Source organism: Bacteroides sp. MSB163 (genome assembly GCF_036416795.1).
GTDB classification, from domain to species: Bacteria; Bacteroidota; Bacteroidia; order Bacteroidales; family Bacteroidaceae; genus Bacteroides; species Bacteroides maternus.
Genome location: NZ_CP143867.1, coordinates 2,929,041 through 2,986,711, shown reverse-complemented (window position 1 = coordinate 2,986,711; position 57,671 = coordinate 2,929,041). Strand labels below are relative to the sequence as shown.

Genomic DNA, 57,671 nt, shown 5'->3' with positions numbered 1-57,671 from the left:
GACAAACAGCCCTTTTACGATGCACTGGAGAATAACCATGCCATCTACTTCACTTCCAAACAAGGATGTGTATACGAATACAATCCGGATAACGGCCAGTTTGTAAGACAAGAGTTCCCTACCGATTCGTCTATCAAAACAATCCGCCAACTCAAAAAGGACAAGCTATTCATCGGCACAGCCAGCGACGGGTTCTTTGTATATGAACAAAGTTCCGGAAACCATCGTCACTATAATACCCGGAATTATCCTTCATTAAAGGACAATCAGATCAAAGCAGCCTATATCGATACCAACGGTGAAGCATGGATACGCCTCAACATCAAAGGAGTGACGCACTTCAATCCTGAAAACGAGCAGTTCGATCACTTCATTCTGCAAGACAAGTACGGCAAAGATATCGTCGATTCCCGGCCGGAAATGTATATATACGAGGATGTCAACGGTTCTTTATGGGTACATCCTTCGGGAGGAGGACTTGCCTGGTATGACCGTAAGAACAACCGGATACGTCCGTTTTACAATCCGGCCCTGCAATCGGGCTGGAGCGCTGACAATAAGGTGACCAATGTATTTACTGATAAACAGGGCAATTTATGGCTCGGTTCGTATGGAAACGGACTGGAGAAGATCTCTTTCAATACCAATCATTTCCATTTGCTTACCGCCGCCCCGGATGATACGGAATTCCCGGGAAGTAACGTCCGTGCCGTTTACCAGGACCGCAACGGATATATATGGACGGGCAATAAAGACAAAATAATACGTGTCTACGACAGCCAATGGCGCTATGTGGGCAACCTTACGTCTGCAGGGACTATTTCCCCCTACAGCACGGACCGGTTAGGAATAGGCTACTCCATCATACAAGATCATGAAGGCACCATCTGGATAGGCACCAAAGGCAACGGACTATTCGCCGCCAGGCCTCAGGAGAAGCCCCTGACTTATCATCTCGTTCAGTACAGTGCCGACGCAAACGATGTATACAGTCTGAGCGGCAATGAGATCTACAGTCTGCATGAAGACCGGCAGCAACGGATATGGATTGCCACATTCGAAGGTGGCATCAACTATCTGGAACGGGGAACAGACAAAGAAGCAGTCCGTTTCATCAACTACCGAAACCGGCTAAAGAATTATCCTATCAGTCAATGCTACCGTACGCGTTTCATCACCTCCGACACCAAAGGGAATATATGGATAGGCAGCGCCACAGGATTACTGATGTGCAAGGACTATTTCAAAGAACCGGAAGAGATAGAATTCCAACGTTACTGCCGTATTTCGGGGAATGCCAACAGCCTCAGCAACAACGACGTGCACAACATCTATTTCACCCGGAAAGGCGAAATGTACGTGGCCACCTTCGGAGGCGGACTCAATAAGTTGCTCTCACTGGAGGGCACTGAAGCCCGCTTTCAGGCCTACACCATGAGAGACGGACTTCCTTCGGATGTATTGCTGTCCATCGAAGAAGACCCGCACGGCAACTTGTGGTGCGCTACAGAGAAAGAGCTGTGCAAGTTTATTCCTTCCACGGATAAAATAATAAACTACCCTTCCAGAGCTTTCCCCCTACGAATCAGTTTCAATGAGGGGGCGGCCCTGCGAACAGAGTCCGATTATCTGATGTTCAACACCGTGAAAGGTGTCCTCTACTTCTTTCCGGATTCCATCCATACAAGTACATACGTTCCTCCTATCATCTTCACCCGCCTGCAACAGGCCGAGAAGACGGTGACTCCCGAAGAAGGCGGCATACTGACCACCCACATCGATGATACGCACCTCCTGACCCTGCCTCACGATAAGAATGGATTCAGCATCCAGTTTGCCGCCCTGGACATGAAGTATCCCGGCAACATCTCCTATTCCTACAAACTGGAAGGCTTTGAAAATAACTGGAACAATATCGGCAACCAGCGAACCGCCACTTACACCAACCTTCCGAAAGGGCATTACACCCTGAAAGTCCGCTCTACAAACAGCGACGGCATCTGGGTGGAGAACACGCGTACACTGGACATCAACATACTTCCCTCCTTCTGGGAGACACCGTGGGCATATTCCCTGTACGTGCTATTCATCTTATTGGTCATTTTTACAGCCACCTATATCCTCTTCACCATCTTCAGGCTGAAGCATAAGGTATCCGTCGAACAGGAGATTTCAGATATAAAGCTACGTTTCTTCACAAACATATCGCACGAACTGCGTACACCGCTGACGCTGATTGCCGGTCCCGTAGAGCAAGTCCTGCAACACGGCAAGCTGAATGATGAGGAACGGGAACAGTTGGTGCTGGTAGAGCGAAACACGAACAGGATGCTAAGGCTCGTCAATCAGATTCTGGACTTCCGCAAGATACAGAACAAGAAGATGAAGATGAGGGTGCAACAGATTGACCTGATCCCTTTCATCCGCCACATTATGGAAAGCTTCAACAGCCTTGCCGATGAACACCAGATTGATTTCAGTATGGATACGGAAGTCGCTAGCCTCAAGATATGGGCGGACTCTGACAAGTTGGAAAAGATATTGTTCAACCTGTTATCGAACGCTTTCAAATATACTCCCCAAGGGAAACAGATCAAAGTGATGGTGCAGGAAGAAGAAAAGGATGTGATTCTTGCCGTGGAAGACCAGGGAATAGGAATTGCGGAGAATAAGCAAAAGTCCCTCTTCGTCCGCTTCGAGAATTTAGTGGATAAGAACCTCTTCAACCAGGCCAGCACCGGTATCGGCCTTTCATTAGTGAAAGAATTGATCGATATGCATCACGGCAGCATCAGCATCCGGAGCAAACTTGGAGAAGGGAGTTGCTTCAGCATCAGATTGCAGAAAGGAAAGGAACACTTCGACGAAACCGTTGAATTCATCCTGTCCGACTACGTGGTAAGTGATACCTCACCGGCATACACCGGAAATCAGTTCTCTTCTCTCACCGGAAACGAAGAGGAGAACCTGAACAATGAAAAAGAAACTATCCTGATAGTGGAAGATAACCAGGAATTACGCTTCTTCATAAGGACCATCTTTGCCCAGTACTTCAATGTTATAGAAGCGGAAAATGGTAATACCGGACTGGAAAAGAGTAAGTTGTATATGCCAGATATCATCATCAGCGACGTTATGATGCCCGAAAAGGATGGTATAGAAATGGTGCGCGAACTGCGGGAAGAGATGACCACAAGCCATATTCCCATCGTTATGCTGACGGCCAAGTCGACCATCGAAAGCAAGATAGAAGGCATGAAGCTGGGAGCGGACGATTACATCACAAAGCCCTTCAGCGCCGCCTACCTGAAAGCACGCATTTTCAATCTGCTTGAACAGCGCAAGAAGTTACAGGCATTGTATTGCGCCAGTCTGTTGCCTGCATCCACCGAACACCCCCTGGCAGGGAAAGAGGAAACCACCACTCCGGCCCTTTCGCCCAACGACCAGAAGTTTATGGATAAAGTGATGGAAACCATAGAGAAGCATCTGGATAACGGTGACCTTACAGTGGAAGACATTGCCGGCGAAGTAAACATGAGCCGCTCCGTATTCTTCAAGAAACTGAAGACACTGACCGGTTTATCTCCCGTTGAGTTCCTGAGAGAAATACGCATGAAGCGGGCAGCTCAACTCATAGAGACAGAAGAGTATAATATGGCTCAGATAGCCTATATGGTGGGACTGAATGACTCGCATTACTTCAGCAAGTGCTTCAAGCAGCAATATGGAATGACACCGACTGAATACAAGGAAAGCCGAAAGCAAAACAATTAAGGTTTTCTTCCGGCTTTCCTCCATTAAGTCGAGGTTATTCCATCTTCTGAAGATTTCATTACCGGCAGGCTGATTGTTAATAATTCCGCCTGCCTCTTTTTCTCAACTTCTCTTCTTTAATCTCTATCTTCTGATCTTGATAACCGAATAGGATAAATTCAGCCGACCCATGCTACAGTGCATTGTAGAGGGGGTAGCACCTCCCATCTGAGGGGGGTGTTAACTCCCCAGCTGGGGAGTGCGATGTTCCCCAGTTAGAGAGTACGATGCTCCCCAGTTGGGGAATGCGTTACTCCCCAGTTGGGGAGTTAACGCCTATTTAACCGGGGAATTTTTATCTGCAAAGAGGTAATATTGAAATGCGGATATAGGTAAATGATTTTTATCACCATAAGTATATGGATGAGGTCATCATTGAGCTAAGTTCTTTTTCAGAAAAGACAGAATGGCATCTTGTACCTTTATTCCGCAATCATGAGGCATATCCCACAGTTCCGTAACCAATTTGTCGCCTGCGGAACGGCTTTCCCATACTTTTCGCATTTCTGCAAAGGCGGCATTCACTCCTACCGGAGGAAAGAGTTTGTCATGCTCCCCGTTCAGGAAAAACATCGGTTTGGGACAGGCGATGGACGCGATATGCGGATAATCCAGATAACGACGGATGCCCGGTAACATATTGGCAAAACCTCCCCTTTCTTTTCCATACTCCCATGAGAACTGGCAGTCCGTAGTCACCATCCAGCAGACGGCAACTCCGGCTTTCACCTTATCAGAAAGTGCCGAAAGCATCCAGGCACGGTAAGCTCCCATCGAAAAGCCCATGCAACCGATACGTTTGGAGTCGACTTCGGGCAATGTAGACAGAAAGTCGGTAGTATACATGTCTTCGTAGTTCATGAAAGCACTCCAACTGCGTCCCAGCATCATGAAGTTGCCTGCCACAGCCATGTGTTTGTCGCCGTCGATGCCTTCTTTCCGTCCGCGTTCTCCCCAGAATATAGCATCAATAGAGATGACCACATATCCGTGTGCAGCCAGATAATCGCCTACGTATTGTCCACCGTAGCATTGTTTGGCCCAGGCATCGGCATCAGCCAGGACTTCGGGAGACACTCCGAAGGGACGGATCATTTTCTCCTTACCAATCGTATAATGCCCTCCATGATCATGCAAAAGTACTACCGCCGGGAAGGGGCCTTCACCATCGGGCACCAGCATATAGGCGTTCACCCTAGAATAACCGGTCAGATTGAAACGTAACTTCCGGGCTTTATACCCATTCCGCTGCTCTTCGGCTACGACCTCGGTCCGGTAGTCGGTGGTGCGAGGCGGAGGGGCAAGCATGGCATCCAGCACGGCATTGCGTGCCTGTTTGCGCCACTTCTTAAAATTCTTAACCGGACTATTTCCCCAAGCCATGGGGTAAGTCAACTCTGCTTTCAATTGATCCAGAAAAACAGGCATCTCTCTTTCCAGTTCGTAACCGGATAAATGCTGAGATAGGGCGGCTACCGAAGTAGCCAACCCTAACATCATGCAAAGAATACATCTTCTTACCATATTACTGCTGCTCAAAACCATAACCGTTCGTAATCCCCGAATTCAGCAATACCTGATAGGTATTCGGCAATAAATGGATGGGCGGATTCTTTGCCGCATAATCGGCATCCGTATAACCGGCAAAGAGTTTCTTCGCATAAGAATCCTCATATTTCAACATATCAATAGCCCAGGGAGTCTGTACATATCCATCAGCTTCCAAAGCCAACGCTTCGGCAGAACCCGGTTCGATATACTTAAACAAACCTTTGATTGCAACGTTCGTCATCGTCACGCCTGCATAAGCTGGAACCAGACTTCCCCAATCATCATGCTGTCCGCGCCATCCTGGGAACAATACCGGATCATCTTGCTTATCAGCCGGAGTTTGTGATGTCAGTCTATATCCATACTTGGATTTAGCATCGACCATCTTCGTCCAGATATAGGCAGGTATCTGATTGCCATTCTTAAACGTGTAGTAACCATCCTGACGTATGCCCTCAATGATAGCCGACATTACCTTTCTGTTTTCAACGGCAACCTCCGGAAGAATACCGGTACGGATGATGTCAAAACGGCGTACACCTTCGCCACTGAATTCCAGGGCACGTTCTTTAAGCACTGCATTGTACACAGAGCCACAATCTGAGATATATTTCTCAAAGTTCGGGTCGTTATTACCGGGGAATGCCCGGTTGTGAACAATGGCAAGGTACGTCTTGGCACTGCCTTCATCGCCCAATGCCGCACACACTTCAGCCAACATCAGATAAGCATCGGAGATACGCATATAGGAGAAGTTGATGCCGGAATTACCGTATGTTTTTGTATCAGGAGCAGTCATCCGGTTCCAGTCCCACTTATTGGTACCCGGGCCACATCCTTTACCCCACGCACTGCGGTCGAATGACTGCATCAGCTCCTGACCACCACCTGTGCTGCCCGTTACGGCCACAGAAGCGTCACGACGCAGGTCGTTATTATCGAACCAACCGTAGTAGAAATGTGCCTGGATACGATCCTGTCCACATGCCACGCAAGGCGCCTGTCCGTCACCACCCGATGAGGGGCGACCGATATAAGCCGGACGGGAAGACCCGCCATTGTATTCGTGAGGGAGTTCGTAGATAGATTCATCAGCCAATGTTATATTATCGGCAGCATGCATTTGCTGGAACATATACTGGTAAGGATTATTATACTCCTGTCCGTTCTTACCTGTAGAACGGGGGTCCGTTGTGTGTAATACCACCGAACCGGGATTCATATAGATCGCCTGAAGATATTCTTTGGCTATGGCATACAAATCCTTCCAATCGCTGCGGCGTCCGTAAATGGCACCGTTCTTTTCCACACTCCAATCGTCGAAGGTAAGTACCTTTCCGTTACCATCCACATAGAAGTCTGCACCCAGGTCGGTACGGCGGGTTGCATAACCACCATTATACATACAAAGACGTCCTATAAGTCCCTGAACATACGTACGATTCATGACATCCGCCCGCGTACTACCTTCACCCGGACGATACATATGAGGCTCTACCTCCCTGAGTTTCCGGATATGATAGTCATAAATGGCATAACGGGAAGTCAGTCCTTTTGCCTGTTCACCGGCATTCAGTGCATGGGGCACATCGCCATACCAGCGACACAACTCCCAGTAGCACGTAGCACGCAGAGCCACAGCCTGCCCATAGATATCCGAAAGGTTATTAGGTTCTCCGGTCATGATCGACTGGAAATTATCAAGCGCCTCAAAGCTGGATATGAGGGAGTTGGCCACGGATATCGTTTCGTAAAGCTTGGTAAACACTTCCGTTCCTTCACCGGAGTTAATGTTATAGTTGCCCGTACCACCCGGATAATACCATTTTTCACAGATTCCGGCGCTACCTTCATCGTAGATGTCTTGAGAGTCTTCAATGTCCGATCCCCAAACCGGATGCCAGAAGAATCCGACATTATGTACACTCCGGTTTGCACGGAGGGTTTCATAACCATAATACAATGCACCACGTGCAGACTCTTCATTTGAGAAGACAAAATCACGGTCTACTACACTCGGAGAGGAAGTGTCGAGAAAGTCCTGGCAGCTGGTCATCGCACATGCGAAAGCTGCCGCGAGAGTTATATTCAATATCTTTTTCATATCTGTTTCTCTGTTATTTTACAATTACTATTTAGAAAGTTATGTTAGCGCCGAAAGTGAATGTACGCGCACGCGGATAAGTTCCGAAGTCCATGTTGAGCGTCGGGAAAATTCTCAGGTTACTGTAGAATCCGCTTTGTCCTGTAGGGTTAGCATTCACTTCAGGATCTATGCCCGAATAACCGGTAATGGTGAAGAGATTGGTTGCGGTGAGGTACAGGCGTATCTTATCTACATGCACTTTAGCCAACCAGTTCTTGGGCAAGGTATATCCGAGCGTCAGCGTCTGCAAACGGAGGTATGAACCATTCTCCAACCATTCTGATGAAGTAATGCCGCTCTGATGGTAGGGTAAATGATATTTGGCATTCGCATTCAATGCTCTCAACTCATCGGGATTGGTAACGGCATACAAGTCACCCGCAGCATTCACATTATAAACCTTGAAAGCATCGGCCACCCAGGATGCACGTTGCGCACCGATTCCGTCAAATTCCTGACCGGACGCATTGATCATAGCAGCCACGTTATATACCTTACCGCCTGCCGTCCAGTTGAAGTTAGTAGAAAGATCGAAGTTCTTATAGTTGAAATTCAGTTGGAAACTTCCCGTATGGCGAGGCATCACTTCGCCCAGGCAAGTAGCATCATCCAAGTCTACCGTACCGCTTTCATCCACATCACGGAATTTGGCGGCTCCGGGGAATGCAGTCTGTCCGGCAGGCAGATCGTAAGGGTGCATGTATGTAGCGGTCAAGGCTTTCGTAATATCGGGCACACCTTCTTTCAGAACATACTGGCCGTTGGTGTAATTGAAATCATCCACGGTATAATATCCTTCGCTGATAAAGCCACGTACCAGACCGATAGCTTTTCCTTCTACAAACATATAATCGTTGGTAGGAACCAGGGAAGAAGAACCCCAGTATGAAGAGTAGAGATACTGGTCGGCGTTAGGCAGTTCGTCCAGTTTATTGCGGTTGTAGTTATAGATGGCGCCTACGTTGAAACGGAAATCACCTTTGTTTATCACATCTACATTCACCGAAAGCTCAATACCACGATTGGATGTTTTACCGAAGTTCTGGAACTGGTAAGAGTATCCGGTAGTGTTATCCACAGGTACGGCCATCAACAAATCTTTCGTAGTATTCCAGTATACTTCCAGACTACCGTTCACACGGTTGTTCAGGAATCCGAAGTCAATACCGAAGTTGCGTGAAATGGTAGTTTCCCATTTCAGTTTAGAGTTGGCCAGCAAACCGTCCGGACGATAGAATGAACCAAGCTCACCGTTGATAGGAGTATGATTGCTGCCCGAACCAAGGCTCGACCAGGTTTCACGCCACAGATTGGAACTAATATTGTCGCTGCCCGAAGTGCCATAGGACAAACGAAGCTTCAGATTGGAAAGCCAATCCTTCGTACCGTTCATGAAAGGTTCTTCTGAAAGGCGCCATGCGAAAGCACCTGCGGGAAAGTATCCCCAACGATTATCCGGTGCAAATTTAGAAGAGCCGTCGGCACGGAACGTACCGGTGAACAGATAACGGTCCATGAAAGTATAGCTCAAACGTCCGAAAAAGGACACCGTACGGGCGGGCACGCTATAAGAATTGGTGGCAGAGAAAGAGGTGGTTGCCGTATGGATCAATCCCATCGTGGTGTCATAATCAAATGTAGAGGGATAACCACGGCCCGTGATTTGTGACGATTCGGAATCCGACTTCAGGACTTCATTACCCAGCAATGCCGAGAATACATTGTTCTTGCCGATATTGAAATTATAATTCAAGGTGCTCACCGAACGCAAACCATCTCCCATGCCCCGGTTAAGGGTGGCACGCTTATCTCCGTTTGTATATCCGTTCTCATAATAAGTACTCTTCGAAGAACTGCGTGTAAGTGACAGTTCACTGCGGGCCACAAGCCCTTTGGCGATCTCCCATGACAAAGCTGCCGATCCTCTCAATGAACGGGAATAGGATTTATTCGTGATATCATCGATCAGTTCTACCGGATTGTGCCTGTCATCGATATTAGCCACACCGAAACTGAAGCCTGACGCAACTTCCGAATAAGAGACACCCCCCAACGGATTGTCAATGGGACGATAGCGATAAGCTCCCGACACATTAGAGCCTTTACCGTTCGTTACATTCTCACGTCCATTCAGATTTGACTCCGTATAACGGAAATCAACATCCAGGTCCAGCGTCTTGGCAAGCTTCTGCCGAATCTTGAAAGAAGCGTTCAGACGGTTGTAATCCGAATTGATCTTGATTCCTTCATCGTTAACATAGCCGAGTGTGAATATCACTTTCGTTTTATCCGTACCACCCGAAACATTCACACTGTGGTTATGCGAGAGTGCAGTGCGCAGTACGTCATCCGTGTAATCATGAGCTTTCACATTGGCATAGTCGGCATAGTGGTTACCATACTTACTTCCCAGACCGAAGTATTTCTCAACAGCATCCTGGTTAGCCGTTCCTCTGGATGCGGCATAGCTCCAGTTATGAAGAATATATTCCTGAGCCGAAAGCGTTTCAAGTGTCTTCGATACATTCTTGACCTGTACGTAGCCATCGTAACTCACCTTGATCTGACCTTCCTTGGCACTCTTAGTAGTAACCAGGATTACACCGTTTGCACCGCGTGCACCATAAATAGCCGTAGATGACGCATCTTTCAACACATCGATAGATTCTATTTCCGAAGCCGGTATATCACCAATATTGCTTACCGGAAATCCATCGACTACATAGAGCGGATCGTTGGACTGGGTTATGGACCCTCCTCCGCGGACACGAACCGAGATCGTAGCTCCCGGACGACCATCCTGTGACACTACATTCACTCCCGGCAGACGTCCCTGCAAGGCCTGCGCAACGTTGGATACAGGATTAGCAGCAACCTCATCTCCTTTTACCGAGGCTATGGCTCCCGTCAGATCGCGACGTTTCACCGTACCGTAACCGATAACAACCACTTCATCCAACATTTCCGTATCTTCAAGCAACTGAATATTGAAAAGACTCTTACCCGCAACCGCTATATCCTGGTCTACATAACCTATATAAGAGATGTGTAATATCCCATTAGCAGCCACAGTCATAGAAAAGTTACCATCCATATCGGAAACGACACCGTTTGAAGTTCCCTTCTCCAGGATGGTAGCACCAATAATAGATTCACCGGCAGCGTCTCTGACCGAACCGGAAATTTTAATTGTCTTCTTGTCATTGGAAGCTTGCTGCACACCGGCTACTGAAGTATGATCCACTGTTAAGGAAGCAGCCTGAGAAAAAGTTCCCAAATTGAGGTAGGATAAAACCCCGAGCATTAACACGACCTTTTTCCTGTAATTCATAAGTAAATGATTTTATTGATTAAACAAATTCTGAGTTCACTACAAAGCATTCATGTCTGCCTTGCACTTGCAAAGTAGCGGATAATCTATCTCACTCAGGTGAAAAATATGCTTGAATCGGTGGAAAAATCGCTCGATACCACTCAAAACACAGCAGACAAAGGGATAGGGGGATTTTCTCACAGTAAAGTCACAAAAAATCCCCCCGGATTTACTCTTTTCATTGAAAAGAGATCCGGGGGGATAAGAAATAAGGTGGATTTTGTTTATTTCAGATGCTTCAATATCCACTGCAACTGCCCGTATTCCGTATCATTGGAAGTCCAGTGTTCATTAATCGGGGTGATCAATGCTTCCTTCGGACAATCCAGCGTATTATAAACGGCATAGCTGGTGGTCGGCGGACAAACATCGTCATTGTATCCCCAGGTAATATAAGTAGGAACCTTTATCAGACGGGCGAAGTTCACTACATCATAATATGCCATCGTTTTCAACTTCTCCGGCGTATCCATCCCTTCGGTACGGAAAAAGTGGGGATATCCTCCGGCACGCCCTGCTTTATACCCTGCCATATCACTCAAAGCGGGGTGATTGGCTACACAAGCTGTTACACGAGGATCCAAACCGGTCGTAATCAAAGCTAAAGCTCCTCCCTGGCTACCGCCCTGGACAATTACATTCTTACCATCCCATTCGGGCAAGGAAGTCAGAAGGTCGATGCTACGCACACAACCCAGATACACACGTTTCATATAATAGTTGTCACGGTTCTCAAGTCCATTATTCAGATAGCCGTTCTCTCTGCCGTTGAAAGCGTTGCTGATTTCCTTGAATTCTTCCGCTGTCATCGTCGGGTTCAGCCCGTGTATCTCGATCTCAAAACGGATACATCCCTCTTCTGCATAATATTTATGGCGCAAAGGCTCCTTGATTGTCTTAATTCCGGCACCCGGTGGGCAAAGCACTACCGGACAAGAGCCTTTTGTTGCATTCTTCGGATAGAACAAATAACCGTAAATGCTCTGTCCGCGACTATTCAACATCAGCTTAACAAGATAGCAATCCACCTTGTCGGTACAATATTCCTTTGCCAGTTCCTTCGTATAAGTCAACGGATATTTGGCAGCCTCCGCTTTGTTGTTTTCCCAGAATTCTTTAAAGTCCTTCGGCATCTGCGTATAAGGCTTAATCTTCTCCGGTGAGAAACCGACTTTTACGTGATGCTTATAGCTCTTTCCATCCACAATTGCCGTCATCCGGCAATCGCGAAATCCCGGTTCCTTCATGGTTCCGATGGGAATTACAGCCTTACCTTGCTTCAAGGTGACAGAGCCGGAAGTTTCGGCAGGCATCATATCTCCGCCTATCTCGTATGATACGGTCACTCCATCCTGCGGAATACCATATTTATAGAACTGAACTTCAACCGTAGCCTTTTCTCCGGTTTTATAAATCCAGTCAGCATGATTGGGTACGGTCACCCAAAGGACATCGCTCCGGTACGGATAATTCTCCGCGGATGCAAACGATAGCGACAATATCAGAGCGAGCAGTAATACAAATAAATTCTTTATCATCATTGTGTTCTAATAGTTATAAGTTTCTTTATCAAATCCAAATATCAATCAACGCTTTATACTTAGCAGTTCATCCCCATTTTTCACCGGATTCCACCCGTCATCTCCGGCAAGCACGGTTTCCATCTCATACCCTTTGAGGTTCTTCAACTGACGGGAATAAGGAACACGCGCTTTGGGGTTGGCACCCTCACCCGTGCTTTCATATTCTGCATAGAAAACGGTCTTTTCCGCTTCTTTATTTCCCCAGTTATTCCATCCGGCAGGAGAGATGTGTTTACCTAGATTGCAACGGATAAACACAGCCTGTGCATACGGACGCCAGGGACGTGAAAGAGATACATCCCGTACACCGTCATCCGCAGTCAGACGACAATCATAAAATACGTAGCCATATTTCTGTCCCTGATCCGTAGAAGGTGCAGTGACATAACCACCTCTTTTACTATGGATATGACAACGATTAAAGACAGCCGTAGACCAGCCGAATATGAAGTCTACCGTACCTTCTACGTAGCAATCTTCATAGTACTGACGGCAATTTTTCCCATACGTATAAAGGGTATCCTGAGAGCCAAGGAAACGGCAATTCTTGAAATAAGCGCGATCGGCACTTACAAAACAGGCTACCGCCTGTCCTACCGGACCGGAAGAGTTCTCAAACGTAATATTCTCAGCATAAAAATCAGGAGCATAAATATAACAGGAAGACGAACCGGAGGTTCCCTTTTCTTCGCCAAAGCAGTTTTTCTTCTGCGCATAATCATCATACGAAAGCACTGCCCCGTCCTGACCTATCAGGGAAATATTGATCTTACTTTCCGGTATCACAATCTTCTCTTTATACACACCTTTACGCACCAGTATCGTAGTACGGATATTCTTGCGGAAATCAGGAACAGCATCAATAGCCTCCTGCACGGTAAGGAAATCTCCGCTACCATCCTGCGCCACTACAAAATCATAGTGCCGAACATACTTAGCCAGTTCCGGCACTTCCTTAGCAATGGCATCCATAGCCAAACCGGCCACAACACGCCCGCCATAAACATTCAGATGAGTGTTATCTTCGCGCCCCTTCGGCAACGCGGCGACCTGATTGGCAGGTACCCACATAAATAATTTCCGGGAGTCTACCGGCCCCATGCCCTCTACAAGGTCATGCGTAATCTTATTCATATCCACAAAAGCCACACCCAATTCTTTCGCTACATTCCGCGGAGAATCCAGATAAGCACCGTGTGTATCAATTAGCTTGTCACCTTCAGTAGCAGCAGGCTGCTCCGAAGCCTCCCGCTTTGCATCCGGGTTCACTCCTTTCTGTATATCATCCTGACTAATAGCCTGAGCCACTGCATTCCCATTTGCCGTACCGAAGTTACGGCGTACAATGGAGTTAAACAAAACGGGAATACCGCCTTTGGCACGGGTTTCGTTTACAAAACGTTTCAGGTTCTCATCAAAAGTACTTCCCGGAGCCGTATACCGTTTCGGATCGGACTTCTCATCGTTATGTCCGAACTGAATAAATACATAGTCCCCTTTCTTCACCTGTGAGATTACCTTTTCCCACCGTCCCTCGTCAATAAAACTCTTGGAACTACGTCCATTCACAGCATGATTGTCTACACGGATTTCCTCGGAAAGATAGCCGGGCAACATCTGTCCCCAGCCGCGTTCGGGGTTTCCACCTGTCAATGGCTTATTCGCCATAGTGGAGTCTCCAATCATGAAAATCGTAATCAAAGGCTTGTCAGCCTTGAAAGCCGAGAGCAGGAAAAACAACCCCAGCAATAATGTCAACTTGTGTTTCATAATTCATCAAATATAAATAGTATTATTATTTTCCGGTGCAATATTACCCAAAAACAAAGGATCCGAAGTGTAAAAAAAGTCGCAATCAGTAGAAAAATTAATATTAATCGTATATTTGCCGGCAAAACAACTAATCTGCTAACAAAATGAAAAAGACAAGAAGTAACACTTTCATTCTTGAAAAAGAAATCGCATGGGAACCGGCAGGCGAAGGAGTAGTACGCCAAATAATGGGCTACGACGGGCAAGTGATGCTGGTTAAAGTAAAATTCGAGCAAGGTGCCATCGGTACACCACACACCCACTACCATACACAAACCACCTATGTGGCAAGCGGTAAATTTGAGTTTACCGTGAACGGTGAAAAACAAATTGTAGAAACCGGAGACGGCGTCTACATTGAACCGGATGCGGAACACGGGTGCGTATGCCTGGAAGCTGGTATCCTGATAGATTGTTTCAGCCCCATGAGAGCGGATTTTCTGAAGCGCTAATACCTTGTCTGCAAGGAGTTAACTTCTTGCTAACAAAAAGTTAACTTCCTGTCGACAAGGAGTTAACTCCTTGTAAGCAAGAAGTTGGCTCTTTGTAGACAGGAAGCTAAGTTATTAATTTTCAGGTTTCCAGTCGCTACACATCCGATAGATGTAATTCAGGTCATCGTATTGGGCAGCTTCTTTCTTGGTCAGCTGCTTCGCCCATTTTACCCGACCGGCTGCCGCAGCACCTTCTCCCATACTATTATATTCAGCATAGCGGGCTGTCTTCTCGTTTTCCGCTTTTCCCCAATTATGCCATCCTTCGGGACGAATATGTTTACCCATCTCACAATTGATGAATACGGTAGCGGCATACGGACGCCAGGGACGCCCCAGATAAACCTTATCCACACCCGGATTGGCCGTCAGTTTGCAATTCTTAAAGACATAACCCACTGCAATGTCTTCGGGTGTAGAAGCTGCCGTCACGTATGAATTTGTTTTGCTACGGATTTCGCAGTTCTCAAACAAAGCGGTAGAAGGACCGAAAATAAAGTCGGTAGTTCCTTCAATGTAGCAATCTACGAAATAAAGGCGTGTACCTGCAGCACCTGTATAAATGGTATCCTGATTTCCCAGCAAACGGCAGTTGATAAATACCAGTTTATCCCCTTCCGTGTGAAGGGCAACCGCTTGTCCCAGTCTGGCAGCATTGTTTTCTATGGTCAGGTTTTTGAAGGTAATATTGTTTCCCTGCACTTTTACAGTATAGGTACGGAAAGTACCCATCTTATTAATGTTGGCATGGTCATCATACGTGATAATCGTATTCTCCACACTTTCACCGATGAAATCTACATTCTGCACCCAAGAAGGAATTATCGCTTTTTCCTTATACGTTCCATTCTTTATCAGCACTGTAACCTTGTAATCCATAAAAGCACGAATGCCTTCCATAGCTTCCGTCAACGTGCGATAGTCTCCCGAACCATCACGGGCCACCACAATTGTATCTTTATATTGGGACTGTGCCGATAACGGCAACCGCAGACGCTCCCACTCCAAACTTGCCATGATAAACGGACCTACTGCCTTGGGATCGTTGCTGCGGATTGTCTCATTTATATAATAGGTGTAATCTCCCATACGGTAGTTTTTGCCACCCAGACCGGCAACCGCACATGCTCTGGTAATAGTCACCACACCGTCTTTATCTACTTCTATGAAGTTATCAAGAATGCCTTGGTATCCCTTGAGAGCCACTTTCAGATACGATTTATCAATATATCCTTTACGAACAGCTTTGAACAGGGCATAAACAAACATAGTAGAACAGGAAGACTCTACATAATTCCCTTTCTCACCACTCTTATCCAGCACCTGATACCATAATCCGGTCTTCGGATCTTGTATGCGCTTCACCTGTGCGGCAATATTATTAAGGATAACAAGCATGGAATCACGTCCTGCCTCATGTTTCGGAATAAAGTCCAGTGCATCTACAAATGCCATTGCATACCATCCCATAGCACGTCCCCAGCTATGTTGCGACTGTCCGGTAACGGGATCTGCCCAACGTTCCTTCCGACTTACATCACAGGCATGGCGATAAAGCCCGTTCTTCGGATCATACGTATGGCGTGCCACTGTAATAAACTGGTTCACAATATCTTTATAATCCTGCACACGATTATTGCGGAAAGCATATTCAGCATAGAAAGGCGCTCCCATATAAAGACCATCCAACCACATCTGATTCGGATATACTTTCTTATGCCAGAAACCGCCGTCCTCATTACGTGGATGAGTATCAAGCTGACTACGCAATAAGTCGATAGCTTTCTTATATTTTTCATCTTTCGTCTGTTCGTAGATGCGGAACAGGAATTTACCTGAATTCAAGCGGTCGATATTGTATTCATGCAGTTTATAGGTCTCGATACTTCCGTCCTTGTGTATCATAGTGTCCGCATAAGCCAGCGCATAGTCAAACATCTTCTGATCTCCATACGTATCATACACATCCAGCATGGCTTGCAATTCCAGCCCATGACAATAATCCCATTTCAGTTTCGGCTGGAAATCCAGTTGCCAGGATTCCGGGCAGCGGATCATCTCCGATTCTACCATACGTACCGACCACGGTTGCTTATCACTTACTTTCTGAGCAGACAACTGAGTGGAGCAAATCAGCGCTCCCATCACAAAAGTTTTACAAAGCAGATTGTTCATCATTCTGTTCTTGTTTTTAGGTATATAGATTATATTAAGTAATGTGACAAAGATAGCGGTTCTCACCTAAAACGTTGTGTACTTTTCGACTGAAAAGGTGCATTATTTATTTTCACCTCCTATAAACTTAGTTTTTCGTGTACGAGAACGAGCGTTTTCGTGCACGATAACGAGTTTTTTTGCCATTTATTTGCACTTGGAACAAAAATTGCAGGAAATTAGACGAAAAATGTATTGATTTACATCAAATAATGTGTATTTTTGGCCCCAGAAATAAGAATTAATAATTTTAAATCAACGTATCATGAGTTTAAATCAAAATGCAATGGGAAAGATGACCAACTACAGGTGGACCATCTGTGCCATGTTATTTTTTGCGACAACAGTAAACTACCTTGACCGCCAGGTGCTGTCATTGACGTGGGATGAATTTATCAAACCCGAATTCCATTGGGACGAATCACACTACGGAACAATCACCTCTGTTTTCTCTATTGTTTATGCTGTCTGTATGTTGTTTGCCGGTCGCTTTATCGACTGGATGGGTACAAAAAAAGGGTTCCTTTGGGCTATCGGCGTATGGTCGGCAGGTGCTTGCCTCCACGCTCTTTGTGGTATCGTAACCGAACATTTCGTAGGTCTGCATAGTGCAGCCGAGTTAATGGGTGCCACAGGTGATGTGGTAGTAACCATTGCTACTATTAGTATGTACTGCTTCCTGGCAGCCCGTTGTGTACTGGCACTTGGTGAGGCTGGTAACTTCCCTGCCGCTATCAAAGTAACTGCCGAGTATTTCCCTAAGAAAGACCGTGCGTATGCAACTTCAATCTTTAATGCCGGTGCTTCTATCGGTGCTCTGGTTGCTCCGTTGACAATTCCTTTGCTGGCTAAAGCATGGGGTTGGGAAATGGCTTTCATCGTAATTGGTGGTCTTGGATTTATTTGGATGGGCTTCTGGGTATTCATGTACTCTAAACCTTCTGAAAGCAAGCACGTAAATAAGGCTGAGCTTGATTACATTGAGCAAGACAAGCACGAAGAAGGTGCTGCTCCTGTAGTAGAAGAAAAAGACGAGAAGAAGATGAAATTCTGGCAATGCTTCAGCTACAAACAGACTTGGGCATTTGCTTTCGGTAAATTTATGACCGACGGTGTGTGGTGGTTCTTCCTGTTCTGGACTCCTTCTTATCTGAATACGCAATTCGGTATCAAGACTTCCGAAGGATTGGGTATCGCATTGATCTTTACTCTGTATGCCATCACGATGCTTTCTATTTATGGTGGTAAACTGCCTACTATCATTATCAACAGAACCGGTTTAAATCCGTATGCAGCACGTATGCGTGCCATGTTGATATTTGCATTCTTCCCGCTGGTAGTATTGCTGGCACAGCCTCTGGGTACTATCTCTCCGTGGTTACCGGTTATCATGATCGGTATCGGTGGTGCAGCTCACCAGTCTTGGTCTGCCAACATTTTCTCTACCGTAAGTGACATGTTCCCGAGAGCAGCCATTGCAAGTATCACTGGTATCGGTGGTATGGCTGGTGGTTTCGGTTCAATGATTCTTCAGAAAGTAGCAGGTAACTTGTTCGTATATTCATCAGGAAGTACAATGGTAGATGGAAAAGAAGTGGAAATGACTCATGATTTACTGGAACAAGGTGCACAGTTCGTACGCCCTGCCATGGAGTTTATGGGCTTCTCCGGTAAACCTGCAGGATACTTCATCATCTTCTGCGTATGCGCAGTAGCTTACCTGATTGGTTGGGTTGTAATGAAGGCTCTGGTTCCAAAGTATAAACCTATTGTATTGGAATAATACTGGAATAGTATATATAGATAATAAAAAAGGTGCTCTGTGATAGAGCACCTTTTTTGATATATATAAAAGATAGAAAAGTACCGGCACAAAAAAAGCCCCTTCTCACGAAGCGACTCTCTTCTGCACTCTCCCGTGAAAAACATGAACCTCAGTATACTTTAGCAAATTACCTTCAAACGGTCCATGAGAGATACAGGAGCGCAAAACTTTAAGATGAAAAAAAGGGAAGTCTCACGACTTCCACAATTCTTCTAACCTTAAATCTAAATCTCTATGAAAAAAACGTTCGGCAAAGATAAGGGTTTATTACATTCAGAAATACTAATAAAAGATATAAAGAAAAGAGGAACGTTTAAGATTTGCTAAATGAAACTCGGATTATCCTTCTGAAAGCCACAGTTCCTTCCATTTCAGAAAATACTATCCAACAAGTCCGCATAGATAGGATTTTGCCGTAGCAAATGGGGTACACCTGTCATAAACAATTGCTTACGGGCACGAGTGAGAGCCACGTTCAGTTTCCGGTCAATCCACACCCCACCTTCTTCCGTAAGATTGGCAAGGAATTTCAACTGATAAGTACGGTTCACACAGAAGGAATAAATAATCACATCGCGCTCACTCCCCTGGAAGCGTTCTACGGTATCTACCAGGATATCGTTTAAACACGGAATGCCCAAAGCTGCTATTTCACTTTTAATAAGAGCTATCTGACTACGATAGGGAGTGATAATCCCCAAAGTCAGGGCAGAACAAAAACCGGAACTACCGTCATATTGCCGATAGATAGCAGCTGCCAGTCTGGCTACGAGCTGCGCTTCGAAATGATTAATCTTTGCCGATTGCGAAGCGACCTCCGGCACTGAAGCAAGAAAAACCACACGACGCACCAGTATATCTGCAAATTCATCATTTTCCAATCCCGGAGCAAGTGTCAGTTCCCCTTGCTGGTGTTGCAAACCGATAGGTTCCAGTAGTCCGCCATAAAAGGCATGATTAGGAAAACGAGCCACTTCCACATTCATACGTCCCTGGCGACAAAGCATGTCGTAGGAGCGGTTAGTAATGAGTGATAAGTGGTGAGTGGTGTCGGCAGAATTCCGGTAGAGGCGCTCAAAAAGGGAATCTTTCAAATTATGCAAACCGATGCTGTGCAGGCAGTCCTCGCAGACTTCAGATTGGGATTCGGATTGAAGCACGACGGCAGGCAATTGTTTATGATCACCAATGAGGATAAACTTGCCAATAGCATTTCCACCCGCCACATTACGCGCACAAAGAAGCCCCAGCAGTTGTGGTTCCAGTATCTGAGTAGCCTCATCCACAATAGCCACATCGAAAGTTTTCAGACGGAACAATTCCGTTTTGGAGGAGAATGTGGAGACAGTGCCCACAAAAACACGGCAACGCTCTATGCGGGTATGTACCTCACGGCGTGAAGAGCAGGATTCCAGCACATTCTCTATCAGATGGGAACGGAAAGGTATATCGCAGGAAAGTTCACTCCCTATACGGATGAAATCAATCTCAGGCGTAATGGCAGAGAGGGTTTTGCAGATTTCATCCACTGCACGATTGGTGTACGAGAGCAATAATATCTGTTTTCCTTCATGATAGAAGGCTTCCACCATACCGCGTAGAGCACGGGAAGTCTTTCCGGTGCCCGGAGGACCTACCAAAAGAAAATAATCTTTAGCAGCCTGGGCTTTCAGGGTGATACGGGAGAAATCATCCGGAGCAACTGCAATGCGAGGATCGAAAGAAACGTCAAACTCCGGCTGTCGCTGGAATAGCAACAGGTCCCGGCGATCCTTGTTGGCAGAAAGAAAGGCAGAAAGTCCCAGGTACATACTGCGAAAAGAAGTATCCATATAATCATGCTCGATGGCATAACGACTGTCGGGAGGAAGCACGGAAGTATTTTGTTGCGAAGCACGAAGGCGGATACGGATATCCCGGTCAGTGATTCGCTCAATATTTCCTTTGAATACCATTTTATTGGTTACGTTGTCCGTATCATTATTACGTTGATAGAGAACGATGGAGTCTCCTTCACGGAAATTCGGCAATGTCTGCGCCGACTGCTGGTTGACCCGTGCTAACACAAGGTATGCTTTATGCAGATCCGCCGCATGATTCTCCGTGATTGTCAGATCGTATAATATCTCTCCCGCCTCACACTTTTCTTCAAGCGTAGAAAGCCACAAAGCGGCAGCACCTGTACGCCCCTCATAATCAATATCTCCCGATTTTGAAGTGTACAGTTCCTTCGTAATAAAATTATAGAGTGTATAGAAATAACATTGTTCCAACGGTGTAAGCGCCCGAAGGCGCTGCGTCACGGCATCAATGGCAGGGTAAAGATAGCGTTTCCACAATGTATTGTTCAGATGGCGCTCATTCAGTGTATCCGGATGAACATCCTTCAGCCGCTCTGCCGTATAGTGCGGACTATTACGCAATTGCATACCGTATTCATTAGCCACAATCCGGTTGCGCACATCCATTACACGGCGCACCATCGCCCACGACGGACGAGCGGGATATAACAACGGATAGCGGGTATAGAGCAGATAAGCTTTGACCTTGCGGTGATCCATCCCCATAGAGTATTCCAATACCGCCTGATACAACAACATCTGTACCTTGTTATTCTCCTTCGGCTCCACCTTGCCCCGGATGGAATACTCGTCAGCCTTGCCCGACTTCATTTCTATGAAGGAAGACATGTCTCGCTGCATATAGTCCAGGCGGCCTTGTAATCCCAGGGCTTCACAAATATAGGTAGGTTCCAGTACGGCATCCGTCTTATCCAGTTCATAACCGGGAGCACGGAAAGTCTCCGTCACCGTTTGCCGGATATGGTCGAAATGCCGTTTACAATCAGCGAAGAATTCCTTTTCCTTTTCTTTATCCAACAAATCGGCACACGCGGCCAAATCAATGGAATAGGTACGGAACGCTTTCTTCATACAAGTCAGATAGTCCGGTTCCTCCTTGGCATAGATCCACTCATCCAAAAAAAGATTGGCGATGTTTCCAAGTAACAGCGGGCGTGTATTGTCAGGGGATTGCAGGCGTGCCAGCAAATAATTGGCAGGATGATGCCCGTAATCTTTAAAGCACTCTGCCAATGAGCTGATATCCAACAGATAGTCCGGTTCCAGTATAATAAAGGAAGGCGTCAGTATGCCAGCCTCATCTACAGCTACATCCAGCAGGTTGACCTGCGCATGACGCCACAGCTGTTTGCAGGTCTCGGCAAACTCCTCATTCACCTGAGATACATTGTAGCGTACCCTCAGCGGTTCATCGGCAACGGTATCTACAGGCAATACATATAGAAAAGTGTCGTCAGCATACTGGAAACAGACACGCATCCGGCGTACCCGCTCTTTTGCGGGCGGAGCAACAATATACGCGGCATCCGCACGGGGAAGCTGATGATATAGTTCAGCAGGGATATTCTCACCCGTCAACCGTTTCACAAAGAAGGTCAATGTCTTGATGTCACGCAACAGATTCTCGCGTGAAGGTTCGGATTGTCGATTCAGTACGGCATTGGAAGTCAGTCGGAAGGTGTGCAGGCGGTTTTGTTCCACTACGGAAAGTCCCACTTTTGAGGCCACAAAACTGATGCGTGCGGAAAGGTCCGTCATTTGCAGATTACCGTCCGGCATCTGCGTGCGGCAAAGACGTTCCAGAAATTCACGAAGCTGACGGTAAGCCGTCACCAGCGGAATATCTTCATCCCGGCAGACAGTGAGCAAGAAATGATAGTATTCCCGCGCTTCTTCTTTCATTATTCCTCCTTCTCTTCATCAGTCTCGTCCGCATCGGTCTTTTTATCCTTAATCATCAGGATACTCAACTCATAGAGCAGATAAAGCGGAACGGAAACCACAGTCAGGGTGAAGGGGTCGCCAGTCGGTGTAATGATAGCTGAAATAATCACGATAAGCACCAGGGCATGACGGCGGTATTTGCGCAGGAAAGATTTATGTACCAGCCCCAAGAGCGAAAGCAGCCACGTCACTAACGGCAATTCGAAAGCCAGCCCCATGCAGAGCACCAGCATCATGAAGTTGTCTATGTAGGAATTCAAAGAAATCTGGTTCTCAATAGCCGCGCTCAGTTGATAGGTGGAAAGGAAACGCAGCGTCAGCGGATAGACCATAAAATAACCCAGAAGCACACCGAGGAAGAACATCACCGTACCAATACACAGTGCTTTCTTCACGCCACGCCGCTCATTAGCATAGAGCGCAGGACTGATAAACCGCCAGATTTCGAAAAAGATATAAGGCGTAGCCGTCACCACCGACATCCAGAATGCAGTGGACATGTGAATAAAGAACGGGGCAGCCAGATTAATATTGATTAGTTTGACGTGGAACTCCTGTGTGAAGAAATCATCATGGAGATCGAAAACCTTTCCCACATAGCGCAACACGTCGTAGAAGACAAAGTCATTGTGGCAGGGAGCTAACACTACGTTATCAAACAGCCACGGCATCGCAATAAAATAACCTACAGCCAACACAAACCATACACCGAGTACCCGAAACAATACACGGCGCAGTTCGTCCAAATGATCCCAAAAGGTTAATTCCTTATCTGCCATAGTAGTAAGTAGCTACGAGTTACGAACTACAAGCTACGAGTACCGTGCGGCATAATCGCGCAGCCACTTGTAGCTTGTAGCTTTGCAGCTCGTAGCTTATGTAACTCATTTATTTTTTTGAAGCCGGCTCTTCTATATCATCCTTTGCCTTGTTTATTTCTTCTTTTGCTTCATTCACACCATCTTTGAAGCTCTTCACACCTTTACCGAGTCCTTTCATCAGTTCGGGGATTTTCTTGCCACCAAACAACAACAGTATTAACAGGGCGATGATAACCCATTCGGAACCGCTGGGCAGAAAGCCTAATAAAAGTAAATTTGTCATATCCGTAGTCTTTTAAATTTGTTGCAAATATAATAGTTTCACCACAGATTACACAGATTTACACAGATTAAAACGAAAACTTTCTGCGTCAAGCCGAATAATCGGGAAGCATATACAACTCACTAACAAACGGTTAATCCTGATAATAGATTCTTTTCACCCGCGTAGAAACACTTGTCAGCACTTCGTAAGGAATGGTTTCAAGAATATCGGAAAGTACCGTAATGGGGAGATGATCACCGAAAATCTCCACAGTATCCCCTTCCTTGCAGTCAATGTCCGTAACGTCAATCATGCAAACGTCCATACAGATGTTACCCACATAGGGCGCACGCCGGCCATTCACCAGGCAATAGGCGTGCCCGTTGCCAAGATGACGGTTCAATCCGTCGGCATATCCGATAGGTAATGCGGCAATTCGTGAATTACGCGTCAGGTGTCCCTTGCGGCTATAGCCTACCGTGTCTTCCTGGGGTACATCACGTATTTGCAGGATGGTGGTTTTCAGTGTACTCACATTATTGATAATGCTGTTATCAATGGGACTGATGCCATACAAACCGATACCCAAGCGTACCATATCGAACTGTGCACCCGGGAAACGCTCGATACCGGCCGAATTGCAGATGTGCCGGAGTATCTTATGCGGAAATGCTTCCTGCAACTGCATGGATGCCGCCTCAAACGTTTCAATCTGTCCACGTGTAAACGCATCGAACTGTGCCGCATCACTACCCACAAAGTGCGAGAATACCGAACGGGCAATCACTGCATTCTGTCCTTTCAGCCGTTCAATCAATCGCGGCATATCTTCGGCGGCAAAGCCCAGGCGATGCATGCCCGTATCCAGTTTTATATGAATCGGGAAGTTAGTGATTCCTTCCTTCTCCGCCTCTTTAATCAGTGCATCCAGCAGGTGGAAGCTATACACTTCCGGCTCCAGCTTATAGTCGAACATGGTCTTGAACGCGGTCATCTCCGGGTTCATAATGATGATGCTTGCCGTGATACCCGCTTTGCGGAGTTCGGAACCTTCATCAGCTACAGCCACAGCCAGGAAATCAACATGATGTTCCTGCAAGGTCTTGGCAATCTCATACGAACCGGCCCCATAGGCTGATGCTTTCACCATACACACCATCTTCGTATCCGGACGCAGCTGACTGCGATAATAGTTCAGATTGGCTATCATGGCTCCAAGATTCACCTCAAGAATGGTTTCGTGTACCTTTTTCTCCAATTCTTCCGTCAAGGCATCAAAGCCGAACTGACGGGCACCTTTTATCAATATAATTTCATTCTCCAACCGCAGTTCCCCACGGGAAATGGCACGCAACAGGGCCTCTGTATTAGGATAGAAAGCCTTCTCGATGTCAAAGCGCGCGGCACACGAAGAGATCTCACTGCCCACTCCGATGATACGCTCAATGCCGCGGCTACCGGCAAGCTGCGATACTTTCCGGTAAAGTGTCGGCGCATTCTGTCCGGTTTCCAGTATATCCGAGAGGATGAGAGTCCGCTTCAGTCCGTTACTCTGCGAACGACGGTAAAGGAAATCAAGTGCAATGTCCAGTGAAGCAAGATCACTGTTATAACTATCATTGATCAACAGGCAACCATTTTTGCCTTCCTTCACTTCCAGGCGCATAGCTACCGGTTCCAGCGCCGCCATACGTTCCGTAATTTTCCCGGCAGGAAGCATCAGATAAAGACAGGCAGCCAGGCAGTTCAGCGAGTTCTCGATAGAAGCATCGTCAATGAAAGGCAATATAAAGGTGTTGTCCATCTCCAGATAACGATAAGAGATCACGGTACAATCCTCCTTTTTCTCCACCTTACTTATAAACAGGGGACGCTCCATATCTTTCCGGCTCCACGCGATTTCGCGGGCACTGAGCATGGACTTCGCCACACAATTGCTGATAAACTCATCATCGCCATTATAGATCACCACATCGCAGTTCTTGAAGAGCGACAGTTTTTCCATGGTCTTCTCTTGCAAAGAGAAAAAGTTCTCCTGATGAGCTCCGCCAATGTTGGTCAGTATGCCGATGGTAGGTTTGATAATATTCTGCAAGGCACGCATCTCTCCCATCTCCGAAATTCCGGCTTCGAAAATAGCGAGTTCGGACTGCCCGTTCATCTGCCAGACGGACAAAGGTACGCCGATCTGTGAATTATAGCTGCGCGGCGAACGGACAATCACCCGCTCAGGACTGAGCAATTGATGCAGCCATTCCTTTACAATCGTCTTTCCGTTACTGCCTGTTATGCCGATAACCGGTATCTGAAACTGTTCACGGTGTTGTTCCGCCAACTTCTGCAAAGCTTTCAAAGGATTGGCGACCACCAGGAAATTGACAGTTGACAATTGACAATTGACAATGGGCTGTGCACCATCACGCTGCGCAGAATTGTCCATTGTCAATTGTCCATTGTCAATTGCTTTAAAGGTTTCTTTGCTGACCACAAAATTGCGAACACCGCGTGAATACAAGTCAGGTATATAGCGTGCGCCATCATTACGCTTGGTAGTTAAGGCAAAAAACAAGGTTTCTTCGGGGAAACTCAAGGAACGGCTATCGGTAAGTAACCAATCTATGGTTGCCGGCGTGTCCCCCACACGTCGTGCACCGATGCGTTCGGCTATTGTTTCAATCGTATACGGCATATATCTTTCTCTTTTTTGAAATCTAAGTACGGGTATTTTTTGTTAAGTCGGTCGATTTTTAACACAATTTGTCCTAAAAAACGCTTATACTCGTCTGACTCAGGATGAAAAGGCTTATGGGATAGCGCTTTATTGATATTTTCACTTTCCTGCATAATCTCTAACGCATCCTCAGAGAGACAGGTCTGCACAAACTTCTCCCATACATAACGCACCGCCAGGGGGGATGGATGCACCATGTCGTCAGCGTAAAAACGATAGTCACGTAGCTCGTCGAGTAAGAGCTCATAAGCCGGAAAATAAAAGACATGTTCGGGAAATGAAGCCTGTAACTGATCGATAGCAAGCAAAAGTGTAGCTTTACTCAATTGGTTAGCGTGCATTCCGTCACGTACATGACGGATGGGGCTGACCGTAAGAATCACTTTCAACTTTGGGTTCCGGGCAATCAGACCGGAGAAGAGAGAGGTATAATCCGATACAATCTCCTGCACGCTGAGCCGGCGACGGGTAAAAACAGACTCCGGCTGTTTATGGCAATTGGCAACCACATGTCCCGTGGATTTCTGTTCGTACACCCACGCTGTACCAAAAGTCAGCATCAGGCAGTTCAAGTGGTGGATACGTTCGCGCGCCGTTTGCAGACGGGTATTGATGCGCTGCAACACTTCTTCTGCCAAGGGAGAAGAAAAATCGCCATGATGCATCGGACTATGCCAGCACTCACGGAAGAAGAACAAGGCTTCGTCCGTATAAATCCTGCCCGCCACCACTTCGCGCAAAGCTGCCGAAATCGACAACGGATTATAAAGAACCCCGAAAGGATTCATATCCGAACGAAACTTGGCATCTGCCAGCAACGCGCCGATATGAACGGCAAAGCAAGAACCCATCAGCAGAAACTCGTCCGACTGAGTGAAACGTGGCATACCGGAAGGCAACTCAACGGAAGTAAAAAAGTTCATAAGTGAATAATTAAGAATTATGAAAGTGAAAAAACAGCTTTCGTTGCCGCTACAAAACTAATCAATCCACCCTAAAGATACAAAAGAAAAGAAGGATAACCGGCCAGACGATAGGAGTAAGCGGTATTCCCACTACGACTGAGGTACTCTCCCATTACGACTGAAGTACCCTCTCACTACGACTGAAATACCCTCCCACCGGGACTGAACGAGTGTCCCACTACTGTCAAGTCGTGTGGGACCCCAACCCTTCTGTCAGACAAGAAGTTAGAGCGTGGTTCTCGCTTTCGGTACATGACATTCATCCCAATCATACTCTTCAAGATAACTGTCGAACACGGGAGTTTCCGTGATACCCGCCCGCAGGAAAAGTCCGGCAATCCGCTCCTGTTCTGCCGGCGAGAGCCCGCGTTCCGCATGCAAGATACGGTAATAAGTGGTTTGGGGATAGATATCGCGAACCATCCTTTTCAGCATCAAGGCTTTCTTATAAGGAATGTTATCGAAAAGGGTACTGATGCCCCAGGCATAGCGACGTTTCACGGTGCTCCGAAAGTAGGGGCAATTTCCGGCATCCGCCGGATAGTTGGACGGGTTTACCGCCACAACGCTCTTCAAATTCTGCGGCACATGCAACGCGACAAGGTGGCGCAAACAACTTTCGCCTCGCGTACAGGCGGAATTGAGGCAATGAATATAATTCAAAGGCACCATATCATAATTAAAGTAAGCTTTCATATTATTCTGTTTTGCAGGTGCAAATGTAGCGAATCTATTCAGATGGAACAATTTAAAAGGGAATAGTTATCGAATCATGAGATAAAAGGCTGAAGAACCAAGGTGAAAGAAGCAGTAACACGCATTTTTTCCAAAAAAAGGGAATGCCTTCCGTTTTCTTTTACTAATTTTGCAATTTGTAATCCTCAGAACAGAGATGAAGACAGAACCAACAACATATAACTTGCTAAATTCTATTTCTGATCCCGAAGATCTGCGTAAACTAAGCGTTGATCAGCTTCCGGAGATTTGCAAAGAATTGCGGCAGGACATTATTAAAGAAGTTTCGCGCAACCCGGGACACTTTGCAGCCAGTTTGGGGACGGTAGAACTGACCGTCGCCCTGCATTACGTGTTCAATACTCCTTACGACCGCATCGTGTGGGACGTAGGCCATCAGGCGTATGGCCATAAGATACTGACCGGACGTCGGGAAACATTCTCCACAAACCGGAAATTCAAGGGTATCCGCCCTTTCCCCTCTCCCGATGAAAGCGATTATGACACTTTCACTTGCGGACATGCTTCGAACTCCATTTCGGCGGCTCTCGGCATGGCGGTAGCGGCAGAAGAAAAAGGAGAAAAAGACCGCCATGTGGTTGCCGTAATTGGCGATGGCAGCATGAGCGGTGGACTGGCATTCGAAGGATTGAACAATGCCTCAGCAAGTTCCAACAACCTGCTTATCATTCTGAACGATAACGAGATGGCCATAGACCGCAGTGTAGGCGGCATGAAGCAATATCTCTTCAACCTGACCACCTCAAACCGATACAACCAGCTCCGCTTCAAAGTATCCAAGATGCTGTTCAAAGTGGGCATCCTCAACGAAGATCGTCGTAAGGCTCTTATACGTTTTGGCAATAGCCTGAAATCGATAGCCGCCCAACAACAGAATATCTTCGAAGGAATGAATATCCGCTACTTCGGTCCCGTCAACGGACACGATGTGAAGAACATCGCACGTATCCTGCGGGACATCAAAGATATGAAGGGACCGAAAATCCTGCACCTGCACACCATTAAAGGGAAAGGCTTCGAACCTGCCGAGAAGGCTCCGGGCATCTGGCATGCACCGGGAAAGTTTGATCCAGAAACGGGTGAACGCTTTACAACAGATACACACAACCTGCCACCACTGTATCAGGACGTTTTCGGAGAAACCCTGGTGGAACTTGCCGAAAAGAATCCACGCATCGTCGGCGTCACTCCCGCCATGCCTACAGGGTGTTCCATGAATATGCTGATGCAGGCAATGCCCGACCGTGCTTTTGACGTAGGTATTGCCGAAGGACATGCAGCCACCTTCTCGGGCGGTATGGCCAAAGAAGGGATGCAACCTTTTTGCAACATCTATTCGTCATTCATGCAACGTGCTTACGACAATGTCATTCATGATATCGCCATACTCAAACTTCCCGTTGTGCTCTGCCTGGATCGTGCCGGGCTGGTAGGTGAAGACGGACCGACCCACCACGGCGTGTTCGACCTGGCCTACTTCCGCCCCATCCCCAACCTGACGATTTCCTCGCCTATGAACGAGCACGAACTACGCCACCTCATGTACACGGCACAGCTGCCGGACAAAGGTCCGTTCGTTATCCGCTACCCCCGTGGGCGCGGCGTGCTGAAGGACTGGAAATGCCCGTTAGAAGAAATTCCGGTTGGCAAAGGACGCAAGCTGAAGGACGGTAAAGATATGGCAGTCGTTACCCTCGGCCCGATAGGGAACATTGCCGCAAAGGCCATCGAACGGGCGGAAAAAGAAAAAAACATCTCAATAGCACATTATGACCTGCGTTTCCTCAAGCCACTGGACGAGGAGATGCTACACGAAATAGGACGTTCATTTTCCCGCATCATCACCATTGAAGACGGCATACGGAAAGGTGGCATGGGGACTGCCATCCTGGAATTTATGGCCGACAACGAATATACGCCGCACGTACACCGCATAGGCGTGCCGGATACGTTTATAGAACACGGCACGATACAGGAGCTGTATCATCTGTGTGGCATGGATGAGGAAGGAATAATGAATACGATAGAACAAATATAATATTATGACAAAGAAAGAAGCCATCAAGGTGTTTGAGGAAAAGAAAGTACGCACGGTCTGGGATGACGAGACGGAAGAGTGGTACTTTTCAGTGATTGACGTGATAGAAATTCTAACAGACAGTTCCAATCCAAGAAGATATTGGAGCGACTTAAAATCAAAGTTGGCAAAGGAGGGCAGTCAACTGTACGCTAAAATCGTACAGTTAAAAATGCTGTCATCCGATGGCAAAATGAGATTGACAGACGTGATGACGACAGAACAAATGTTCCGCCTCATCCAATCCATTCCTTCTCCCAAAGCCGAACCTTTCAAGCTTTGGATGGCCCAAACCGCCAAAGAGCGGTTGGATGAAATGCAGGATCCTGAACTTACAATTCAGCGTTCCATGATGGAGTACAAAGCATTGGGATATTCGGACAACTGGATAAACCAGCGATTGAAAAGTATCGAGATACGCAAAGAACTAACTGACGAATGGAAACGTTGTGGACTGGAGGAAGGCACGCAGTTTGCTACATTGACAGATATCCTTTATCAGACCTGGGCTGATAAAACCACCAAAGAGTACAAACGCTTCAAGGGACTGAAGAAAGAGAACCTACGGGATAACATGACTAATAAAGAATTAGTATTAAACATGTTGGCAGAACTTTCAACCAAAGAAATCTCTGAAGTCAGTAACCCGGAGAATTTTGATGAGCATAAAGATATTGCCCGCCGTGGCGGAAGCATCGCCCGTGAAGCCCGAATAAGACTGGAAGAAGAGACTGGACAGGCTGTCATCTCTCCTCTGAACGCGAAGACTGTTCTGGGATTGGAACAACAAAACGATAAGAGTAATAAAGAGCAATGAAAATTATTATTGCCGGTGCCGGCGCAGTAGGCACACACTTGGCAAAATTGTTGTCTCGCGAGAAGCAGGACATCATATTGATGGACGACAATGAAGAGAGGTTGAGCACGCTTAGTTCCAACTTCGATTTAATGACGGTCACGGCATCGCCTACTTCCATTCAGGGATTGAAAGAAGTGGGGACTAGAGATGCTGACCTGTTTATAGCTGTCACTCCCGATGAAAGCCGTAACATGACTGCATGTATGCTGGCCACCAACCTCGGTGCCAAAAAGACCGTTGCCCGTATTGACAATTACGAGTATCTCCTGCCTAAGAACAAGGAATTCTTCAAGAAACTGGGTGTTGACTCATTGATTTACCCTGAAATGCTTGCCGCTAAAGAAATCGTATCTTCCATACGTATGAGTTGGGTGCGCCAATGGTGGGAATTCTGTGGCGGATCGCTGATACTTATCGGTACCAAGATGCGTGAAAAAGCGGAAATACTGAATATTCCTCTGCACCAGCTTGCCGAAACAGACAAACCCTATCACGTGGTAGCCATCAAACGTTGCAACGAAACACTGATTCCGCGCGGTGACGATGTAATCAAACTGCATGACATCGTTTACTTCACCACTACCCGCAAGTATGTACCTTATATACGTAAAATAGCCGGAAAGGAAGATTATGCCGATGTACGCAACGTAATGATCATGGGTGGAAGCCGCATTGCCGTGCGAACCGCCCAATATGTACCCAACTATATGCAGGTGAAGATCATAGACAACGACTTGAACCGTTGCAACCGCCTGACAGAACTTCTTGATGATAAGGTTATGATTATCAACGGAGACGGACGCGATATGGACCTGCTTATCGAAGAAGGTCTGAAGAACACGGAAGCCTTCGTAGCCCTTACTGGAAATTCGGAAACAAACATTCTTTCCTGCCTTGCCGCCAAACGTATGGGCGTCAGCAAGACGGTGGCGGAAGTAGAAAATATAGATTATATAGGTATGGCGGAGAGCCTCGACATCGGTACGGTAATCAATAAGAAGATGATTACCGCCAGTCACATCTATCAGATGATGCTGGATGCCGACGTCAGCAACGTAAAATGCCTGACCTTTGCCAATGCCGACGTTGCAGAGTTCACCGTGAAAGCCGACTCTAAAATTACCAAACACCAGGTTAAGGACCTCGGGCTGCCGAAGGGAACCACTATCGGCGGATTGATCCGACAGGGCGAAGGAGTCGTAGTAACGGGTAATACGCAGATATTACCCGGTGACCACGTAGTAGTCTTCTGTTTGAGCATGATGATTAAGAAGATTGAGAAATACTTTAATTAAATGAAGAACAAAGAAATGAAGAACTAAAAATGAAGAATGAAGAATTGGCCTGCGGTATGACGACGTATTCTTCATTCCCCCATTCTTCATTCTTCATTAATATATGATATGATTAATTTCAAGACGGTTATACGGATTATCGGTATCCTCCTATTGCTGGAGACGGTGATGCTATTGCTTTGCTCGGGCGTTTCATTCTATTACCAGGATGAAGCGTTGGTAGATTTCTGGGTATCAGCAGGTATTACGGCAGGTGCCGGACTACTCCTGGCAGCCATGGGCAAAGGCGGTGACCGCCAACTGACACGCAGGGACGGATATGTACTCGTCAGCTTTGCCTGGGTAGCCTTCTCGCTTTTCGGCATGTTACCGTTCTACATCAGTGGATATATACCCAGCATTACCAACGCCTTCTTTGAAACGATGTCCGGCTTCAGCAGCACGGGTGCTACAATATTGGATGACATCGAAGCACTCCCCCACGGTCTGCTCTTTTGGCGCAGCATGACACAATGGATAGGCGGCTTGGGTATTATAATGTTCACCATCGCCATCCTTCCGATATTCGGTGTCAGCGGTTTGCAAGTGTTTGCCGCCGAAGCCAGCGGACCTACACATGACAAAGTGCACCCGCGCATCGGCATCACAGCCAAATGGATCTGGAGCATTTATGCAGGTATCACCTGTATCCTTACCGCCCTGCTGATGCTGGGGGGAATGGACTGGTTCGACAGTGTCTGCCATGCCTTTGCCACTACAGGCACAGGTGGATTCTCCACCAAACAAGCCAGTGTAGCTTACTACCAATCACCCTATATTGAATATGTAATATCCATCTTCATGTTCATATCCGGTATCAACTTCACGTTACTGCTGTTCTTTTTCAACCGAAAGTTCAAGAAAGTTATCCACGATGCTGAGTTAAAGTGGTATTTCTGGTCGGTAGTACTATTTACCGGCCTGATTGCAGTGATACTTTATTATTCCAACCCCATAGGTATGGAAGATGCATTCCGCAAGTCACTGTTCCAGGTTATTTCACTGCACACTTCCACCGGATTCGCCACGGACGACTATATGTTATGGCCCGCCGTGACGTGGGGTTTGCTAACCATCGTCATGCTGATGGGTGCCTGTGCGGGAAGCACAACGGGTGGTCTTAAATGTATCCGTATGGTAATCCTCGGCAAAGTGGCCCGCAATGAATTCAAACATATCCTCCACCCTAACGCAATACTTCCGGTACGTATCAACAAGCAGGTGATTTCCCCCTCCATACAATCTACAGTACTGGCTTTCTGCTTTATATATGCAGTAATCATTATCATCAGCGTATTGATTATGATGGGAATGGGCATTGGTTTTGTAGAATCTGTGGGGTGCGTGATATCCAGTATCGGCAACATGGGACCCGGGTTAGGAGAAACCGGTCCCGCCTTCTCATGGAATGCACTGCCCGATGTGGCGAAGTGGTTAATGGCTTTCCTTATGTTACTGGGACGTCTGGAATTATTTACCGTATTATTACTTTTCACTCCGGAATTCTGGAGAAGAAGTTGATATAAGGCAAAAAAGTGCTAAAAAGAGACTTATTTGCCATCTCTATATAACAAAATAGCCAATATTTGTTATACATTTGCAGCCGAATGAAAAAGTAGTTGAATGAAACAGTGCATAAAATACTTTATGATTATCCTACTCGGCGTATTATTATACGACGGTGCAGCTCAGGCGGCGGGTATATCGTGCACTTTGATAAGCAACGGCAGCGAACGCTGTTTCCTTTCTCAGGCTCCTACCTCACATCAGCAAAACATTCGTAATATATACAATCATTTCTCGTCCATGCCCTTATATATGGACAATGTGGACAGCACACAGGTGCCCGGCAACAAGAGTTTTTTCATTTTGCTGAATTACTTCCGGATGTACTGGCTGGCTGATTCGCCGACTAGCAATCCGTTGTTGCATTCCGCTTTCTATCCTGTGCCCGATCCACTCTCCTATTATGTATTCGGGCTGAGAAAGATAATCATTTGATAAACTAAGTCAGGCAAGTTCTACAGACTTGCCAAGGTCCGTCGAAGGCAATTCAGAGGTATTGCTACCTTCGACTAACTATCCTATTATACATCTAAAAGTTAATTAGATTTATGAACTTTACTTTGTTAGTAGTCGTCTTGCTGACGGCAATTGCTTTCGTGGGTATTGTTATCGCGTTGTCCAAGGCGATATCCCCCCGTTCGTACAATCCACAGAAGATGGAAGCGTACGAGTGCGGTATTCCTACCCGTGGTAAATCATGGATGCAGTTCCGGGTGGGTTACTATCTGTTTGCCATCCTGTTTCTGATGTTCGACGTGGAGACGGTATTTCTGTTTCCATGGGCAGTCATTGCCCGCGACCTGGGAATAGCGGGATTGCTTAGTATCTTATTTTTCTTACTTATCCTGGTATTAGGACTTGCCTACGCATGGCGGAAAGGAGCATTGGAATGGAAAGAATAAAAAAGCCCAAAATAAAGTCTATCCCGTATGAAGAATTTACGGATAATGAAACGTTGGAGAAACTCGTTCGCGAACTTAATGCCGGAGGTGCCAATGTCGCCCTCGGCGTACTGGACGATTTCATCAACTGGGGACGCAGCAATTCGCTGTGGCCGCTTACGTTTGCAACAAGCTGTTGCGGTATCGAGTTCATGGCACTGGGTGCCGCGCGCTATGACATGGCGCGTTTCGGATTTGAAGTAGCCCGTGCCAGTCCGCGCCAGGCAGATATGATTATGGTGTGCGGAACTATCACAAATAAGATGGCGCCTGTCCTGAAACGCCTATACGATCAGATGCCGGACCCGAAATACGTGGTTGCCGTGGGTGGATGCGCCGTTAGCGGCGGACCGTTCAAGAAATCCTATCACGTAGTGAATGGAGTAGATAAGATTCTACCGGTGGATGTGTACATCCCGGGATGTCCCCCCCGTCCGGAAGCGTTCTACTACGGCATGATGCAGTTGCAACGCAAAGTGAAGATAGAGAAATTCTTCGGCGGAGTGAACCGGAAGGAACCGAAACCGGATAGTGACGAGTGATGAGCTACAATAACGAAACATAATCAAAATATGGATAATATACGATTTATAGAACCTGCGGACTTGCATGCCGAAATGCTCCGCCTGCGCCAAGAACAGCAGATGGACTTTCTGGAATGCCTGACCGGTATGGACTGGGGAGAAACAACCGACAAAGACACGCCGGACACGCCGCGTGGTTTAGGAGTGGTTTATCATCTGGAATCTACCACTACCGGAGAACGTTTAGTCGTACGCACCGCTACCTTGGACCGCGAGAATGCCGAGTTACCCAGTGTCAGTGACATCTGGAAAGCAGCTGATTTCCTGGAGCGTGAAGTATACGATTTCTACGGCATCGTCTTCATTGGACATCCCGACATGCGCCGCCTCTACCTGCGTAACGACTGGGTAGGATACCCTATGCGTAAGGACAATGATCCGGAAAAGGACAATCCGCTACGTATGGACAATGAAGAAACCATTGATACCACTACCGAACTGGAACTTAACCCGGATGGTACAATAAAGAATAAAGAACTGATACTCTTCGGAGACGAAGAATATGTTGTGAACATCGGTCCGCAACACCCTGCCACGCACGGCGTAATGCGTTTCCGTGTATCACTGGAAGGTGAAACCATCGAGAAGATAGACGCCAACTGCGGCTACATCCACCGGGGTATCGAGAAGATGTGCGAAAGCCTCACCTACCCGCAGACATTGGCACTGACCGACCGTCTGGATTATCTGGGCGCACATCAGAACCGCCACGCCCTTTGCGCATGCATCGAGCAGGCTATGGGCATTGAAGTGAGCGACCGCGTGAAGTATATCCGTACCATCATGGACGAATTGCAGCGTATAGACTCTCACTTGCTGTTCTACTCCTGCCTGGCAATGGACCTTGGTGCCCTGACCGCGTTCTTCTATGGCTTCCGCGACCGTGAGAAGATACTCGACATCTTCGAGGAAACCTGTGGCGGACGCCTTATTATGAACTACAACACCATCGGTGGCGTGCAGGCCGACCTGCACCCCAACTTCCAGCGCCGAGTGAAAGAGTTTATCCCCTACCTGCGTGGCATCATCCACGAATATCATGAGGTGTTCACCGGCAACGTCATCGCCCGGCAACGTCTGAAAGGCGTAGGAGTACTGAGCCGTGAAGATGCCATCGCTTTCGGAGCTACAGGTGGCACAGGACGTGCCAGCGGCTGGGCTTGCGATGTCCGTAAACGCCATCCCTACGGAGTATACGACAAAGTGGACTTCAAAGAAATCGTTTATACCGAAGGCGACTCCTGGGCACGCTACATGGTTCGTATGGACGAAATCATGGAAAGCATGAATATCCTTGAGCAGCTCATTGATAACATCCCCGAAGGCCCGTATCAGGAAAAGATGAAACCCATCATCCGTGTACCCGAAGGTCAGTATTATACTGCCGTAGAAGGTAGCCGCGGCGAGTTCGGCGTCTTCCTGGAAAGCCACGGCGACAAGACTCCGTACCGTCTGCATTTCCGTTCCACGGGATTACCGCTGGTAAGCACCGTAGATACCATTTGCCGCGGAGCAAAGATTGCCGACCTGATTGCAATCGGGGGAACGCTGGATTACGTAGTGCCAGATATTGATAGGTAGTGTAAATGAAGAATGATGAATTAAGAATGAAGAATTAAAGAGTGCAACAGTACAGCATAATATTCTTCCTCTTAATTCGTAAGCCTGATAAATAATTAAATCAAAGAATGAATACACCATCACCCGCATGGTAATTCTTCATTCTTCATTATTAATTCTTAATTTAAATAACGTGTTTGACTTTAGTATAGTAACCAATTGGATACACCAGACGCTGACTTCCCTGATGCCGGAAGGTCTGGCGATATTCCTCGAATGTGTAGTGATAGGCGTGTGCATCATTCTGATGTATGCCGTACTCGCCATCATTCTGATTTACATGGAGCGCAAGATATGCGCTTTCTTCCAGTGCCGTCTCGGTCCGAACCGTGTGGGTAAATGGGGTAGCATTCAGGTCATCTGCGACGTGTTGAAAATGCTGACCAAAGAAATCTTCACTCCGAAAGCTGCCGACCGTTTCCTATACAACCTGGCACCGTTCATGGTGATCATAGCTTCATTCCTGACATTTGCCTGCCTCCCTATTAATAAAGGTATGGAAGTGCTGAATTTCAATGTAGGTGTATTCTTCCTGCTGGCAGCATCCAGTATAGGTGTATTAGGTATTCTGCTGGCCGGCTGGGGATCCAATAATAAGTTTTCATTGATCGGAGCCATGCGAAGCGGAGCACAGATCATCTCGTACGAGTTGTCTGTAGGACTGAGTATATTGACTATGGTAGTGCTGATGGGTACGATGCAGTTCTCTGAAATTGTAGAAGGACAGGCTGACGGATGGTTCATCTTCAAAGGACACATTCCGGCAGTGATCGCTTTCGTTATCTACCTGATAGCCGGAAACGCGGAGTGTAACCGTGGTCCGTTCGACTTGCCGGAAGCTGAAAGTGAACTGACGGCAGGATACCACACCGAATATAGCGGTATGCACTTTGGTTTCTTCTATCTGGCCGAATATCTGAACCTGTTTATCGTAGCCGGCGTGGCTGCCACCATCTTCCTGGGCGGCTGGATGCCGTTTCATATTGTAGGGCTGGATGGCTTCAACGCCATAATGGATTATATTCCGGGCTTCATCTGGTTCTTCGGCAAGGCATTCTTCGTAGTATTCCTGCTGATGTGGATTAAATGGACATTCCCCCGCTTGCGTATCGACCAGATCCTGGCATTGGAATGGAAGTATCTGGTACCCATCTCGATGGTAAACCTCATTCTGATGGTACTGATTGTTGTATTTAAACTGCACTTTTAGCCGGCGTAGCGCCAGAACAGGGTTTCCCTTCGGACCGGCATAGCGCCGGAGCAGGGTTTCCCTTCGGATAAATATTAAATATAAAGAGATAATGAAAGATAAGAACGAAACATACAGTTATTTGGGCGGACTTGTGCATGGCATCGGCTCCTTGCTGACGGGTATGAAGACTACCATGGCCGTCTTCTGCCGCCGGAAAGTGACAGAGCAATACCCGGAGAACCGTGCGACGCTGGAGATGTTCGACCGTTTCCGCGGTACGCTGACCATGCCGCACAATGACCGGAACGAACACCATTGCGTAGCATGCGGGCTGTGCCAGATAGCATGTCCCAACGATACCATCAAAGTAACAAGTGAAATGATAGAGACTGAGGACGGCAAGAAAAAGAAGATATTGGTAAAGTATGAATACGACCTCGGTTCGTGCATGTTCTGCCAACTTTGTGTCACTGCTTGTCCGCACGATGCGATTACGTTTACTACAGACTTTGAGCATGCGGTGTTCGACCGTACAAAGCTGGTGAAGACGCTGAACCATCCGGGCAGTCATGTAGAAGAGAAAAAGAAACCGGAGTAATTCAATTCCCACCCCCTCCGACTCCCCCGTTATCGGGGGAGAGCAACCTCCCGGGAGGAGGAGAATAAAGATAGAATCAAGAATAATAAAGTAAAAAGAATATGGAAATAACCCTTGAAACCGTAGTATTCTACTTTCTGGCAGTGTTCATCAGCGTGTGTTCCATTCTCACTGTGACTACACGCCACATGGTACGCTCGGCAACGTATCTGCTGTTCACGCTTTTCGGCACGGCAGGTATCTACTTCCTGCTGGGCTACACATTTCTAGGTTCGGTACAAATCATGGTTTATGCCGGCGGTATTGTTGTGCTCTACGTCTTCTCCATCCTGCTGACCAGTGGCGAAGGAGACCGTACTACCGACAAGTTGAAACGTAGCAAACTGTTGGCCGGTCTGGGCGCAACCGTAGGTGGCGCCATCATCGTGGTGTTCATTACGCTAAAACATAAATTCCTCGCTACTACCGATCTTGTACCGTTGGAAATTAACATCAAGACTATCGGGCACTCTATGCTGAGTAGTGACAAATTCGGTTATCTGCTTCCCTTCGAGGCAGTCAGCATCCTGTTGCTGGCATGTATCGTAGGTGGGTTGGTGATTGCACGTAAACGCTAAAAACAATTGATTATGATTCACATGGAATATTATCTGATAGTTTCGGCTATCATGTTTTTCGCCGGTATCTATGGGTTCTTCACCCGCCGCAACACACTGGCGATACTTATCAGCATCGAGTTGATACTGAATGCCACGGATATCAACTTCGCAGTGTTCAACCGTTTCCTTTTCCCCGACGGAATGGAGGGGTACTTCTTCGCCCTGTTCTCCATCGCCATCTCGGCCGCCGAAACGGCAGTAGCTATCGCGATTATGATCAACATCTACCGCAATATACGAAGCATTCAGGTAGGCAAGCTGGACGAGTTGAAATGGTAGCCTTACTGCACAAGCATCTTTTGCAGTACTGTGCAAGCACCCTTTGCAGTACGCTTGATATAGATAATGAAAATAATAACTGATAAAATGAAGTATATATGGAATATACAATTCTAATCCTGCTCCTCCCCTTGCTCTCCTTCCTCACGTTGGGGATTGGCGGCAAATGGATGACGCACCGGACGGCAGGCATCATCGGTACCACGGTACTGGCTGTGGTAGCCCTGCTGAGCTACGCCACTGCCTGGCAGTATTTCTCCGCTCCGCGTCTGGCGGACGGCACTTTCGCCACACTGATGCCTTATAATGTGACGTGGTTGCCCTTTACCGAGACGCTGAGCATTGACCTGGGTATCCTGCTCGACCCTATTTCCGTGATGATGCTTATCGTCATCTCCACCGTGTCGCTGATGGTACATGTGTACTCTTTCGGCTACATGAAAGGTGAGCGCGGATTCCAACGTTATTATGCATTTCTCAGCCTCTTTACCATGTCCATGTTGGGACTGGTGGTGGCTACCAATATCTTCCAGATGTACCTGTTCTGGGAGTTGGTGGGTGTTTCGTCTTACTTGCTCATCGGTTTCTACTATACCCGGCCGGCGGCTGTCGCTGCAAGCAAGAAAGCGTTCATCGTTACCCGTTTTGCCGACCTGGGTTTCCTGATCGGTATCCTCGTTTATGGTTATTATGCCGGAACTTACACCTTCCAGCCCAGTGAAATGGCATTGCTGAAAGGTGGCGCGGTAATGATACCCCTGGCTCTCGGACTGATGTTCATCGGCGGTGCTGGAAAGAGCGCCATGTTCCCGTTGCACATCTGGCTGCCGGATGCGATGGAAGGCCCGACACCGGTCAGCGCATTGATTCATGCAGCGACCATGGTGGTAGCCGGAGTTTACCTTGTGGCGCGAATGTTCCCGCTGTTCATCGGTTATGCACCCGACGTGCTGCACCTGGTAGCTTACGTCGGAGCGTTCACTGCATTCTATGCCGCTTCGGTAGCTTGTGTACAGAGTGACATCAAACGTGTGCTGGCATTCTCCACGATCTCACAGATTGGCTTTATGATGGTGGCACTGGGAGTTTGCACTTCCGCTGATCCGCATCATGGCGGTCTGGGTTATATGGCCGGCATGTTCCACCTGTTCACGCACGCTATGTTCAAGGCATTGCTCTTCCTCGGCGCAGGTAGCATTATCCATGCGGTACACAGCAATGAGATGTCCGCTATGGGTGGACTGCGCAAGTACATGCCTGTGACGCATATTACGTTCCTGATTGCTTGTCTTGCCATCGCAGGTATTCCTCCGTTCTCCGGTTTCTTCTCTAAAGATGAGATATTGACAGCATGCTTCCAGTTCAGTCCCGCAATGGGCTGGATTATGACAGTGATTGCTGCAATGACGGCATTTTATATGTTCCGCCTTTACTATGGTATCTTCTGGGGCAAAGAGAATAAAGAGCTTCATGCTGAACATACTCCCCACGAAAGTCCGTTAACTATGACTATCCCGCTGATGTTCCTTGCCGTTGTTACTATCGGAGCCGGTTTCATCCCCTTCGGTAAATTCATCTCTTCCAACGGTACGGCTTACGAGATTCATCTCGACTGGGCGGTAGCGGGTACCAGCATTGCTATAGCCGTTATCTCCATCGCGATTGCCACAGCCATGTACGCACGGGCAAAGCAACCCGTTGCCAATGCCCTTGCTCGTCGTTTCCGCGGATTATGGACAGCTGCCTATCATCGCTTCTATATCGATGAAGTGTACCAGTTCGTGACTCACAAGATAATCTTCGGTTGCATCTCCCGCCCCATCGCCTGGTTCGACCGCCACGTAGTAGACGGTTTCTTCAACTTCCTTGCCTGGAGTGCCAATGCCACCAGTGATGAGATACGCGGTCTGCAAAGTGGACAAATTCAACAGTACACTTACGTATTCCTATTGGGTACGCTGGCGTTGATATTGTTATTGCTGCTATAGTAGAGAAATGTAATTCGTAAATAGTAAATAGTAATTATAAAAATGAACATATTAAGTATTTTTGTTCTCATCCCCCTGTTGATGTTACTTGGTCTCTGGCTGAGTCGCAACATCAGGCAGATACGCACGGTGATGGTGACAGGTGCATCGGCATTAGTATTGGCCGCTGTAGGCCTGACCATTGCTTATCTGCAAGCGCGTGCCGCCGGAGACACAGCCGAAATGCTCTTCCGCGCGGATGTACCTTGGTATCCGGCACTCAACATACACTACTCCGTGGGAGTAGACGGCATTTCAGTAGCCATGCTGTTGCTCTCTGCCATCATCGTTTTCACCGGTACTTTCGCCTCCTGGCGCCTGCAACCGTTGACGAAAGAATATTTCCTTTGGTTCACCCTGCTCTCTCTGGGGGTGTTCGGCTTCTTCATTTCTACGGACCTGTTCACCATGTTCATGTTCTATGAAGTAGCGCTGATTCCGATGTACCTGCTTATCGGTGTATGGGGATCGGGACGTAAGGAATACTCTGCCATGAAACTGACACTGATGTTGATGGGTGGTTCCGCATTCCTGCTTATCGGAATTCTGGGTATCTATTTTGGTTCCGGTGCCACCAGTATGAACCTGCTGGAAATTGCCCAATTGCATAATATTCCTATCGAACAGCAACGCATCTGGTTCCCGCTTACCTTCCTCGGTTTCGGTGTACTCGGTGCATTGTTCCCGTTCCACACATGGAGCCCCGACGGTCACGCTTCGGCGCCTACTGCCGTAAGTATGCTCCATGCAGGTGTACTGATGAAACTTGGTGGTTACGGTTGTTTCCGCATCGCCATGTATCTGATGCCTGAAGCTGCTCAGGAACTCGGCTGGATATTCCTGATACTGACGGGTATCTCCGTTGTCTACGGTGCCTTCTCGGCCTGTGTACAGACAGATTTGAAGTATATTAACGCCTACTCTTCCGTATCTCACTGCGGTCTCGTGCTCTTCGCCATCCTGATGATGAACCAAACGGCTTGTACCGGTGCTGTCCTGCAAATGCTCAGCCACGGATTGATGACTGCCCTGTTCTTTGCCCTCATCGGTATGATATACGGTCGTACCCACACACGTGACGTGCGTGAGCTTTCGGGATTGATGAAAATCATGCCTTTCCTTGCTGTCTGTTACGTCATTGCCGGACTTGCCAATCTCGGACTTCCGGGACTCAGCGGTTTCGTTGCCGAGATGACCATCTTCAACGGTGCTTTCCAGCATGCGGATGTTTTCCACCGTACGTGGACTATCATTGCCTGCACCAGTATCGTGATTACCGCAGTCTATATCCTCCGGCTGGTTAGCAAGATATTGTATGGTACTTGCACCAACAAGCACCATCTGGCACTGACTGACGCCACCTGGGATGAGCGCACTGCCGTGATTATTCTCATCGTCTGCGTTGCAGGTCTCGGTCTTGCTCCGTTATGGATCAGCAATATGATCGGAGACAGTGTGCTACCGGTAGTCAGCGCATTTTAATGAAGAACTAATAATGAAGAATGAAGAATTATCGCACGGCATCATAGCACAGCCAAATTCTTCATTCTTAATTCTTAATTATTAATTTAATAGATATGGATTATTCCCAATTCCTTATTCTCAAAGAAGAGCTTTCGCTGATAGCTGTCATCGTGATTCTCTTCGTGGCCGACCTCTTCATGAGCCCTGACGCTCATAAGAAGGACGGTAACCCACGGCTCAATACCATGCTGCCCGTCGTGTTGCTCACGATACACACGTTAATTACCATCATCCCCGGTCCGGCTGCCGATGCCTTCGGTGGCATGTACCATAACGCCCCGATACAAAGCATCGTGAAGTCCATCCTCAGCGTAGGTACGCTGATTGTTTTCCTGATGGCACACGAGTGGCTGAAGCTGCCGGACACCATCATCAAACAAGGTGAATTCTATATGCTGACACTCTGCACGTTGCTGGGTATGTATTTCATGATTTCCGCAGGACACTTCCTGATGTTCTTCATCGGACTGGAAACAGCAAGTATCCCGATGGCTGCATTGGTTGCTTTCGACAAGTACCGCCATCACTCTGCCGAAGCCGGTGCCAAATACATCCTCACCGCACTTTTCTCCAGCGGACTGTTGCTTTATGGCATCTCTCTTATTTACGGAACGGTAGGCACTCTCTATTTCGATGATATCCCGGCCCACCTGGACGGCAACGCCCTGCAAATAATGGCATTTGTCTTTTTCTTCTCCGGCATGGGATTCAAGCTTTCCCTTGTTCCTTTCCACCTCTGGACGGCAGACGTGTACGAAGGTGCCCCGAGCGTAGTAACCGCTTATTTGAGTGTTATTTCCAAAGGATCGGCAGCTTTCGTATTAATGACTATCCTTATCAAGACATTCGCCCCGATGGTGGATCAATGGCAGGAAGTTCTTTATTGGGTTATCATAGCTTCTATCACCCTTGCCAACCTTTTCGCCCTACGCCAGGAAAACCTGAAACGATTGATGGCATTTTCCAGTATCTCGCAGGCAGGATACATCATGTTGGGTGTGATTGCCGGAACCGGGCAGGGTATGGCATCATTGGTGTATTATGTACTTATTTACATGTTCGCCAATCTCTCTGTATTTGCAGTGATTACGATTATCGCCCTGCGCGCCCATCGCTTCACTCTTGAAGAGTATAACGGACTGTACAGTACCAATCCGAAACTGGCATTCCTCATGACGCTTGCCTTGTTTTCATTGGCAGGTATTCCTCCGTTCGCAGGCTTCTTCTCGAAGTTCTTTATCTTCGCGGCAGCTTTCCAGGGCGGTTTCCATCTGTTGGTGTTCATCGCATTGGCAAATACGATTATTTCACTCTATTACTATCTGAAGATTGTGAAGTCCATGTATATCAACAAGAGTGATGAGCCTATCGCCACTTTCCGCAGCGATAACTACACGCGTGCCAGCCTTGTCATCTGTACGCTCGGCATTATTGTATTGAGCCTTGCGAGCGTGGTTTATCAGAACATCGACAAGTTCTCGTTCGGACTGAATTAGTTAAAGCTACGAGCTACAAAAGCTACAAGCTACGAGTGCCTTGCGGTGTGATAGCGCAGCCACTCGTAGCTTGTAGCTTTGTAGCTTGTAGCTGAATTATTCCAGCGGCAAGATAAACCAGAATGTTGAGCCTTTGCCCAGCTCACTATCCACGCCAATCTTACCTCCCAATTGCTCGATGATGCTCTTGCTGATGGAAAGTCCCAGTCCTGTGCCCTGTACAAACGAGTTCAGCTTAATGAAACGGTCGAATATCTTATGACAGGCTTCGGGAGCAATACCAATGCCCGTATCCGCCACATACACCCGCAGGTGTTTTTCATCCGGTTTGTCAAATCCTATCCGGATGCTACCCGTAGTGGTGAACTTAATGGCATTATTTATAAAGTTGGAAACTACCTGATTCAAGCGGTTAGGATCGCTGACAATGACACATTGCGGCAAGGTCGGCTCAAAAATAAGTTCCACTCCCGGTTTCACTCTCAACTGCATGGAGCGTGCAAGATCTCCGCACAAAGTATTGATGTCGAAATCCCTGAACTTAAAGTCAAAAGTTCCCGCCTCTATCTTCGACAGATCCAGAATATCTGAAATCAGCTGCAGCAGAAGTTCATTATTCTCTTCCACCATCTTTGAGTATTCCTGTTTTTCTCCCTGATCTTCCGTCTCCACCAGTAAACTTGAAAAGCCTACGATGGCGTTCAGCGGTGTACGTATCTCGTGGCTCATATTTGCCAGGAAAGCACTCTTCAGGCGGTCTGCCTCTTCGGCTTTCTCTTTGGCTTCAATCAGCTTTCGTTCCGTTTCCTTCAACTCGGTGATATCATAATTGACGCCGATTAGCTCGATCAGACCGTTCTCTGGATCATACCGATTGAGCACTACATTCATACGTACCCAATTCCATTGATTCAATGTTCCGGGTTTGAGCACGCGCATCTCACTCTTGAAACTCGTAGCTTCCCCTCGTTTGGCCTTCTCAAAGAAAGCCAGTACACGTGCCCTGTCTTGTGGGTACATTTTATTATAAATTCCTACCACTTCTGCCAATGGCGTATCTTCATCTTCACCCATATTCTTATACCATTGCTTGATGGCATATCCATCACGGGTAAGCAGGTTCAGCTTGGCATAGCCTACCTTGGCATATTCTGAAATCAGCAGGAAGAAGTTCTCAAAATCATGTATCCGGTTGATGGAATTGATACGTTCCGTATTGTCTATATTGATAAGTACAAAACCATTATTATCCCCCTGGTTATCGTATATCTTACTTACTTTCGTATAAAGTTCTATTCCGCCTTTCTTCTCCGATTCATAATAATCGCTCACATTGGAGAATTCATAGTCCTGCGAAAAGTCAAGTTCATCTTCCACTTTCACCCTTTCACGGATATCGGGCGGCACATTCGGATTCTCATAGAAGTTCACTCCAAGCGTACTTGATTTGTCCTTAATCCCAAATATCTCCATATCCTTGTTATTAAGATCTATCAGTATCCCATCCTTATTATAAATCTCCACACCGACAGGGATGTTGGAAAAGAGATTTCGCAATAGTTTCTCGCTGTGATCCAAAGCCATATACGTACGGCGCATCTCGGTGACATCCATATAGAGACAAACCAACTCATCCGGTTCGGGAGAATAAATAATGCAATGACAAGTCTTCTTTGACTCTTCGAAATATTCATCCAGTTCCCTGTACAGGCCATGCTTATGTATATCTGTAAGAATCCGAAGCTTGATTGACAGTTTGTCCGGGGAATAGATTTCTGAAGCAAAACGCCCTTTATATCTTTCTAAAGGCGAACCGCACAAATCAGCACTGAACTGATTGGCATCTGTGATAAGATAGTCATAAGGTTCACCTTCTTCATCGCAAAGAATGGAAAGGCGTACATAGCCCATGGGCATATACTTATAGAGATTGCTCAGAAAATTACGTTCACGGTCGGCCTCATCTCTGGCAAGACGCAAGCTGATACAAATATTAATGATATCGGCTAAAGAGGAGAACCATTGATAGTCTTCATTCGTCCATTTATAGTACCTGTCTACCAAGTCAATACCGATATATCCCCACACCCGTTCGGTATTCCGGAGAGGAACCACCATGAGTGACTTTATATTCTGCATAGCAAGTATCTCAGACTCCTGACGTGCTACCCGTGGCAAATCCGATAGAGTATTCAATAGGATAGGTTTACCTGCCAACATTTGTTTAAGCCACCACTCCATGCCATTGGTCGGAATCTTTTGCAGCATATCTATTTCAGGACTAACCCCGTCAGCCACTACCTCGTAAGTACAACTTTGAATACGATAGCCGGTATCGTATTCCACTATATAGACACGTCCGCCATGAAAGAGTTCGAGGACATCTTTCAATACTCCCGAAATAACTTCACTCAGGCTCTTATCCTTCAGAAAACTACGTAAGGACTGGGACACAGAATGCTGTCGGAACAACAATTCATTAAACTGTTTCAGTATATCACCGGATTGCGCGTCCGTAGGAATATCGACCAGTTGAAGGATACCAAATGCCTTTGGATGCCCATCTTCTGTCAGCCACTTTTCGCCCAGACGGGAACGAACCCACACAATGCCTTGTGAAGAGTAGACAGGAAAAGTTTGCTCATATACCTCGATTTCCTCTATCGAAAGGAATTCACGTGTGATGCGGCAACGGTAATCTTCACGAATCAGTTGGCCGAACTGGCGAAAAGTCAAAGTGTCTCCCTCCAAGCCTAACAAATTACAAACATATTCGGAACAAAGATATTCCCCCGTAGCGAAGTCTGCTTCCCACCAGCCTATTTGTCCAACAGATGAAAGGAGCTGAAAACGTTTTGCCTCATGGGATTGGTTGCCACTCATACTATTTGTGCTTTTAATATTCGTAAATAACGCAAAGATAATGCTTACTTATTAATTTCCGCTCTATTCACACCAACAAAAAAAGAAAATTTGGAACGGGCGGCAGTAATGAGTTAAAATAATCATTGGGTTCATTATTATAGGGTTATGAAGCAAATATCAGTACACAACATAGTGCCTCCATCATCAGTCCACGATGTCACTTAATTGTAACCTAATTGAGAATCAATTGTATGACATGTGTATTACGGTTGTAATTCCGTTGCCGCATCTTTGCACCGGAAACAAGAAACGATAAAAGATGAGCATGAAACTGGATTTTGGAAAAGTATTTTTCTTCATTTTATTACTGGTGCTTTCCACCATGACCGCCCTGGCTGGAAACATCAAAGGAACCGTCCTCGACAAGCAGACGAAAGAGCCACTGACCGGAGCTACCATACAGATAACCGGGACAACCCAAGGTGTAGTAGCCGATATCGACGGCAACTATACACTAAATGTAAATGACGGCACATACACCATAACCGTGAGATATATAGGATACAAAGACATCCTGCTCAATAGCATAAAAGTCAAGGCCGAAACTTTGCTGAACTTTGAAATGGAGAGTGATGCACAAGCGTTAGGCGAAGTCTCCGTAGTGGCCAGAAAGAATCTGGAAGGTGAACGAGCCCTGCAGATGGAACGGCAGAAAGCCACCCTTGCAATCGAAAACCTCGGTGCCAAAGAAATGAGTATCAAAGGAATCAGCAATGTGGAAGAAGGTGTAAAAAAGATAACCGGTATCTCCATCGCCAGTGCCGGACAGTTGATTGTGCGCGGTCTGGGCGACCGGTACAGCACCACCACTCTGAACGGACTTCCCATCGCCTCTCCTAATCCGGACAATAAACTGATTCCTCTGGATATCTTCCCTGCATCTACCGTACAGAATATTACCGTGAGCAAAGTATATGACGCCAGTGCATTCGCCGACTACTCGGGAGCACATATCGACATCAGTACCAAAGAGAATGTAGGTAGTGATTTTCTGTCCATCAGCTTCAATGCAGGTGGCAAGTTCAATACGCTAGGCAAAGATTTCTACCGGATGAACCGCGACGGCTCTTTGTTCAAGACTCCTTCTCTGGACCAGGAACTGATAGACATGTCATTAACAGACTTTGAAGAGTATGCACGCCACAACCGCCTCTTCAACACCAGTTTTCAGGTTAGTAAAAAGACTGCCCTACCTGAATTTGGCGGAAATATCGGCTTCGGCAAACGTTTCACCCTGAGTGGAAATGAAGTCAGCGTTCTGGGCTCCATAGGAGTAAGCAACGACCTGCAAACCATGAACAATGCCTCCATACGCACCTTAGAAGCTACAGGAAATACCCTGAATGAATTCAACTACGACAGCTACAGCAACGAGTTAAAGATTGCCGCACTGGGTAATCTCGGCTACAGTTTCCGCACTTCCGACCACATCGGATATACCTTCTTCTACGCTCGCAATGCCATCGACACTTATATGAGGCGCGAAGGTGTGGACTACGAAGACCACCATCTGATAGGCAGCAACAACGTGACACACATCTACAGTCTGCAAAACCATCAAGTAAACGGCAAGCACCACTTCGGCAAACAGTGGGACCTCAACTGGAGCGGCTCGTACAGCAAGACCTCCAGCGACGAACCCGACCGCCGCCAAGTAATGTTCATCCGTGAAGATGACCAGATAAAACTCTTCAAACTGAACCGCCAAGAAACCATGCGTTACTTCGGCTCACTGAATGAAGATGAATGGGTGGGCGACCTCACCGCCAGTTACCGCTTTGGCGACAACAACAAGTTGCAGGCCGGTTTCACCTATAAAGACAAGAATCGTGACTATATGGGTACACGCTTCTACTACAACCTGAACAAACTGAACCCTACCATCACTGACATCTACGATACCGACTCCTTCCTCAACATGGAAAATGTAGAAAACGGTTCCATCACCATAGACCGGAAGAAACAGCCCAAAGACAGCTATACAGCCGGTAACAGCATTTATGCAGGATACATTGCCACTGAATACTATCCCATAGCCCCGTTATTGGTGAACCTGGGAGTACGCTACGAAATCAGCAAGCAATGGGTAGACTACTATACCGATGGCGGAAAAGCCGAACGCAGTGAACTGAACAAAAACGACCTTTTCCCCTCACTGAACATGAAATACCAGATGAACAAAAAGAACAGTCTGCGCTTGGCCTTCTCACGCACAGTAACGCGTCCTTCATTTATCGAAATGGCCCCCTTCCTCTATCAGGAATCCTACGGTTCGGCACAGATACGCGGTAACGCTGATTTGCAAAACGGCTACAACTATAACATCGATCTGCGCTACGAACTCTTTGAAAAGAATGGGGATATGCTCTCCATCACCGCCTACTACAAGCACCTGAAAGCACCGATAGAGCGTGTACAGACTCTGTCAGGCGGTTCCGCCGTGCATTCTTTCCGCAATGCGGACAACGGTATGGCAACGGGGGTGGAGATAGAATTCCGCAAAGAGATAGTGAAAGACCTGCGTTTCGGTGTGAACGGATCGTATATGTACACTAACGTGAAACTGCCCGAAGGCGGCGCCTACACCAACAGCCAGCGTGCCTTGCAGGGAGCATCACCCTACCTGGCAAATGCAGATCTCACCTATTCACCCGCTTTCAGCAACGACCGCCAACTCAGCGTTGCCCTGCTCTACAATCTGCAAGGTCCCCGCATCCACTCCGTAGGCATCTCCGGCCTGGGAGACATCAAGCAACAGCCGGTACACACGCTGAACTTTACAGGCAGTTACCGCTTCAACCAGCGTTTCGCGGTGAAGTTGCAAGTCAACGACCTGTTGAACCAAGATATCCTCTTCAAGCAAGAAGTGCCCACCACCGGAGATAAAGTAGAAGTGGAACGCTTCAGAAAGGGTACAGGCTTTGAAGTTGACTTCAGCTATGACCTGTAAGAGAAAAGAAAAATTTTGAGAGAGACAAACAATAGAAACTCATTTTATCAACTAAACGATTATTAGTATGAAAACATCAAATTGGAAATTCATGACTATGGCCCTCGCGGCAAGTATGACCTTATTCACTGCATGTACCGACAACAACGAACCCGGAAACGGGGACGGCGGTGAAGACGACAAGTATGAACTGACGAAAGACATCGAAAGCGACACGGAACTGGAAGCCGGAAAGACTTACACGCTAAGTGGCGGCATACACGTAAAGAACGGTGCCACACTGAAGATTCCCGCAGGCGTCACAATTATTGCCAAACATGACGATGTGGTAGACTACATCCTCATAGAACAAGGAGCCAAGATAGATGCACAAGGCACTGCCAGCAACCCTATCGTAATGACTTCCGAAAAGAAAGAACCGGGCGCATGGGGCGGTATCCACATCTGCGGATACGCACACACCAATGCCGAAGGCGGAACGGGTAGTTCGGAAATAGGCGGCGCATCCTATGGTGGTAATAATGACGCCGACAATTCCGGTACATTGCGGTATGTTCGTGTAGAGTACACCGGATTTGCCTTCGACGAAGAGCACGAAGCCAACGGTATCACCTTCTACGGTGTAGGAAACGGAACAACGGTAGAGTATTGCCAGGCATACATGGGTTCCGACGATGGTTTCGAATGGTTCGGCGGTTCCGTCAATGTGAAGTATCTGGTATCTACCGACTGTAGCGACGACTCTTTCGACTGGACCGAAGGCTGGAACGGCAAAGCACAGTTCCTCGTAGCATACCAAAGCCCCAAAGACGAACTGGGATACGACTGCGACTGCCTGATGGAGTGCGACAACAATGGCAAGAGCTTCGGTGCCACTCCCGTTGCCCACCCCATCCTCGCCAACCTCACACTGATTGGCAACGGTGGCAGCAAACAGGGCGTACGCCTGCGTGCCGGAACACAAGTGGAACTTTACAATACGCTCATCACCGGCAAAGGTCAACCTCTGACCGTAGAAACCACAGAAACTGAAACAGCCCTGAAAGAGGGTGTGTCTAAACTGGAGTATGTAGCTATCAGCAAAACATTGTCTTCTAAAGAAAGCATTTACACCAACGATATGTTCGCAGCAGCAACGGGCAACCTCACTGCACAGAACTTCACTTGGGAGAATCTCTACGAAGGCACCATCGATGGCGGCAAAGACCTCAGTGCCGACAGTTTCTTCACCAAAGCCGAATATAAGGGAGCCGTAAAGACAGGCGACAACTGGACAAGCGGCAACTGGATCAAACAATAAAACGAGAAACACACATAATTCACGAAGCAATAGCTTCTACAAAGGCAACGCCGGACAAGTTCAGAGGAACTGTCCGGCGTTTGCTTATGTTGATCTGTTCCCATCCTATAGAAAGCTTTTTCTTATCAAAGAGAGAAAAGATTCTCATAGGGATGAAAATTTCGAGAACCAGTGCCGACTATCTCAATTAAGCCTTTCGCGGAAATCTTCACCGGATGGTGACTGGAATACGTGAAGATCGAACTCAGAAATAATAGCCAACAGATGGTCGAAGACATCAGACTGCAAGTCTTCATAAGGTATCCAGGATGTGGTTGCAGAAAAGAAATACAGTTCCAATGGTATACCGTGATCGGTAGGCTGAAGCTGACGCACCATACAAGTCATATCATGATTTACACCCGGATGGCTCTTCAGGTAACAATTCAGATAAGCACGGAAGACACCGAGATTCGTCTGGCGGCGACCGTTCACAAGGATGGAGTTATCAATATGATGCTCTTCATTATACTCCTTAATCACTTGTTCCGTCTGTTCAACATAGTTTGCCAAGAGCTGTATCTTGCGATACTTCGCCAACATTTCAGGCGTACAGAATCGCACACTGTTCATATCGATATTGATAGAACGTTTGATACGGCGTCCGCCACTCTCCTGCATACCACGCCAGTTCTGGAAAGAGTCGCTTACGAGCAAATAAGGCGGAATGGTAGTGATGGTTTTGTCGAAATTACGAACCTTCACTGTATTCAATGACACTTCTATTACATCACCGTCCGCTCCATACTTAGGCATGGTAATCCAGTCGCCTACTTTCAGCATATTGTTGGCAGAAAGTTGCACACCGGAAACAAAGCCCATGATACTGTCTTTGAATACTAACATCAGCACGGCAGCCGAAGCTCCCAGACCGGTAAGTAATACACCGGGTGAACGGTCAATCAATATGCTGACAACAATGATACCACCGACAAAATAAAGGATAACCTGCACTGTCTGCAAGAGTCCCTTCAAAGGGCGGTCACGGAACTGTTCCTTCTCGCTATAGACGGTGTAAACCGCTGAAAGCAAAGCGCTGATAAAGCTAAGAAACATAACAATGATAAAGATGAGGCAGAAGCGCAGGATAAGTGCCAACGTTGCCGAGCCCGCATCGGAAAATGCCAGAGGAAGCAGGATATAAATAAGAATAGGTGCCACCATACGGCTGAGATGTACCATCACTTTTCGGTCGAAAACAATGTCATCCCAGGTAGCTTTTGTTTGTTTTACCAAACGCGAAACGACTTTCAGCAAGATCTTCCGGCAAACAGTATCCGCCAGATAAGCTACCAGGAGAACTCCCAGGAATGCTATAAATTGATCTAACTGGCCAGCCAATGACTGGCTGAAACCTAAAGCCTGAAGTCCTTCGTTAATTTGTTGTACAATGCTCATGATACTAAGAATTAATTTTGGTGTTAATGGTTAGTAATTATCGCTCCCTGTTCAGGAAGTCTCCTATATCTTCTTTTAACCACTGATACAAGTAAAGGTTCTTGTATCCGCTGTTCTTTTTCAACATCAAGCTGACGTTGGTCTGGCTATTCTCATAGCTGGTCAGTTCGTTATGGAATTGCTCGTTGTGGGCCGCCAGACGCTTGATTTCCTGTTCGCGCTCGCGACGCAACACGGTGCATACGGGGATAAGAAGTTTCATCACAACACCATCCATGAGGTGATGCCCCTGTATGTAGAGATAAGTAGTATCAGGATTCAGTCCCAGCTTTTCCAGTTCCACACCCAAAGCCTCCACCGACTTGATATTTCGCGGAAAACGTCTGCGCATCTCGGAAAGTTTCTTGGCAACGGCACGCTGCACGGGCTCCAGTGTTCGTTCGGGATGATGTACATTGACTTCCTGCAAGCGGGTGCATGCATTGAAGTCATACATCGGAAAAGTATAAGTATCTCGTTGGCGATAGAACCAGACGTTCCAAAGAAAGAGGGGATAGACAATTTGCGAATAGCGTTTCAAGAAAGCAGGAAAGTCTATCAGCATACGGTCGTTCAACGTAGCCTGCACGCAAACTTCATGCAAACTTTCAGCATAACAATGGAAATTTTCGATGGCATATGCGTACGTCTGGAATATGTAGGGACTACTGTTTATCTTATGTGAAACGCTCGTTTTGCCTTGTAACAGAAAGTCGTAGTCACTGTCCACACAGGCTATCAGGCTCTTGCCCAATTCAGTAGTGTTCAGCGTATTCATCAGCACCATCTTCTTACCCTTGGCAAGAGAGGTAGCCGAAGGCAGCATCACCTGGAAATAATATTCATCTGTCTCGAACTCAGCCAACAACGTGCGCCAAAAAGCTACATCATCGTAACTTTCCACATACGCCACAATGCGACGCCGCGCCTTCTTGGGATAAAGCTTGTTGGCGGCATTGAAATAGGCAGAAGTAAGATTATGTTTTAAAGAAGTAGCCATGGGGAGATAATTATTAATTCCTAATTTCCACCGATATATCGCTCACTTCCGTCACCGCATCCAGCCAGCCTTCCATGATGACGGCGGGAGAATGGGTGGTAAGTATCAGTTGCACATTGGGATTCAATTCACGTATCATACCGATAAGTTTTTGCTGCCACTCGATGTGAAGAGAGGCTTCGGGTTCATCCATAAAAAGGACACAATGGGCATTGTCGCGCACCAGCACGGTGAGCAGGATAATCAGCATCTGTTTTTCACCGGAAGATAGTTTATAGGGCAACAGGCGTTCACCGTCCTGATAGAAGATGATTTCATTGCTGCGGCGATCTATAGTTTTGCGGGTATAGCTGAATAACTGATCCATCAGATCCTGGAACTTCCGCTTGGGAAGGGATAAGGAAGCGGCTTGTGAACGCTGTTCCTCATCACCGGAAAGGAGTTCGATCATCTTGTTGCCAATATTCACCTGGTAATCGAGGTATCGGCGTTGCAAGAGATAAAGTTGCCAGTCTAGTTCGGATTTGACGTTCGGATCGGCCATGCGGGCGGTAAAGTCGCCCATAATCAAGGGGCGGTCGTAACTACGAATTACGTCGTAAGGGATATACGTGGCATCCGGACGGTCGAAGGTAACACGTACGCCTTCTATCTCGCCGTTCTTTATCTCCCCCGAAAGTTCTTCCAGATAGTGGACGGAACGATTGAGGATCGTGGTTTTCCCCACTCCGTTGATACCGGAAAGAATATTCACGTCAGGACGTAAGTCCCAAGCTATGTCAAAGCGATCCCACAACCTGTGTATCTCTATACGTTTGATGTAATTGGCTTGTTCTTCCATAGTTTCTGCTTTTAATTAAAGCAAATATACGTGATTATCTTTTATTTCCACGCCCGGAAATAGAAAAATCACTTCTCATACGGCAAATCAATACAGAAACATGCGCCATCCCGATAAGATGTATCGAGATAAATGGAACCACCCAGACGAGTGACAATGAGGCGACAGGAATAAAGCCCCAATCCGGTGCCGGGCATAAATTCATCCAATTTAGTAAAACGGTCGAATATATATTCGGCCTTATCAGCCGGAACCCCGATTCCCGTATCGCTCACCATAATACGTACTTTTCCTTCGGCATGCACCAAGCTCATACGAATAGTACCGGCAACCGTGAACTTTGCAGCATTGTTCAGGAGGTGTTCCACAACACGTTGCAGATATTGGGCATTCGTTTTTACAAGACATTCGTCCGATCCCGATTCAAATAACCAGGTGATTTCGGGATTTCCTGCTCTTCTCTTACATATATCCAGAAGCCCGGCACAAATCGACAATATATCCACCTGTTCCATAGGAAGCAACTCTAACGAACTGCTTAAGTCCGATACTTGCAGGATGTCCTCGAACAATTCAGTCAATTGATTGGAGTTCTTTTCAATGATAACCGGAAAATCTTTTTTATCTTCCTGGGACAAATCTTCATTCAGCAACAGGGTACTGAAACCACAGATAGCATTGAGTGGAGTACGTATCTCATGACACATGGACTGTAGGAATTCCGTCTTCATACGGTCGCTTGCTTTGGCTCGTTCGCTTTCCTTAGCAACTTTCTCATTCGACAGAATCAGTGCCCGCTTCGTTGCTTTCAGCCGTTTCGTCAACAAGTACTGATAAAGTCCCCAGATAAAGAAAACCAGAAGCAGGACTATGAGCACAGCAAGAGCGATACGATGATAACGTGCCTGAAGTTCGGCCTGTTCTATCTTTAGTTTGTCCACTTCAAACAATGACCTCATCTCAGCCAACTGTTCATTCGTCTCCTCCACATGATTATCTTCCATCAAGCTGGTATATTCCCAAAAGGCGTCAAATCCTTCTTTGTAATGCTGTTTCCATTGGGTAACCAGGTTAATCTTCTTCGCCAGCAACTCAGTCCGCTCATTTGTGTCGGTGGAATCTGTCCGTTCCAGCAAGTCATCCACCGTCCGCATGGCAAGATCGTATTGTGCTGTATAAAGATAATAGCGGAAAGCGGCAGCCAAGAACGATCTTTCATCTGTCTCTGAAGTCTTATCCTGATAGTACGCTTTCATCCGGGAATAAATTTCATCAGCTCTTTTCCTGCCTATAGCATCTACGAAATAAAGCATTTCGCTATAAACACCCATACGTAAGGCTTCACGACTACGGGTACGGATATAAGCACGCCTCTTGTAGAAAGGCAGTTCAAACTGGCTATCGTATAGTTGCTCCATTTGTTCCAAAGCCTCAACAGCCTTCGCTGCTTCTTCAGCTTTTCCTTCAGCACGATAAATGAACTCGATACGAGTCAGATAATACCAATTGAACTTATAACTTACCTCAAAAGGTAAATCTCTGACCAACTGTTGAATATTCTTCAAATGAACGATGCGGTCTCCCAAATTCGTAACAGACGGTGAAAAGTAATTGATGCACTCCATTGCCGAACAAAGAATCATCTCCCATTGCACTTCCTGCGATTTATCGGAGAGATTTACCTTGTGGCGTTTATACCGTGAAATTTCTTCATTGGCTTCATCAGGTTTCTCCGCCTCATCCATCTTGCAAACAGAAGGAAAAGCTTTGAGCCATGCCATATAAAAGTTCTTATAAGCCCCTTCCAGACACTCTTCTCCTATCTGCTGATAGTAGTGCAAAGAGTCCGGTTCATCTTTATAACTGCGACAAAGAATATCCAGTGTCTCAAAAATATATATCTGATTTTTCAACTGAATAGCCAGTTGCAGCGATTCGTTAATATAGGTACGTTTGCTTGTCACATCGTCGGACAAGTCGTACAAGTCAATATACAGCTCCATCCTCTGCTGTTTGTCGACGGAATTGTCTTGTAGTGTTTGCAGCAGGTGTTTTCTGGTCTGATTAATATCAATCTCCTGAGCAACACTAACTTGCAGACAAAAGGATATGAACCAGAGGGTCGTTATAATTTTTATCAAGTAGTTTATCATATTCGGACAATTTGAAGAACTTGTCACTTAAGTTGCAAATATAGAATAAATTGAAGGTTAGAGCAAATTTATTCGTATTTAACTGTAATAAGAAGTCTTTCTATGATTTCAC

Annotated in this window: 38 protein-coding genes (1 of these 38 only partly in view); 20 read left to right on the top strand and 18 right to left on the bottom strand. The window is 46.9% G+C overall.

All coding sequences use genetic code 11. The features are described from left to right. Window positions 1–3,777 carry the 3' portion of a hybrid sensor histidine kinase/response regulator transcription factor gene (locus VYM24_RS10940; protein WP_330942128.1) on the top strand. Its footprint begins 645 nt before the window's first position, so only the last 3,777 of its 4,422 coding nucleotides appear in the window; the start codon falls outside the window, past its left edge; its stop codon occupies window positions 3,775–3,777. 411 nt (window positions 3,778–4,188) lie between these two features. Here VYM24_RS10940 and VYM24_RS10935 read toward each other — a convergent pair whose 3' ends face one another. The 5 genes from VYM24_RS10935 to VYM24_RS10915 all read right to left on the bottom strand — a co-directional run bounded on the left by VYM24_RS10935 (window position 4,189) and on the right by VYM24_RS10915 (window position 14,239). Beyond that, the gene (locus tag VYM24_RS10935; protein WP_330942127.1) at window positions 4,189–5,340 is read right to left on the bottom strand and encodes a dienelactone hydrolase family protein; all 1,152 of its coding nucleotides are present in this window, start codon (window positions 5,338–5,340) and stop codon (window positions 4,189–4,191) included. 1 nt (window position 5,341) lies between these two features. Continuing rightward, window positions 5,342–7,471: a RagB/SusD family nutrient uptake outer membrane protein gene (locus VYM24_RS10930; RefSeq protein ID WP_330942126.1), complete on the bottom strand. Its 2,130-nt coding sequence runs from the start codon at window positions 7,469–7,471 to the stop codon at window positions 5,342–5,344. 31 nt (window positions 7,472–7,502) lie between these two features. Then, entirely contained in the window at window positions 7,503–10,844 is a 3,342-nt protein-coding gene (locus VYM24_RS10925) for a SusC/RagA family TonB-linked outer membrane protein (RefSeq protein WP_330942125.1), read from the bottom strand. Window positions 10,845–11,110: 266 nt separating this feature from the next. After that, window positions 11,111–12,427 carry an acetylxylan esterase gene (locus VYM24_RS10920; protein ID WP_425286645.1) on the bottom strand — a complete coding sequence of 439 codons (1,317 nt, stop codon included), beginning with the start codon at window positions 12,425–12,427 and terminating at the stop codon, window positions 11,111–11,113. Window positions 12,428–12,472: 45 nt separating this feature from the next. Further along, the gene (locus VYM24_RS10915) at window positions 12,473–14,239 is read right to left on the bottom strand and encodes a pectinesterase family protein (protein WP_291551905.1); all 1,767 of its coding nucleotides are present in this window, start codon (window positions 14,237–14,239) and stop codon (window positions 12,473–12,475) included. A 146-nt stretch (window positions 14,240–14,385) separates the two neighbouring features. On the opposite strand from VYM24_RS10915, the gene VYM24_RS10910 reads away from it, so the two are divergent. Next, on the top strand, window positions 14,386–14,733 hold the full coding sequence (locus VYM24_RS10910; RefSeq protein WP_007212477.1) for a cupin domain-containing protein: 348 nt from the start codon (window positions 14,386–14,388) through the stop codon (window positions 14,731–14,733). A gap of 114 nt (window positions 14,734–14,847) precedes the next feature. Here VYM24_RS10910 and VYM24_RS10905 read toward each other — a convergent pair whose 3' ends face one another. Beyond that, window positions 14,848–16,950: a pectinesterase family protein gene (locus tag VYM24_RS10905; RefSeq protein WP_425286659.1), complete on the bottom strand. Its 2,103-nt coding sequence runs from the start codon at window positions 16,948–16,950 to the stop codon at window positions 14,848–14,850. 304 nt (window positions 16,951–17,254) lie between these two features. Between VYM24_RS10905 and VYM24_RS10900 the strand changes: the two genes are divergently transcribed. Then, a complete protein-coding gene (locus tag VYM24_RS10900) occupies window positions 17,255–18,772 on the top strand; it encodes an MFS transporter (RefSeq protein ID WP_291551898.1) in 1,518 nt (505 codons plus the stop codon). A gap of 413 nt (window positions 18,773–19,185) precedes the next feature. Here VYM24_RS10900 and VYM24_RS10895 read toward each other — a convergent pair whose 3' ends face one another. The 6 genes from VYM24_RS10895 to VYM24_RS10870 form a co-directional block, all read right to left on the bottom strand. Beyond that, entirely contained in the window at window positions 19,186–22,578 is a 3,393-nt protein-coding gene (locus tag VYM24_RS10895; protein WP_330942124.1) for a DEAD/DEAH box helicase, read from the bottom strand. After that, window positions 22,578–23,399, bottom strand: a complete 822-nt coding sequence (gene tatC / locus VYM24_RS10890; RefSeq protein ID WP_291554323.1) for a twin-arginine translocase subunit TatC — start codon at window positions 23,397–23,399, stop codon at window positions 22,578–22,580. The genes VYM24_RS10895 and tatC overlap by 1 nt, the downstream gene beginning before the upstream one ends. A 109-nt stretch (window positions 23,400–23,508) precedes the next feature. After that, window positions 23,509–23,724 (bottom strand): Sec-independent protein translocase subunit TatA/TatB, encoded by a 216-nt coding sequence (locus VYM24_RS10885; protein ID WP_022392885.1) that lies wholly within the window; start codon window positions 23,722–23,724, stop codon window positions 23,509–23,511. A gap of 133 nt (window positions 23,725–23,857) precedes the next feature. Then, on the bottom strand, window positions 23,858–26,395 hold the full coding sequence (locus tag VYM24_RS10880; RefSeq protein ID WP_299093017.1) for a bifunctional UDP-N-acetylmuramoyl-tripeptide:D-alanyl-D-alanine ligase/alanine racemase: 2,538 nt from the start codon (window positions 26,393–26,395) through the stop codon (window positions 23,858–23,860). Then, the gene (locus VYM24_RS10875) at window positions 26,371–27,360 is read right to left on the bottom strand and encodes a GSCFA domain-containing protein (protein WP_330942123.1); all 990 of its coding nucleotides are present in this window, start codon (window positions 27,358–27,360) and stop codon (window positions 26,371–26,373) included. The genes VYM24_RS10880 and VYM24_RS10875 overlap by 25 nt, the downstream gene beginning before the upstream one ends. 267 nt (window positions 27,361–27,627) lie before the next feature. Beyond that, window positions 27,628–28,098: a DUF6078 family protein gene (locus VYM24_RS10870; RefSeq protein WP_299093021.1), complete on the bottom strand. Its 471-nt coding sequence runs from the start codon at window positions 28,096–28,098 to the stop codon at window positions 27,628–27,630. A gap of 196 nt (window positions 28,099–28,294) precedes the next feature. Between VYM24_RS10870 and dxs the strand changes: the two genes are divergently transcribed. The 15 genes from dxs to VYM24_RS10795 all read left to right on the top strand — a co-directional run bounded on the left by dxs (window position 28,295) and on the right by VYM24_RS10795 (window position 44,914). Continuing rightward, window positions 28,295–30,196 (top strand): 1-deoxy-D-xylulose-5-phosphate synthase, encoded by a 1,902-nt coding sequence (gene dxs / locus VYM24_RS10865; protein ID WP_291554313.1) that lies wholly within the window; start codon window positions 28,295–28,297, stop codon window positions 30,194–30,196. 4 nt (window positions 30,197–30,200) lie between these two features. Beyond that, a complete protein-coding gene (locus VYM24_RS10860; RefSeq protein ID WP_330942122.1) occupies window positions 30,201–31,052 on the top strand; it encodes a BRO-N domain-containing protein in 852 nt (283 codons plus the stop codon). After that, a complete protein-coding gene (gene trkA / locus VYM24_RS10855; protein ID WP_330942121.1) occupies window positions 31,049–32,389 on the top strand; it encodes a Trk system potassium transporter TrkA in 1,341 nt (446 codons plus the stop codon). The genes VYM24_RS10860 and trkA overlap by 4 nt, the downstream gene beginning before the upstream one ends. 108 nt (window positions 32,390–32,497) lie before the next feature. Further along, window positions 32,498–33,949 (top strand): TrkH family potassium uptake protein, encoded by a 1,452-nt coding sequence (locus VYM24_RS10850; RefSeq protein WP_291554307.1) that lies wholly within the window; start codon window positions 32,498–32,500, stop codon window positions 33,947–33,949. A 102-nt stretch (window positions 33,950–34,051) separates the two neighbouring features. Further along, window positions 34,052–34,429 (top strand): hypothetical protein, encoded by a 378-nt coding sequence (locus VYM24_RS10845; RefSeq protein WP_291554305.1) that lies wholly within the window; start codon window positions 34,052–34,054, stop codon window positions 34,427–34,429. Window positions 34,430–34,542: 113 nt separating this feature from the next. Then, window positions 34,543–34,896: an NADH-quinone oxidoreductase subunit A gene (locus VYM24_RS10840; protein ID WP_007212460.1), complete on the top strand. Its 354-nt coding sequence runs from the start codon at window positions 34,543–34,545 to the stop codon at window positions 34,894–34,896. Next, window positions 34,884–35,477: an NADH-quinone oxidoreductase subunit B gene (locus VYM24_RS10835; RefSeq protein ID WP_007215268.1), complete on the top strand. Its 594-nt coding sequence runs from the start codon at window positions 34,884–34,886 to the stop codon at window positions 35,475–35,477. The genes VYM24_RS10840 and VYM24_RS10835 overlap by 13 nt, the downstream gene beginning before the upstream one ends. 30 nt (window positions 35,478–35,507) lie before the next feature. Next, complete coding sequence (locus VYM24_RS10830; RefSeq protein WP_330942120.1) at window positions 35,508–37,100, top strand: NADH-quinone oxidoreductase subunit D; 1,593 nt, start codon at window positions 35,508–35,510, stop codon at window positions 37,098–37,100. A gap of 172 nt (window positions 37,101–37,272) precedes the next feature. Then, window positions 37,273–38,349 (top strand): NADH-quinone oxidoreductase subunit NuoH, encoded by a 1,077-nt coding sequence (nuoH, locus tag VYM24_RS10825; RefSeq protein ID WP_149926082.1) that lies wholly within the window; start codon window positions 37,273–37,275, stop codon window positions 38,347–38,349. Window positions 38,350–38,440: 91 nt separating this feature from the next. Then, the gene (locus VYM24_RS10820; RefSeq protein WP_291554300.1) at window positions 38,441–38,929 is read left to right on the top strand and encodes a 4Fe-4S binding protein; all 489 of its coding nucleotides are present in this window, start codon (window positions 38,441–38,443) and stop codon (window positions 38,927–38,929) included. A gap of 101 nt (window positions 38,930–39,030) precedes the next feature. Beyond that, window positions 39,031–39,546 carry an NADH-quinone oxidoreductase subunit J family protein gene (locus VYM24_RS10815; RefSeq protein WP_291554298.1) on the top strand — a complete coding sequence of 172 codons (516 nt, stop codon included), beginning with the start codon at window positions 39,031–39,033 and terminating at the stop codon, window positions 39,544–39,546. A gap of 12 nt (window positions 39,547–39,558) precedes the next feature. After that, complete coding sequence (gene nuoK / locus VYM24_RS10810) at window positions 39,559–39,867, top strand: NADH-quinone oxidoreductase subunit NuoK (protein ID WP_217715168.1); 309 nt, start codon at window positions 39,559–39,561, stop codon at window positions 39,865–39,867. A gap of 98 nt (window positions 39,868–39,965) precedes the next feature. Then, window positions 39,966–41,855: an NADH-quinone oxidoreductase subunit L gene (gene nuoL / locus VYM24_RS10805; RefSeq protein ID WP_291554294.1), complete on the top strand. Its 1,890-nt coding sequence runs from the start codon at window positions 39,966–39,968 to the stop codon at window positions 41,853–41,855. A 42-nt stretch (window positions 41,856–41,897) separates the two neighbouring features. After that, window positions 41,898–43,376, top strand: coding sequence for a complex I subunit 4 family protein (locus VYM24_RS10800; protein ID WP_330942119.1), 1,479 nt, complete (start codon window positions 41,898–41,900; stop codon window positions 43,374–43,376). A 95-nt stretch (window positions 43,377–43,471) separates the two neighbouring features. Further along, the gene (locus tag VYM24_RS10795) at window positions 43,472–44,914 is read left to right on the top strand and encodes an NADH-quinone oxidoreductase subunit N (protein WP_299093044.1); all 1,443 of its coding nucleotides are present in this window, start codon (window positions 43,472–43,474) and stop codon (window positions 44,912–44,914) included. A 96-nt stretch (window positions 44,915–45,010) separates the two neighbouring features. Here VYM24_RS10795 and VYM24_RS10790 read toward each other — a convergent pair whose 3' ends face one another. Further along, window positions 45,011–47,797 (bottom strand): sensor histidine kinase, encoded by a 2,787-nt coding sequence (locus VYM24_RS10790; protein ID WP_330942118.1) that lies wholly within the window; start codon window positions 47,795–47,797, stop codon window positions 45,011–45,013. A 301-nt stretch (window positions 47,798–48,098) separates the two neighbouring features. On the opposite strand from VYM24_RS10790, the gene VYM24_RS10785 reads away from it, so the two are divergent. Together VYM24_RS10785 and VYM24_RS10780 are read left to right on the top strand one after the other, a co-directional pair. Beyond that, window positions 48,099–50,789, top strand: coding sequence for a TonB-dependent receptor (locus VYM24_RS10785; RefSeq protein ID WP_330942117.1), 2,691 nt, complete (start codon window positions 48,099–48,101; stop codon window positions 50,787–50,789). A gap of 67 nt (window positions 50,790–50,856) precedes the next feature. After that, window positions 50,857–52,089, top strand: a complete 1,233-nt coding sequence (locus VYM24_RS10780) for a hypothetical protein (RefSeq protein WP_291554284.1) — start codon at window positions 50,857–50,859, stop codon at window positions 52,087–52,089. A 19-nt stretch (window positions 52,090–52,108) separates the two neighbouring features. On the opposite strand, the gene VYM24_RS10775 is transcribed toward VYM24_RS10780, so the two are convergent. The 5 genes from VYM24_RS10775 to VYM24_RS10755 all read right to left on the bottom strand — a co-directional run bounded on the left by VYM24_RS10775 (window position 52,109) and on the right by VYM24_RS10755 (window position 57,559). Continuing rightward, window positions 52,109–52,237, bottom strand: coding sequence for a hypothetical protein (locus tag VYM24_RS10775; RefSeq protein WP_330942116.1), 129 nt, complete (start codon window positions 52,235–52,237; stop codon window positions 52,109–52,111). Window positions 52,238–52,272: 35 nt separating this feature from the next. Then, the gene (locus VYM24_RS10770; protein ID WP_299093050.1) at window positions 52,273–53,526 is read right to left on the bottom strand and encodes a mechanosensitive ion channel family protein; all 1,254 of its coding nucleotides are present in this window, start codon (window positions 53,524–53,526) and stop codon (window positions 52,273–52,275) included. A gap of 37 nt (window positions 53,527–53,563) precedes the next feature. Continuing rightward, complete coding sequence (locus VYM24_RS10765; RefSeq protein ID WP_007212443.1) at window positions 53,564–54,565, bottom strand: DUF4435 domain-containing protein; 1,002 nt, start codon at window positions 54,563–54,565, stop codon at window positions 53,564–53,566. Between the two features lie 13 nt (window positions 54,566–54,578). Continuing rightward, window positions 54,579–55,406, bottom strand: coding sequence for an AAA family ATPase (locus VYM24_RS10760; protein WP_224321783.1), 828 nt, complete (start codon window positions 55,404–55,406; stop codon window positions 54,579–54,581). 68 nt (window positions 55,407–55,474) lie between these two features. After that, window positions 55,475–57,559: a sensor histidine kinase gene (locus VYM24_RS10755; RefSeq protein ID WP_330942115.1), complete on the bottom strand. Its 2,085-nt coding sequence runs from the start codon at window positions 57,557–57,559 to the stop codon at window positions 55,475–55,477. Between the last annotated feature and the right edge of the window lie 112 nt (window positions 57,560–57,671).

Excerpts from the sequence above, each read along its gene's own strand:
- VYM24_RS10935 (WP_330942127.1), bottom strand. The coding sequence starts at position 5,340 with ATGGTAAGAAGATGTATTCTTTGCATGATGTTAGGGTTGGCTACTTCG.
- VYM24_RS10930 (WP_330942126.1), bottom strand. The coding sequence starts at position 7,471 with ATGAAAAAGATATTGAATATAACTCTCGCGGCAGCTTTCGCATGTGCG.
- VYM24_RS10925 (WP_330942125.1), bottom strand. The coding sequence starts at position 10,844 with ATGAATTACAGGAAAAAGGTCGTGTTAATGCTCGGGGTTTTATCCTAC.
- VYM24_RS10920 (WP_425286645.1), bottom strand. The coding sequence starts at position 12,427 with ATGATGATAAAGAATTTATTTGTATTACTGCTCGCTCTGATATTGTCG.
- VYM24_RS10915 (WP_291551905.1), bottom strand. The coding sequence starts at position 14,239 with ATGAAACACAAGTTGACATTATTGCTGGGGTTGTTTTTCCTGCTCTCG.
- VYM24_RS10910 (WP_007212477.1), top strand. The coding sequence starts at position 14,386 with ATGAAAAAGACAAGAAGTAACACTTTCATTCTTGAAAAAGAAATCGCA.
- VYM24_RS10905 (WP_425286659.1), bottom strand. The coding sequence starts at position 16,950 with ATGAACAATCTGCTTTGTAAAACTTTTGTGATGGGAGCGCTGATTTGC.
- VYM24_RS10900 (WP_291551898.1), top strand. The coding sequence starts at position 17,255 with ATGAGTTTAAATCAAAATGCAATGGGAAAGATGACCAACTACAGGTGG.
- VYM24_RS10895 (WP_330942124.1), bottom strand. The coding sequence starts at position 22,578 with ATGAAAGAAGAAGCGCGGGAATACTATCATTTCTTGCTCACTGTCTGC.
- tatC (WP_291554323.1), bottom strand. The coding sequence starts at position 23,399 with ATGGCAGATAAGGAATTAACCTTTTGGGATCATTTGGACGAACTGCGC.
- VYM24_RS10885 (WP_022392885.1), bottom strand. The coding sequence starts at position 23,724 with ATGACAAATTTACTTTTATTAGGCTTTCTGCCCAGCGGTTCCGAATGG.
- VYM24_RS10880 (WP_299093017.1), bottom strand. The coding sequence starts at position 26,395 with ATGCCGTATACGATTGAAACAATAGCCGAACGCATCGGTGCACGACGT.
- VYM24_RS10875 (WP_330942123.1), bottom strand. The coding sequence starts at position 27,360 with ATGAACTTTTTTACTTCCGTTGAGTTGCCTTCCGGTATGCCACGTTTC.
- VYM24_RS10870 (WP_299093021.1), bottom strand. The coding sequence starts at position 28,098 with ATGAAAGCTTACTTTAATTATGATATGGTGCCTTTGAATTATATTCAT.
- dxs (WP_291554313.1), top strand. The coding sequence starts at position 28,295 with ATGAAGACAGAACCAACAACATATAACTTGCTAAATTCTATTTCTGAT.
- VYM24_RS10860 (WP_330942122.1), top strand. The coding sequence starts at position 30,201 with ATGACAAAGAAAGAAGCCATCAAGGTGTTTGAGGAAAAGAAAGTACGC.
- trkA (WP_330942121.1), top strand. The coding sequence starts at position 31,049 with ATGAAAATTATTATTGCCGGTGCCGGCGCAGTAGGCACACACTTGGCA.
- VYM24_RS10850 (WP_291554307.1), top strand. The coding sequence starts at position 32,498 with ATGATTAATTTCAAGACGGTTATACGGATTATCGGTATCCTCCTATTG.
- VYM24_RS10845 (WP_291554305.1), top strand. The coding sequence starts at position 34,052 with ATGAAACAGTGCATAAAATACTTTATGATTATCCTACTCGGCGTATTA.
- VYM24_RS10840 (WP_007212460.1), top strand. The coding sequence starts at position 34,543 with ATGAACTTTACTTTGTTAGTAGTCGTCTTGCTGACGGCAATTGCTTTC.
- VYM24_RS10835 (WP_007215268.1), top strand. The coding sequence starts at position 34,884 with ATGGAAAGAATAAAAAAGCCCAAAATAAAGTCTATCCCGTATGAAGAA.
- VYM24_RS10830 (WP_330942120.1), top strand. The coding sequence starts at position 35,508 with ATGGATAATATACGATTTATAGAACCTGCGGACTTGCATGCCGAAATG.
- VYM24_RS10820 (WP_291554300.1), top strand. The coding sequence starts at position 38,441 with ATGAAAGATAAGAACGAAACATACAGTTATTTGGGCGGACTTGTGCAT.
- VYM24_RS10815 (WP_291554298.1), top strand. The coding sequence starts at position 39,031 with ATGGAAATAACCCTTGAAACCGTAGTATTCTACTTTCTGGCAGTGTTC.
- nuoK (WP_217715168.1), top strand. The coding sequence starts at position 39,559 with ATGATTCACATGGAATATTATCTGATAGTTTCGGCTATCATGTTTTTC.
- nuoL (WP_291554294.1), top strand. The coding sequence starts at position 39,966 with ATGGAATATACAATTCTAATCCTGCTCCTCCCCTTGCTCTCCTTCCTC.
- VYM24_RS10800 (WP_330942119.1), top strand. The coding sequence starts at position 41,898 with ATGAACATATTAAGTATTTTTGTTCTCATCCCCCTGTTGATGTTACTT.
- VYM24_RS10795 (WP_299093044.1), top strand. The coding sequence starts at position 43,472 with ATGGATTATTCCCAATTCCTTATTCTCAAAGAAGAGCTTTCGCTGATA.
- VYM24_RS10790 (WP_330942118.1), bottom strand. The coding sequence starts at position 47,797 with ATGAGTGGCAACCAATCCCATGAGGCAAAACGTTTTCAGCTCCTTTCA.
- VYM24_RS10785 (WP_330942117.1), top strand. The coding sequence starts at position 48,099 with ATGAGCATGAAACTGGATTTTGGAAAAGTATTTTTCTTCATTTTATTA.
- VYM24_RS10780 (WP_291554284.1), top strand. The coding sequence starts at position 50,857 with ATGAAAACATCAAATTGGAAATTCATGACTATGGCCCTCGCGGCAAGT.
- VYM24_RS10775 (WP_330942116.1), bottom strand. The coding sequence starts at position 52,237 with ATGAGAATCTTTTCTCTCTTTGATAAGAAAAAGCTTTCTATAGGATGG.
- VYM24_RS10770 (WP_299093050.1), bottom strand. The coding sequence starts at position 53,526 with ATGAGCATTGTACAACAAATTAACGAAGGACTTCAGGCTTTAGGTTTC.
- VYM24_RS10765 (WP_007212443.1), bottom strand. The coding sequence starts at position 54,565 with ATGGCTACTTCTTTAAAACATAATCTTACTTCTGCCTATTTCAATGCC.
- VYM24_RS10760 (WP_224321783.1), bottom strand. The coding sequence starts at position 55,406 with ATGGAAGAACAAGCCAATTACATCAAACGTATAGAGATACACAGGTTG.
- VYM24_RS10755 (WP_330942115.1), bottom strand. The coding sequence starts at position 57,559 with ATGATAAACTACTTGATAAAAATTATAACGACCCTCTGGTTCATATCC.